The sequence below is a fragment of the Halorubrum sp. CSM-61 genome (genome assembly GCF_003781945.1).
GTDB lineage: Archaea > Halobacteriota > Halobacteria > Halobacteriales > Haloferacaceae > Halorubrum.
The window spans coordinates 173015-229421 of sequence record NZ_RJJW01000007.1; the positions used below are offsets into that span (position 1 = coordinate 173015).

At 59.2% G+C, this 56407-nt stretch carries 43 protein-coding genes and 1 pseudogene (1 of these 44 only partly in view); 32 read left to right on the plus strand and 12 right to left on the minus strand.

Annotation, left to right across the window (positions count from 1 at the left end):
• Together EDM04_RS13590 and EDM04_RS13595 are read left to right on the plus strand one after the other, a co-directional pair.
• Positions 1-963, plus strand: partial view of a VirB4 family type IV secretion system protein gene (locus EDM04_RS13590; protein WP_123622998.1) — the end only. The gene continues 1677 nt to the left of window position 1, outside the view; 963 of the gene's 2640 nt are visible here — the last part of the coding sequence; the start codon falls outside the window, past its left edge; it ends in the stop codon at positions 961-963.
• A gap of 160 nt (positions 964-1123) precedes the next feature.
• Positions 1124-1582 (plus strand): hypothetical protein, encoded by a 459-nt coding sequence (locus EDM04_RS13595; protein ID WP_123623000.1) that lies wholly within the window; start codon positions 1124-1126, stop codon positions 1580-1582.
• A gap of 95 nt (positions 1583-1677) precedes the next feature.
• Here EDM04_RS13595 and EDM04_RS13600 read toward each other — a convergent pair whose 3' ends face one another.
• Positions 1678-3006: a M48 family metallopeptidase gene (locus tag EDM04_RS13600; RefSeq protein WP_164471137.1), complete on the minus strand. Its 1329-nt coding sequence runs from the start codon at positions 3004-3006 to the stop codon at positions 1678-1680.
• 505 nt (positions 3007-3511) lie between these two features.
• Here EDM04_RS13600 and EDM04_RS13605 point away from each other — a divergent pair.
• From EDM04_RS13605 to EDM04_RS13715, 21 genes and pseudogenes are all read left to right on the plus strand, one after another.
• Entirely contained in the window at positions 3512-11356 is a 7845-nt protein-coding gene (locus EDM04_RS13605) for a hypothetical protein (RefSeq protein WP_123623005.1), read from the plus strand.
• Between the two features lie 3138 nt (positions 11357-14494).
• The gene (locus EDM04_RS13610) at positions 14495-15853 is read left to right on the plus strand and encodes a hypothetical protein (protein ID WP_123623007.1); all 1359 of its coding nucleotides are present in this window, start codon (positions 14495-14497) and stop codon (positions 15851-15853) included.
• 409 nt (positions 15854-16262) lie between these two features.
• Positions 16263-16889 (plus strand): hypothetical protein, encoded by a 627-nt coding sequence (locus EDM04_RS13615; RefSeq protein ID WP_123623009.1) that lies wholly within the window; start codon positions 16263-16265, stop codon positions 16887-16889.
• 248 nt (positions 16890-17137) lie between these two features.
• Positions 17138-18046: pseudogene (locus tag EDM04_RS13620) on the plus strand (replication factor A); the annotation flags it as partial.
• Positions 18029-18703, plus strand: coding sequence for an RPA family protein (locus EDM04_RS13625; protein WP_394338986.1), 675 nt, complete (start codon positions 18029-18031; stop codon positions 18701-18703). The pseudogene EDM04_RS13620 and the gene EDM04_RS13625, both read left to right, overlap by 18 nt.
• A 334-nt stretch (positions 18704-19037) precedes the next feature.
• Positions 19038-19412, plus strand: coding sequence for a hypothetical protein (locus EDM04_RS13630; protein WP_123623011.1), 375 nt, complete (start codon positions 19038-19040; stop codon positions 19410-19412).
• 403 nt (positions 19413-19815) lie between these two features.
• Positions 19816-20547, plus strand: a complete 732-nt coding sequence (locus tag EDM04_RS13635; protein ID WP_241154927.1) for a DNA polymerase sliding clamp — start codon at positions 19816-19818, stop codon at positions 20545-20547.
• A 14-nt stretch (positions 20548-20561) separates the two neighbouring features.
• On the plus strand, positions 20562-20753 hold the full coding sequence (locus EDM04_RS13640) for a hypothetical protein (RefSeq protein ID WP_123538957.1): 192 nt from the start codon (positions 20562-20564) through the stop codon (positions 20751-20753).
• 73 nt (positions 20754-20826) lie between these two features.
• Positions 20827-21165, plus strand: coding sequence for a hypothetical protein (locus EDM04_RS13645; RefSeq protein WP_123623015.1), 339 nt, complete (start codon positions 20827-20829; stop codon positions 21163-21165).
• Between the two features lie 104 nt (positions 21166-21269).
• A complete protein-coding gene (locus EDM04_RS13650) occupies positions 21270-23888 on the plus strand; it encodes a DEAD/DEAH box helicase (RefSeq protein ID WP_123623018.1) in 2619 nt (872 codons plus the stop codon).
• Positions 23889-23968: 80 nt separating this feature from the next.
• Positions 23969-25528: a hypothetical protein gene (locus EDM04_RS13655; protein ID WP_123623020.1), complete on the plus strand. Its 1560-nt coding sequence runs from the start codon at positions 23969-23971 to the stop codon at positions 25526-25528.
• 140 nt (positions 25529-25668) lie between these two features.
• A complete protein-coding gene (locus tag EDM04_RS13660) occupies positions 25669-26700 on the plus strand; it encodes a transcription initiation factor IIB family protein (RefSeq protein ID WP_123623023.1) in 1032 nt (343 codons plus the stop codon).
• Positions 26701-26956: 256 nt separating this feature from the next.
• The gene (locus EDM04_RS13665; RefSeq protein ID WP_164471138.1) at positions 26957-27331 is read left to right on the plus strand and encodes a GIY-YIG nuclease family protein; all 375 of its coding nucleotides are present in this window, start codon (positions 26957-26959) and stop codon (positions 27329-27331) included.
• Between the two features lie 168 nt (positions 27332-27499).
• Entirely contained in the window at positions 27500-28729 is a 1230-nt protein-coding gene (locus EDM04_RS13670) for a hypothetical protein (RefSeq protein ID WP_123623027.1), read from the plus strand.
• A 110-nt stretch (positions 28730-28839) separates the two neighbouring features.
• Entirely contained in the window at positions 28840-29307 is a 468-nt protein-coding gene (locus EDM04_RS13675; RefSeq protein WP_123623029.1) for a hypothetical protein, read from the plus strand.
• Positions 29308-29878: 571 nt separating this feature from the next.
• Positions 29879-31393 (plus strand): hypothetical protein, encoded by a 1515-nt coding sequence (locus EDM04_RS13685; protein WP_241154924.1) that lies wholly within the window; start codon positions 29879-29881, stop codon positions 31391-31393.
• 288 nt (positions 31394-31681) lie between these two features.
• Positions 31682-31921, plus strand: coding sequence for a hypothetical protein (locus EDM04_RS13690; RefSeq protein WP_123623032.1), 240 nt, complete (start codon positions 31682-31684; stop codon positions 31919-31921).
• A complete protein-coding gene (locus EDM04_RS13695) occupies positions 31921-32490 on the plus strand; it encodes a hypothetical protein (RefSeq protein ID WP_123623034.1) in 570 nt (189 codons plus the stop codon). Before EDM04_RS13690 ends, EDM04_RS13695 begins: the two co-directional genes overlap by 1 nt.
• 616 nt (positions 32491-33106) lie before the next feature.
• Positions 33107-34609 carry a helix-hairpin-helix domain-containing protein gene (locus EDM04_RS13700; RefSeq protein WP_206424469.1) on the plus strand — a complete coding sequence of 501 codons (1503 nt, stop codon included), beginning with the start codon at positions 33107-33109 and terminating at the stop codon, positions 34607-34609.
• Between the two features lie 191 nt (positions 34610-34800).
• The gene (locus tag EDM04_RS13705; RefSeq protein ID WP_164471139.1) at positions 34801-37782 is read left to right on the plus strand and encodes a VWA domain-containing protein; all 2982 of its coding nucleotides are present in this window, start codon (positions 34801-34803) and stop codon (positions 37780-37782) included.
• A 160-nt stretch (positions 37783-37942) separates the two neighbouring features.
• A complete protein-coding gene (locus EDM04_RS13715; RefSeq protein ID WP_123623097.1) occupies positions 37943-38203 on the plus strand; it encodes an ATP-binding protein in 261 nt (86 codons plus the stop codon).
• Positions 38204-38513: 310 nt separating this feature from the next.
• Here the strand turns inward: EDM04_RS13715 and EDM04_RS13720 are convergent, their stop codons facing one another.
• Together EDM04_RS13720 and EDM04_RS13725 are read right to left on the minus strand one after the other, a co-directional pair.
• Positions 38514-39158 carry a hypothetical protein gene (locus tag EDM04_RS13720; RefSeq protein ID WP_123538945.1) on the minus strand — a complete coding sequence of 215 codons (645 nt, stop codon included), beginning with the start codon at positions 39156-39158 and terminating at the stop codon, positions 38514-38516.
• A 3-nt stretch (positions 39159-39161) separates the two neighbouring features.
• Positions 39162-40037 carry a nucleotidyltransferase gene (locus EDM04_RS13725; protein ID WP_123623040.1) on the minus strand — a complete coding sequence of 292 codons (876 nt, stop codon included), beginning with the start codon at positions 40035-40037 and terminating at the stop codon, positions 39162-39164.
• A 134-nt stretch (positions 40038-40171) separates the two neighbouring features.
• Here EDM04_RS13725 and EDM04_RS13730 point away from each other — a divergent pair, with 134 nt between their 5' ends.
• The 4 genes from EDM04_RS13730 (at position 40172) to EDM04_RS13745 (ending at position 42775) form a co-directional block, all read left to right on the plus strand.
• Positions 40172-41086, plus strand: coding sequence for a nucleotidyltransferase (locus EDM04_RS13730; protein ID WP_123623042.1), 915 nt, complete (start codon positions 40172-40174; stop codon positions 41084-41086).
• Positions 41064-41750, plus strand: a complete 687-nt coding sequence (locus EDM04_RS13735; protein WP_123623044.1) for a hypothetical protein — start codon at positions 41064-41066, stop codon at positions 41748-41750. Before EDM04_RS13730 ends, EDM04_RS13735 begins: the two co-directional genes overlap by 23 nt.
• Positions 41751-41987: 237 nt before the next feature.
• Entirely contained in the window at positions 41988-42404 is a 417-nt protein-coding gene (locus EDM04_RS13740) for a hypothetical protein (protein WP_123623046.1), read from the plus strand.
• Positions 42405-42418: 14 nt separating this feature from the next.
• Entirely contained in the window at positions 42419-42775 is a 357-nt protein-coding gene (locus tag EDM04_RS13745; protein ID WP_123623048.1) for a hypothetical protein, read from the plus strand.
• Positions 42776-43360: 585 nt separating this feature from the next.
• On the opposite strand, the gene EDM04_RS13755 is transcribed toward EDM04_RS13745, so the two are convergent.
• Positions 43361-43879 (minus strand): helix-turn-helix transcriptional regulator, encoded by a 519-nt coding sequence (locus tag EDM04_RS13755; RefSeq protein ID WP_049984637.1) that lies wholly within the window; start codon positions 43877-43879, stop codon positions 43361-43363.
• Positions 43880-44017: 138 nt separating this feature from the next.
• Between EDM04_RS13755 and EDM04_RS13760 the strand changes: the two genes are divergently transcribed.
• Positions 44018-44827, plus strand: a complete 810-nt coding sequence (locus tag EDM04_RS13760) for a PD-(D/E)XK nuclease family protein (protein WP_123623052.1) — start codon at positions 44018-44020, stop codon at positions 44825-44827.
• Between the two features lie 74 nt (positions 44828-44901).
• On the opposite strand, the gene EDM04_RS13765 is transcribed toward EDM04_RS13760, so the two are convergent.
• Both EDM04_RS13765 and EDM04_RS13770 read right to left on the minus strand, forming a co-directional pair.
• On the minus strand, positions 44902-45462 hold the full coding sequence (locus EDM04_RS13765) for a TATA-box-binding protein (protein WP_123623054.1): 561 nt from the start codon (positions 45460-45462) through the stop codon (positions 44902-44904).
• Between the two features lie 78 nt (positions 45463-45540).
• A complete protein-coding gene (locus tag EDM04_RS13770) occupies positions 45541-45708 on the minus strand; it encodes a DNA-binding protein (protein ID WP_049984639.1) in 168 nt (55 codons plus the stop codon).
• Between the two features lie 129 nt (positions 45709-45837).
• Between EDM04_RS13770 and EDM04_RS13775 the strand changes: the two genes are divergently transcribed.
• Positions 45838-46131, plus strand: a complete 294-nt coding sequence (locus EDM04_RS13775) for a PadR family transcriptional regulator (protein ID WP_123623056.1) — start codon at positions 45838-45840, stop codon at positions 46129-46131.
• A 68-nt stretch (positions 46132-46199) separates the two neighbouring features.
• Entirely contained in the window at positions 46200-47102 is a 903-nt protein-coding gene (locus tag EDM04_RS13780) for a hypothetical protein (protein WP_123623058.1), read from the plus strand.
• A gap of 195 nt (positions 47103-47297) precedes the next feature.
• Here EDM04_RS13780 and EDM04_RS13785 read toward each other — a convergent pair whose 3' ends face one another.
• Positions 47298-48458, minus strand: a complete 1161-nt coding sequence (locus tag EDM04_RS13785) for a restriction endonuclease (RefSeq protein ID WP_123623060.1) — start codon at positions 48456-48458, stop codon at positions 47298-47300.
• A gap of 637 nt (positions 48459-49095) precedes the next feature.
• On the opposite strand from EDM04_RS13785, the gene EDM04_RS13790 reads away from it, so the two are divergent.
• Positions 49096-49896: a ParA family protein gene (locus tag EDM04_RS13790; RefSeq protein WP_123538933.1), complete on the plus strand. Its 801-nt coding sequence runs from the start codon at positions 49096-49098 to the stop codon at positions 49894-49896.
• Positions 49893-50465: a hypothetical protein gene (locus tag EDM04_RS13795; RefSeq protein ID WP_123623062.1), complete on the plus strand. Its 573-nt coding sequence runs from the start codon at positions 49893-49895 to the stop codon at positions 50463-50465. Before EDM04_RS13790 ends, EDM04_RS13795 begins: the two co-directional genes overlap by 4 nt.
• Positions 50466-50551: 86 nt before the next feature.
• Here EDM04_RS13795 and EDM04_RS13800 read toward each other — a convergent pair whose 3' ends face one another.
• From EDM04_RS13800 to EDM04_RS13820, 5 genes are all read right to left on the minus strand, one after another.
• The gene (locus tag EDM04_RS13800; protein ID WP_206424470.1) at positions 50552-52036 is read right to left on the minus strand and encodes a tyrosine-type recombinase/integrase; all 1485 of its coding nucleotides are present in this window, start codon (positions 52034-52036) and stop codon (positions 50552-50554) included.
• A 248-nt stretch (positions 52037-52284) separates the two neighbouring features.
• Positions 52285-53868, minus strand: a complete 1584-nt coding sequence (locus tag EDM04_RS13805; RefSeq protein ID WP_123623101.1) for a transposase — start codon at positions 53866-53868, stop codon at positions 52285-52287.
• A 192-nt stretch (positions 53869-54060) separates the two neighbouring features.
• On the minus strand, positions 54061-54561 hold the full coding sequence (locus tag EDM04_RS13810; RefSeq protein WP_123623064.1) for a hypothetical protein: 501 nt from the start codon (positions 54559-54561) through the stop codon (positions 54061-54063).
• Between the two features lie 89 nt (positions 54562-54650).
• A complete protein-coding gene (locus EDM04_RS13815) occupies positions 54651-55277 on the minus strand; it encodes a hypothetical protein (protein ID WP_123623067.1) in 627 nt (208 codons plus the stop codon).
• On the minus strand, positions 55277-56164 hold the full coding sequence (locus tag EDM04_RS13820) for a twin-arginine translocation signal domain-containing protein (RefSeq protein ID WP_164471140.1): 888 nt from the start codon (positions 56162-56164) through the stop codon (positions 55277-55279). Before EDM04_RS13820 ends, EDM04_RS13815 begins: the two co-directional genes overlap by 1 nt.
• Positions 56165-56407: the final 243 nt, after the last annotated feature.

Consider the following 56407-nt stretch of genomic DNA (forward strand, 5'->3'; position numbering starts at 1 on the left):
GCCACCGATCTTCACCGTGAGGAACGCGACGAGCTCGATGAACGCGTCGACGAAGTCACCTCCCGACTTCAGTCGAAGGACGACAGCAACCTCAAGTCCGAAGCCAACAGCCTCCTCCGCTCGCTCGAAGCCTTCCAGCCAGGTGGCGTCGCTGCGAACCTCTCTGGGAAGACGACCGTCGACCTCGAGGACGAGCGGCTCATCGTCTTCGATATGAGTGCCTTCCAGGATACCAATCAAGCCCCTCTCCTCCAGCACGTTATGCTTGATTGGAGCTACCAGCGGGCTCGCGAGAACTCCCGCCGGATGGAGGTCATCTTCGAGGAGGTTCACTACCTGCTCAGTCAGAAATCTGCCCGCTCGCTCATCGGCCTGTTCACCCGCCATTCCCGACACTTCAACGCTGGCTTGACGCTCATCTCCCAGACTGCAGAAGAATTCATGCAGGAGACTGACGATGTCCACTCACCACGCGCGATCTACGACCAGTGCGACATCAAGCAGCTGTTTTACCAGGAATCAATTTCAGACGAGGTAATCGACTACTACGACCTCTCCCCAGCTGATGTCGAGGCCATCCAGAGCTTTGCACGTGGACAGGAATCCGAGTTCAGTGAATGTCTCCTGAGCGTCACCGGAATCGCGCGTCGACATCTCGAAATCCACGCGAGCGAGCTCACGGTTGATCTCCTTACTGAACCTGAGACGGCCGCCGCAACCGCTCAGTTGGTTGAACAGCGTCGCCAGCAGGCTGCCACCGCTCGCAGTGAACAGACTACCACCCAACCAGAGGAGAGCGCTGATATTGCCGGTGGTTTAGGCGAAGAAGTTGCTGAGAAGGAAACTACTGACTCCAGTACGAAATCCAGCGAAACTAGTGAGCCTCCAACTGACCCCATCACAGACGGAAGTGGGGGGTCACCCTCCTCTGGGGACGCTGCTGACGACACTAACTCCGAATAATACTCTTCCATTCTCTTCTCGCTCCGTCTACCTTGCCTCTCGTCATTTCTCACCTCCCCTGTAGTCCACCAGCACAGTCGGAGAGAGCGGGTTTTCGCCTGTACTCCCCGGTGGAGTTAAGTGTTAGACCAGCATGGTTCAAACTAACCGGGAGACAGATATGACCAGCGTACTCCTCGGTGTCCAGCTCGTAGCTTTTGCCATCGCGGATGCCCTCCCTGGTGGCCTACGCGGGCTTGGACTCCTCACGGCTGCCCGCGCACAGTTCGCGACGATAAAAGCCGACCTGATGGCTCAGGCCGCGCCGATTTGGACTCGGCAGATGAGTGTGATCTTGCAGGCAGACTGTCCAGATGGGACTGAGGTTAGCTCAAATGAAGTCATCCAGTCCATCCACAACATCAACGACTTCATCTTCCTCCTTGGGTGGACGCTCGTCCCCGGAGGATTCGTCCTCGGAGGTATCCTCTACTTCTACGGCTGGAACCAGTCTTGGAAAAAGCGGGGCCTCCGGCTGATGGTTGGCGCGGTCGCGATCGCCGGCGTCATCCTCCTTTGGGGCGCTATCGCTAACCTCATCCAGTGGGCGACCGGCGGCACTTGTGCGCCCACCACGTAACGGCGTTGAGTGGATCACTGGCGCTGGCAGACTACCGCCTTGCCGTCCCCACCTTCTCGGCGTCATCAGTAACTACAACCTTGACCACGCTCTTGCTAACGCGAGCTGTCACACCCCTGTCGCTCTCGGAGTACCGCAATCCTGTCCTCGACTGAGGGGTGAACTCGAAGGAACCACTCGATAACAAACGGAGCCCCCCACGGAAGGGACGACGTCCCGGTCTTCTTCGAACTCTCCTTCGCTCGGAGATCGGCAACCGACTGCAATGCGGTTATCGCAGTCTCACTTCCCACCCGTTGTCGTTCGTATTCGTCGGCAGCCAACTCAGCTCGGCGAACCCACCGTACGAGGCCGAACCGGAACCCGAACGCGAGAATGCCCATCACCACACCGAGTGTCTGCATCGATGGCGAAACAACCGCGAGTATCCCACCGACACCACCGAAGAAAATCAATCCGGCCCCAGCAGCGAGGCGAAGATGTCCAAGAACGTGATGCCCGTGCTCGTGGTGGAGGATTGCGCGGAGTGATTCTGGCGAAATACTGTCATCTTCGAGGAGGGTCTCGCCAACGAAGACCCGGCGAAAGGGCCAGACACCCGCCGCCATCGCCGTCGACCGAAGCCCCACCGTGGCAACCCAAATCGACGTGTGGGGGTCAGCATCGATCTCCTCTGGTACGATCGCTGCGTATTCTTCAGGTGTGAGCGGCCGCGCCATATTCAGAAACGGCAAGAGCGTGATTGCGAAGAACAGGTAGGTGAACGTGAGCGCCCAGGTCACCGGCATTCTGAGCTCAGATGGAATCGGCAGCGCCGTCCACGGGGCTACAACTAATATAAAGAGTCCACCAACGACCAACGCAACCCGGAGAGCGTGATCGTGGCGCGCCTCCGGCGTCTCAAGATGACTTGTCGTCTCCCTCCAAAACATCGAGATGAACGGCGCACCTGTCACCGCCAAACACCCGAAATAGCTCGCAAGGATGAGCATCGGAAAGAGTCCTTTGACGACGACATTCGGTGAGGGCATCGGATATTCTGGCGTTAGTCTAACAAAGAACACCCAGACCAGAGTGGTGAATCCACCACTGACGATAGACCCCCCTAAGAACAGCACGAAGAAGTTGTTCAAGTGATCTGGAAGCCAAGAGACCCACCGAAAGCCTTCGGACACTTCATATTCTTCCGAGGCGGTTTGATCCGTGTTTTCCGATGATTCCGTCGACGCCGATGCCTCTTCGCGGTTCAACCTATACTCATCGTAACGGTTTACCACAGCACCGATCTGCCAGCCAAGTCCCACTGCGATAAGCATCGGGACCGTCACCCCGACGAAGAGCAGCGCCGTCGCCGATGTAACCCCAAACACGAATCTGACCAGAACATAACTGAAGCCCGCCACTATGGGGGCAGTAAGAAACACACCCAGCCCCCACCAGACCAACGTATCGACCGGCGAAGGTATCCACGCAAGCGACGAACGAGCCTCGGATAGGACTCGTCGCCACCGTGGACAGGGGCTTGAGTCGCCATTCGAGGTCATCTTTTACCGTAGATCATGCTATCTGAACCCAAAAATTGTCCGGGGGCTCCAGTCCCTCGACCCACAACTGGCTATGAAAACGAGTGCTTAGGAGACACCGCGCCTCGACTGAGCGAGCAATCAATCGGCCCAAAACTCCCGAATAGTATTTTACGCTGAGCAGATGAAATATCTGTAGAGGCCACTACTGGCTATGCCGACGCTCCCAGCCTTCACTCGAGCTTGGCTCTCGCCGGCCCCGCTCACCGATGACCATACCCAGTCGCCGCCCGATACAAGGACAGATCGCACTTCGCATCCGTCGCGGTCGGTAGAGCCGACCCAGACGTCTCGGTCCCCTCGCTCAGGCCGTCCGAGGAACCGACGTCCCCTCTACGGTGTTCTGTTGACCCTCAGCGTCATCGGTATCCTACTCACGGCGGCCACTGGCCCAGCTATCGCAGCACACCCCGCTGACTCCACGAGTACCACAGAGAGCCAGAACCTCTCTTCTACTTCGCTGCAATCCACGAATGTAACCTCGCCGTGCCAAACTCAGAACAATAACTCGTACGGATGGACGGAACACTACGCGTGTATCCAAGTTCATCTCTACCAGCAGGATCAGGATCTCTCGATCTTCCCAGAAGACGCAACACAGGCCCGGGAAGCTGCGAAGAACGGAGAGTCGGCTGAAACCATCGAGGATTGGCTCTTCCGATACTATCGTACGGAGCAATACCCCGACTGGTGGATGCCGTCAGAGGAACAGATTGAGCAAACCCCGAAGCTCAAGCTCTATCCACTCACGAACGAAACAGTTCACGAGTACGAGACCGCTCAATCTCTCTCCGTCTTTCCGGAGGATGCTCGAGCCGTCCGGTTTGCGGCAACTCATAACGCGACGGTAAACGAACTCCGGATGGCCCTCCTCAACTACTACGCCGTTCAGTGGGATCAGGGCTGGCGGCCGAACTCAGAATCATCCACGACTACCACGACCAACGCAACCGCAGGAGGGGGCTCAAACGGAGGGGAATCGGAGAGTACCGCCGAGTCGAGTTCAAGTAGCGCTTGGTATGCTCCGTATCTTAGTGGGATCGTCGACGCCGCAAATCAATTTCGTGGATGGATGAGTGGAGTGCAGGAGTTCATCGGTGGGCTCCTCATTTGGAGCTTCAAGAATCCCATTATCGCAGGGATTGTCATCTTCACGTCTCTCGTCGTGTTCCTCCTTCTCGGAGTCGCCCGTCGGATGCGGCGGACGTGGACGGCGATGCTTGCGGTCTGGTCTCGATTCGTCCGCGCGATCGTCTGGGTGGCCGATACTATTGGCATCGGAACGCTCCGGCGAACACAAATCAAATTCTTCCGATTCCGTCGCACTCTCAACGTCTATGCTCACGCGCTCGCAGCGATAACAGGCTGGGCAATCCGCGAAGGGTTCCACCGTGTCGACCGTACGATCACAGACTACGTCACCGACGAAGACTCCAGCACGTGGTCGTATATCGCACCACCCGCTCACGCAAGCGCCAGTAGCACAGCTGATGCCGCCGTCTCGGAGACAGCGTACGCGAAGAGCAAGCGCCTCCTCGATCCTCTCGATGCACCAGCCGTGTACGAACTCGATGAGGATGAACCACCGCGACCAGGAGACGACCTCTGGTACCGCATTACGGCCTCCGATCAGCCGGCCTCACCGGAGACAATCACCAAACAGATCGAAGGTCTACCCAATCTCACTGACGGGCTAGAAGTCATCATCCGATCGGCACCTCACGACCCCGAGATCGGAGGAGAAGAAAGCGAGCTTCAAACTACTGAAGGCGATGGCAACCGACTCGCAATCGAGGTTCTAATCCACTTCATCGAGGACGGCCAGACGAGCACGCTCGACCGGACGAAACACAACTGGGTACGACAAGCCTTCGGTGGTCCCGACTACGACGTCACACCCGTCTCGACGACGCTCCAGCGACTCCTCCGCGCCCGGCCGTACCGGCGGTGCAAGCATCTTCTCGGGAATGATGCGACCCCATCAGCGACGTTCCCTTGGAGTAACGCGCAATCATCGGACGCCGCGACAGACGGTGGGCGGACTCTCGACGAGGACACGCCCACACCGAGCGAACGTGCAGCTGCAGCCGAGGCGATTCCTCAACGGTACTTCCGAGAGCATCTTGAGGATCAGTTCACTGCGGTTTGCCCGGAAGCGCCCGTGAGCTATCCACTCGGTTCCCGAGGAACCCGCCGTTGGGACTTCCTCCAGCGACTCAACGTCTTCGACGAAACCGCTGCCGAAGAAGCCCCTCCGATGGAAGCCGCTCTCGATGCACTCCTCGAGACCGACGAACCTGCACTACTCCGTGCCCGGATTACATCCGCAGGCGACCTCAGCGACATCATTCGGCAGAAACTCGACGTCATCGAGGGTGAGGAAAGCACCCAGTTCGACAAACGAACGAATCGCCGTGGGCGTAGCCGTGCGACACCAAGCTCGGGAGAGAATACCACCGAGGAAGACCGGGCTGCTGCTCGAGAACGAGAGAGTAGTCGGGTCCGTGGGGAAGTCGCGAGCGCGGAAGGGACACGGAACGAAGAACTCCAGAACAAGGGTGTGACTCGGAGTTTCAAAGTCACGATGGATGTCTTCACCCAACCCACACCCTTCTTGAACGACGCCCTCGAAGAGACTGCTGGAGGGTCAGTTGAACCCTCCTCAGAGGCCCACCCCGTCCCCTCCCCCCTCTTCCATTCAGACGAGGACTCCACCTCTGCCTCGACAAATACGGCGAGTGACGGGGGCGTCTTCACCGAAGAACAGCCCGATCTCAACGAGATAGACAGTACTGCCGATCTATCTGGTTCCGACACCGACATCGAGACCTTAGCGAGTCGAGGTGACACTCTCCGAGTGACTCCCGAGACGCTCGCTAAAGCCGCAGCCAGCCAGCGGACTACGGCTCGCGACGACGCCTGGCGGCTCGCAAAAACGTGGGCGACTGCTGCTGACGGCGAGTTCAACAAGCTCACTGAACCACCAGAGAACAGCCGCCTCGCAAAGTGGGCACGGCAGTTTGGGTGGCGGAGACATACGCTCGGACAGCTCCGTGACTCGTACCGTTTTCACCGCGCTCAGGAGTATGCTGGTAGGGCACCCACATTCGGCCTACACTACTCTCTCCGTCGCCGCTGGCCGATCGTCCTCGCCGCCGCCGACGAACTCCCTTCGTTCACAGCACTCCCGAGTACCAGCGCTGTCTCGGACGACCTCGCAGCCCATATGGAACGCCAACTCTCCCACACAGCCCCACTCTCTGAACTCTCTCCTGCCGAGGACAACGAAATCATCGGTACGGACATTGACGGGGCCACGCTCGGCTATGCGTTCGATCGTCTCCACGCTAGCGACCTCACTCGTCCCGTCAAACATCGCACGGACTATATGGACCGGTCGATCCTCCACCAAGGGCTCCCCGGCTCCGGGAAGTCTGTCGACCAAGCTCACGAGATCGTCGAGCGTCGGAAGGCCACGAACGGCCCCATTATCATCTACGCCGGCCCCGGCGCAAACGTCGGTGAACTTGCTGTGCGCGGTCTCTTGGATGAATTCGGCGGAGACTGGGTGCGCGAGCACGTCCACTGGTTCGATATGCCTGAGGTCCTCCCCGGACTAACGGTCTTCGACACACGACCCGCCCAACAGGCTGACGACGCCCACGGCAACCCCCAGGCTGCAGAGAGCGTCGCGACCGACGACACCCCTCCCCAGCGCCCTGATATCGCTTCCAAGGACACCAGCTGGGAGACACACGGCTCACAGGTTATGCAGACTGTCCGGAAGATAGCCGAACTTCTGATGGGTGAGAGCGACTTCCAGAACGCCCGCGTGTCTCGTGATGTCCTTCGGGCCCTCGGGACGGCTGGCTTTTCACCACACACATATCCGACAGGCGTCGATGGCACGCCTGCGTACAAGCGGAAAGGCGGTGATACCAGCAATAACACGCTCCCAACTGCCGACGACCTCGTGAGCGGCGGAAATCGCTCCAACGATGAAAACGAGGACGATTCAAGATCTCGACAGCCCACCGTGATGCCGTTCCGCTGGGGGTACGACGCCAGCCCGAACGTCTATCCCCTCTGGCAGCTCCAAGAGCAGACCCAGCAGGTCACCGAACTGACGAGGTTGATGGATCCGGATATTCCGATCAATCCTAAGGATTTACTGCCTGATCCGGGCTCGCACGCAGTCAAGCGGAATATGGAGACGCCGTTCAACAATCAACAGCACACCGCCCAGCAGATCCTCGGCGGTGTCACCAACCGTTTGAACGCGCTTACGACGGACGCCCGTCTCGCGCCCCTCTTCAATAACACGACCCGGCGGTTCTCCTTTGCCGACTTCCTTTCTGGCGATCGCCAGAACGACGTCCTCATTTTCGACGTTGAGGATCTCGATCCGGACGCCCAGCGTGACTTCGTCCTTACACACGAACTCCTAATGCAGTACGAACTCGAACTCTACAAGTCCTTCCTCAAAGAGGAGGCAACTGCGGACGATTACTACGTCAGCGTCTTCATCGACGAGGCCGGCCGCCTCGTCGAGCCGGATGACCTTGCAAAGATGATCGCCGTCGCCCGCAACCACTCTGTCTCCCTCTCACTTGCCGTCCAGACGCCCGACCAGCTCTTCGACGCCGACACCGACAACAGTGTTGGCGACGACCCGACGTACGCCGAGATCATCGGTAATATTCAGACGACCGTCGTGCGTGCCGGTGAAATCACGCGTCAGCAGGCAAAGGCGCTTTGTCCGGCCGACCTCGAGGTCGAGGACTTCATGGATCACGTCCGCGATCTCCCCGTCGACCACCGGCTCGTCCAGTATCCGACACCTTCCGAAGGAACACGGTCTCAGACCATCGAAATCGCCCGCATTCCCCTTCCGAACTGGCATCAGGATGCCGAGGAAGCCCCCGAAGGATACGATTCTCGCGAAGATTTCGAGGAGGCCTTCCGAGAGGTTCGCGCCGATGTCATCGACCAGACGAACGAAGAGTACGGAATCCCCGACGACGAGTCAGAATCGGCTGTCCGTAACCGGGCGATTCTCAACATCCCCGAACTCGCCCACCATCTCACAATAGACGACCCACTCCTCCCGGTTGTCCTCGCGTGGGCGACTTGGATAGTCGCTCGTGACCCACCCAACGGGCCCGGTGAAGAAACTCTGCACAGCGTCTCCAACACCGACAGCAAGCTCCCTGACCTCGAAGACCCAGTTGAACCAAATAATGATTCGACGATAGAGGACTCCCCGGCTGAGGAAGTCAGCGCGATAGATGTCCTATCGGACGATGCAGGACCCGATGAATACACAGCTGAATCGGTATCTACCAGTCGCGAGAACGATTCTCCATCCACTACGAGCGAGCAGCCAGATACGCTGTTCGACTCAGGTGGGTGGGCTCGCGACCAGTGGGATGAGGCGAAGACCGAGCTCACCCAATCCAATACCGAGCGCCAGACTCCTCCCTCGGCCGCTGAGAGCTCAGGCCCTGCGTCCAGTCTTCATCACGTCCTGAAGGGCAGTATGACGACTGACGAGTGGGAGGAGCTTACCGACCTCCTCGAGAAGGGGAAGTCGCTTTCCCCAGAAGAATGGGCGATTCACACCGACCTCCCGACGTACCGGAAAGATGAGGAATCCATCCAAGCCCGTGCGCTCAACAGCCGTGTCGCGACTCTCCTCAACCAAGGTATCCTCACCGAGGATGAAGTGGCCCGGATTCAGGAACTCATCGATCTCGCACGGGATACCGGGAACTGGCCACCGACTGCGGTTCGTGATCGTCTCGACACGGAGTCCGAAACTGCGCCAGCAGACAAATCGTTTCCCGAACAGCAAAGCGCCACTGTGGATAACGAGAGTGTGTCCGCGGCGATCGAACGCCGCCGGACCAGTGAGAGAAATTCTGTTGGGATCGACCCGTTCGATGGGGAGGAACCACGACCCGGAACGTACCGCTGGGTGCGCCTTGACGAGATGTACCGCCGGCTTCGCCTCGAAGTCGAGAAAGTCCTCGCCACAGAGGGCCTCAACGAGGGAGAACGTAATCGTCGCCGCGATGCCCTCCCCTCGCTCAAGGCGTGCGCCGATGAGATCGAGGCGTTAGGCACCATTATGACCCATCGGGGCGTCGCTGGCGACACTCCCATCCCGGAAACAGACGGTATCTTCGAGATTGAACTCGCGAAGCACCGTGACGACGTCCCCGGCGACGAGGGCTACGCCATTCGGTTGACTCCCGAGGGTGCTCGTCTCCTTCTCGAAAACGTGTTTTCGACTGGCTGGGTCGCAACCGCTGGGACCGATACTCACGATACCGGCCTTCGAGACGCTATGACGGCACTCGAAGACGCAGTCCCCACCCGAGTCAGTGGCCGGATCATCGACCAAGACACCGGGGACATCCCGGACGCCGTCCTCACAGTCTTCGCCAGCGAGCCTACGGAGTGCTTCGCTGACGACATCATCTCATGCACAGTCGAAGAGGAGACCGACCCACGTCGACACCCCACGAAGAAACTCCGTAACCTCAAGAAGGCGCTTAACACTACTACGAAGAGTGGCGAATGTCGCCTCCCCATCTTCGTCGCCGAAACGCCGTGGGACGAAGACGCAGGGGCCCCCGACCTTGGACCTGCCACCGCATTATCGAACATCCTCCGTGATCCGATGAACACTCAGTGGTCGGGTCGCCGGTTCTACTCGCAATCGAACACGCCAATCGAATTCGACGGCGGCGCCCGCGACGGCGGTGTCACCGCTGTCGTCCCCCGATCGGACACAGAGAGCGCCGGCACGTCGATCTGGATTCGCGACCCGGACCCCGACTCGGACGACTGCCTCCTCGTCGCCCCGACCGCCGACAACATCGGCCATCCCGATGACGAGGATATACACCTTCGTATCGCTCCCGGTGACTTCCAGAACCTCACTCCCTCGAGCATCCCGTACCGGGCGACATGTCCCCCGAGAAGTGCAAACGAATCAGCTCGCTATATCGTCGAGACTCCGGGTAGCGAACAGACGTACAAGTACGAGACGGAAGAGCGGTTCCGTGAGGATTGGGTCCGCGTCAACAAGCCATTCGTACCCGACATCGAATTCCGGCACCAGGACTACCCAGAAACCGCATATGCCACCCTCGTCCGATACGAGCCGCCCCGCGCCGGCGACGACGCACAGGCACGTATCGCCTGGTTCGATCATCGGACCTCGGGCGACGAGGAGATGGGGACGCTTCGGCCCGTCGAGGACCTCATCGAAGCGATTCAGACGGGCGAACTCAAGCCGGCGTCCGCTGACCCCGGAACGGCACCCGAATGGACTCACGAAGACGAAGTCTCGACCGACGAAGCACAAGACTCTGAAGTGGATGAGGAAGACACTGGCGCGTCATCATCGACGGACGAGGCACCAGACGAATCCACTCCCGAGCCATCCGACAACAAGGACGAAGAGCTTGACGGCGATGATACTGACACAACGCAGTCCGAGGAGGGAGAGACAGACGATACTTCCGAACCACTCCAGGATGAGGGGAAAGCAGCTACCGCCGCGTTCATCGCGGCTTACCTCCGTCCTGCACCGAACAACGTCGTGGACGTGGATATCGCCTTCGACCGTTGTCAGGAATTCGCGAGCACGCACAACCTCGTCTCACCAGAATCAGAGGACGAGTTCGCAGAAACGATCGATTCCCTCTTCGATGCGTTCGACACGGACACCGGAATCGACGGAGACCTCTTCGACATCGATCGCGACGTCATCAGTGCCCTCGAAGAGGGATTCAATATTGTCTCAACGTCAGGTGGAAACGAAGACAGCACTCGAACCGTTATATTGGGTGTGAAGATGGTTGATCCCACAGAAGAAGACACGTCGTTCTTAACGGAAGCAGCGCCCGAGCAGTCGGCAGGTGGTGCGGCGTTCATTGCGAACCAGCTCACGTCCGACCCTGACGGAGCGCTTCCGAGTTCGGAAACCTATGACGAATACGTCGACACCGTCACCGACTGGGGATTCGAGTCTCTCCCTGACCGAGGTTCGAGTGTGACGTTCAAACGGTTCCTCCAAATCTGGGGTGCGGTGCTGTTCGGCGTCTCGGTCGAACGGAAACGCCGGCGGATCGACGGGTCGCCTACGCGGTGCTATACGCACCTCGAGTGGCGCGAGTAGCCTCTTGATTTTCTCTCTCAGTCTACCGCCTCGATCTCCCGTCTAATACTATGAAATCAAACTGATATTTCCGATAATTTCCCTTCTGACGGTGTCCCTTAATCCTCGATTTTCTAGAACTATTACTGAATAGCATATTTTGGATAAACCACCGGACGGAACGGTAATACAATACTGGAACGGTAAATCGGAACGCGAATCTCTGAGGACTCACAAAATCACCATATAGCGTCGGGATGGTAAACTGGAACGTCAATCATTAGCATACACTCCCGAAAGGACCGGATCCTTTTGCAAACTGGAACACCGTGCAGTCTTGCGGTTTTCACCGGAAACCTGGACACATCTACGCACCACCACACACCAGCATCTCGATAAACTGGAACTCCGCGCAGTCTTGCGATTTCGGGCCTATAGTCAACTCCGTGCTCAGAACACCCTTCGAGCGACTCTCCGCACTCTCGAAACTGGAACGCTACGCAGTCTAGTGATTATCCCCGGCTATTGAGAAACTGGAACACCCCCTTTCCCACTAGTATAGAGGGGGCAGATTCGTGTGAAAGGGGGGTACCGATGTGTTCCGGCGAGCGGGTACCCTGGCAGCGGGTACAGGCTGGCCCCCTGGGCGGTCGTCGAAGACGAGTGTCTGATGCGTATCAGATTGTGGAGAAGTCGGTAGCCGAAGCCGAGGTGAATAGCCGTTGTGTGTCGCGTGGAGAGCGCGGCCTGTCGTAACGTAGGAGCTGGTGGGTGGCGTCGAGGTGTAGCATCGAGCGCGCGTGGGGAACATACGGCTTTGCGTACGAGCGAGTGGGAGTGGATGGTCGTGTCGCGGTGGTGCCTACACTAGGGTCTGCTGGCTATCGCACGGGGACGTCAGGGTGCGTATCTCAAACAGGCTAGGGACGTGCTGCGTATCGCGGCTCTCGCCTCGTGGTTCGTTCTCAGCGTGAGGATTGGGCACGGTGACGTCGACTTCGCGAGGGGCTGTCGGCTGTACTCGAGGCGGGGGGTCGCGCCGTCGTGAGACGCCGTGGGCTGTCGATAGAGCATAGTGGTGTGGCCTCGGCGGCCGAGTGGTCGCTGTCGCCACCGCGTTCCGGCGTGACGGCCGTCGGCTCGCTGCTCTGGCGCGTATGGATGCCCAATCGGTGTGTCTCGAGAAGGGTGCCGCGCGCGTCGGGGTCGCGCGCGCTTTGGATCGAGACCGCCGCGACGAGCAGAGCTCGTCGGACGGTCTCCGTGGGTGAATTAGGACCGCGTCGTAGCGGCGGCTGATTTCCGGGACCTGCTCCACACGCTCTGGCCGCTGACGGCGGGCCACGATTTCGGGGAATCGCGTAGCTTTCCCCGAAATCGGCCGCCTCACCGGCCAGTCCGTGGGAGCCGATGTCGTCCACTCACCCGCCGAAGTCCGCGGATTGCGCGGTCACGAGACACCGACGCGAACCGGACCCTACCCGCGAGCGCAACCCGCTCGCGGGTCCCTTCCAGTCCGCGACGGCGCCTCGTAACACCGCTCATCGAGCGGATTCGGCGGCCTCGGGAGACATCGGGTCGTGCTACGACCAGGTTTCCTCACTCGGTCGCCCCCCTTGCGCTGGCGCGTGCAGTAGCGCGCGCCGCGCACTCACCGGGAGGGGCCGCCGGAGCCACCAGCGATTTCCGCGGACCCTACCCGCCCCCACCGGGGCGGGTCCCTTCCACGGAAATCGGGCGCCTCTGTCGGCCTCCCGGCGAGTCGGGGCGAAGCCGGGCACGGGGCCTGCCGAGCCGAAGGCACGGGAGATCGCGTCGCTCACTCCGTTCGCCTGAGTCATACGTCGCCAGCACGCTGAACCGGACCGGGTCACGATTTCGCGCGGATACCTTCCCGCGCTCGCAAGCTCGCGCGGGCCCCTTCCACACGAAATCGACCGGTTCAGCGCGCGGCGACGCACGACTCAGCCCGGCCATATGCGGCCGATTCATCTGCGTTCACCGACCCGCACCCGGACCTCGATTCCGGCAGACACTACCCGCCTTCGGCGGGTCCCTTCTCCCGGAATCGGCCGTGCGCGGCTGGTTCACGTTGTTCATCGGCCGCATCTGCCGGGTTCGCGACTCCCGTACCTCGGCGGGCAGGGCCCCGCACCGGGCTTCGTTCTGGCGGTACGGGCCACCCGCCAGAAGCCGCCGAGCAAAAATTAATTTCTTTCCTCTTAAGCGTCCACGGGACGGGCGGGGGAAGCCGCCGTGCCGTTCCTGACCTGGCACGATCTCAGCGGACCCTACCCGCGCTCACACGTTCGCGCGGGTCCCTTCCACTGACATCGGCCAGCTCACGACGGCAGCCGGCTCCCCTGCCGGTACCCGACGGCGCTCGCGCTATCACACACGCGCGAGCGCCGTCGTTCCGACAAGCTCGAGACCCTGACGCGGGCCGCGATTCCGCGGAGATACTTCCCGCGCTTCGCGCGGGCCCCTTCTCCACGGAATCGGCCGCCTCAGTACCTCTCGCCGTGTCGGAAGGAACGCTTAAGAGGAAACCATCCCCCCCACTTGTCGGATATGAACTGCACGTCTTGGGGAGACCACTTGCCGGATGCCTCTGGCGCGTGCATTCCCCTGATCGCGGCCGCCTTCGGCAGACACTACCCGCCTTCGGCGGGTCCCTTCTCCCGAACGCGCCCGCGTCAGGGGTGCACCCGCCGGACGCCTTCCAGCTTGTGGCGCTGGGCGCGGGCCTCGATTCCGGCAGACACTACCCGCGGCGCATCCGGTCGGTGCGCCGCGGGTCCCTTCTCCCGAAATCGGCCGCGCCAGCGTCCAAGACGCACAGTCCCTTCCAACTGTTGAGGGGGATTGAAATCATAGAGTCAGGTAGCCCGTGACAGGGCGTCGGGCCGTCGGCAGGCGGCGCCGGGCGGTCGGCGTGCGGAACGTCGGCCGCTCAGGCGCGCCCCGCGGTGGGTTTGTTCGCCCCTCCGCGCGGTGAAGGGTGTACGAATACACCCGTCGGTCGGCGGTCAGAAGGCGGGCGCGGTGGAGCGCGCCCAACAGGGGATCACTCCCCGTGAAACAGCAATGTCTAGTTTCAACTCAGGGCAAAAAAGCCCATCGGCGGTTGGACAGCCTGACAAGTACGACGAACTCGAGATGGATCTGCTCTACAGCAGTCCCCATCTGGAGAACGGCGATAACGTGGTCGGTGTGGACATCGACAAACGCCCCCCGACCCCGAACGACGAACCGGTCGAGGACAGCCGGGGGCAGGAACTCGTTCCTGGAAACTATGCGCGAGAACGCTCGGCGCGGATGGACGCGCAGTACCGGGCGGCTGCCTCACAGCACGAAACGTCGGACGAGGACGACCAAGAAGACGAGACGGGGCTCCCCCACAGGCGCGAGATGACCGGCCGCGCAGGTGGCACCTACGCGGATGTTCAGGCAGTGATGCACGGCCAGCAGTTGGGCGACGTCGTTGAGGGCGATGTCGGCGAGCTGGTGCGCGGCGTCTCCACTGGGGTCTACTGGGAGCAGGCACTCGCGGAAATGGACATCCCCGAGCCTCGACGCGACCTGCAAGCGCCGTTCGCGGAGGTGTCCCCGGAGCACTACACGCTAGCGACTGAAGAGCGAATGCGCGGCGAGTTCGAGGCCGATGAGCGGAACCGCGCGAAGGCGATCGCGGCAGAGGTGGCGGGCATCGACCGAGCGGCGCGGTCGCGAGACGATATGCGGACGCGGGTGCCGATTCGCCACTCCGTCTCAGAGAGCGACGACCCGTGGGAGGGCCCGCCGGCAGAGACGGTCGGCGTCAAGCGCGTTGATCCGGCAGACGACGAACCGGTCACGACGACGTCCGTGAGTGACGGCCCTGACCCGCGGGCGTCACTTGACCAGGAAACGCTCGCCCAGGTGAACAAGGGCGCGGCGCGGCTGGCCGAGCACTTCCAAGGCGAAGCAGCGATGTCCAGAGCGACGTTCGGGAAGTGCATCGCCCGGCACATCCAGGACGGGTCGGACGTGATGAACGCGACGATCGCCGTCAAGGAGACACTCGAGCGGATGTTCGAGATCAAGCAGCCCATCGGGTCGATCGATCCCTACGAGCAGTGGGAGACGACGGTCGAGGCGGAGGTGACCACGCTGTGGACGCCGAAGCATCGGTCGCAGTACCAGGTGGGACTGGTGCAAGACGAGGCCGGCGACACGGCGAAGTTCACGGTCTGGTTCGCGGCGGGTGACAAGCCGACGCTCGCGGTGGGCGACCGGATTCGGGCGGAGCGGGTGCGTGTCAACGCCTACAAGGGTGATGCGACCCTGGCAGTCGTCGGTGATACGGACCTCACCATCCTCGACCGGGGTGACGGCCCGATGACGCGGCGGAAGCGGCAGTCGGATGATCCGACAATCGCTCCGTGGTCGGCCGATAGCGACCAGCACGCGTGGATCAACCACATCGATATGGAGCGGGCGATCGAGGTCACGCTCGGACGGCGGGACGACGAGTAGGCCATCGCTCGGCCGCTTTTTTGCGTGTGCCGCGAGTAGTCCTCAGGTAGGCATCGCAACCGGCTGGTTAGTGTGTGGCTCCCGGCACCCACTACCCACCGCCCCGCCCACCGCTCCGTGCTCGCGACGCGAGCGTCGCTGCGCGCGCAGCCACAACCTCGACAGCACCGCGTGGCCCGTGGGGGCGCTCGGCGACGCCATCACCCGTGGCGACCGACGTGAGTTTGTCCCTCCCAACAGGGGGTGAGGTGACTTCACAGATGTCCAGCGCAGCAGCTCCCCGTGAGCGATCGCGACCGCGTCAAGCACAGCTGTCCGACTTCCGTCGGCGACCCCGCGAACCGGGGCTCTACGAGCCACCGACGATCGAGGACGACGACTGGTGGCCTGGGAAGGCAGGTGAAGATCGATGACCGAACGGACGCTTCGCATCGAACGGGCGGTCAACGAGCTGATGAACGACCTTCCGGCTGACGTCGCGTCCGAGGACATCGTCGACCAGCATATGCAGCGACTCGTCGCGGACTACGGCCTCTCTGTAGATCGTGCACAGACAGCCACTCGGCAGTACCTCACTGCGTCCCGCGAGGGAGTGGCGGAGTACCTCGTCACCCACCTCGCTCGGACGACTGAGACGCCGCCGACCCGTGACGCGGTCGTCGAGGATCTCGAATTCCTCGCCAACTGGAGTGTCCCTCTTGAGGACGCCTCTGCTGTCGTCCGCCGGAAGTACGACCCCGCGGACCCGGCCGATCCCGACTCTGGCCTCGACTCGGCAACGGGCGTTCCAACGGGTGCAACCGATGCTGAGGTCGCGGCCGCGATCCCCAGTCTTGACGACCACGAGTGGTCGTCCACATCCGACCGCGCCCACCCTGGCCCCGACGACTCAGATATCCTTGACGCCGATTCGCGGGAGACAGATGACGGCACCGCCGCCTCTACCTACAGACGCATTTGGAGGACACGGATTGTCGCCCGTCTCGCCTCGACGATCCGCACCGCTCGCCGGAGGCTGGCCGAGCATCGCCTCTGACCAACGACCGAACGCACCGCACGCGGTTTATCCCCCCGCGGGGGGTGAAGGGGGACTCACGACTATGCAGGTAATGAGCCGAATCCCGGCGCGCGTGGCGACACCCACCACCCGCGTTCCCGTCGCAACGGCGGTTTATTTCCCCCGGATTGGGGTGCAGGGGCGTGAGCAGGAAGGCGCGCAGGGCGTCGACCTGACTCGAGACGTCCCACCAGCCGATTCCCGAACGCGAATCGGAGTGACCAACGATGGCAGTAGCTAATTCCATTCCCGACGAAGCGGCAGAGCTCGCTGACCAATTCCCGGACGACGTCGAAGTAGACGAAGCAGAGATCGCCGAGCGATTCTCGATGCTCGTCGACGAATACCGCGTCCCGAAGGACGAGGCCGTCCGCACCACGCGGAACTACTTCCTCGACGCGTACGGACTCGACTACGACGATTTAGACGGTCAGAGCGGTTCCAGCGGTCCGGCCGACGAGCGCGAGATCGCGACCGTCGAGGGTCCGAACGAGTGGCTCTCGGTCACGGCGAAGGTCGTCCAGCTCTGGGACAACGACGTCGACTCCATCGCTCAAGTCGGCCTCATCGGTGACGAGACCGGCACCATCAAGGTGACTGTGTGGGAGTCCGCCGACGCACCGACCATCGAGGAAGATGGCGTGTACCGATTCGAGAACGTCGTCTCCGACGAGTACCAGGACCGACTCAGCGTCCAGGTCAACTCCGCGTCCGACATCATTCCCGTCGACGACGAGGACGCCGCCGACCTCGAAGTCGGCTCGACCGATGTCGAGGCCGCTGGCGCAGTCGTGGCTGTCCAACCCGGAAGCGGCCTCGTCAAGCGATGTCCCGGCGAGGACTGCACGCGCGTTCTCCAGAACGGGCGCTGCTCCGAACACGGCGAGGTCGACGGCGAGTTCGATCTCCGCGTGAAGGCGGTCATCGACGACGGCCAGACGGCCTACGACGTCCTCTTCAATCAGGAAGCCACCGAGGATCTCACCGGCATCACCATCGAGGAGGCCAAGCAGATGGCGATGGACGCTCTCGACACGAGCGTCGTCGCCGATGCCGTCGAGGAGGAGATCCTCGGACATTCCTACACGGTCTCAGGGCCGGTCATCGGCAACTACCTCGTGGTCAACGACTGTGAGGCGGGCAACACTCTCTCCGAAGACGCTGTCTCGCCCGGGAGCGCAGCGAATGGTGACCGCGAGGTCGCCAAGCGCGTCTTCGCCGAGGAGTTCAACAACGCAACAAGCACCTTCACCGAATCCGACGAAGACCGTGCGCCCGTGTACTCGCTGCTGCCGTCGGGTGAGAAGGCCAATCGTGTCTTCGTGGTCGGAACGCTGACCGAGACGACGGACGTCGGCAACGACTCCGAGTACTGGCAGGCCCGCATCGTGGGCCCGACCGGGACGTTCTTCGCCTATGCTGGGCAGTACCAGCCCGAGGCCGCCAGCGTCCTGCGGAATGCGGAAGCCCCGGCGTACGTCGCAGTGGTCGGCAAGGCGCGCACCTACGAGACCGACGACGGTGACATCAACGTCTCCATCCGCCCCGAGTCGATCAGCATCGTCGACGGTGAGGCTCGGGACGCGTGGGTCGCGGAAACCGCCGAGCAGACGAAGGCACGGCTCGAGGCGTTCGACCCCGACGACCCCACCGAGAACGACGACGAGCGCAACTACGATGCGATGGCTGTCGACCTCTACGACCCTGATCTCGATGCCTACGAGGCGATGGTCAGCAACGCTCTCGACGACCTCGAGGCCGGCGAGATCAACGAAGGAGAGGACGACGAGTAGGGCGGCGCACTCCCCGCTGACGCTGTCTCTCCCTCCGTCGTTCGACTCGTCTCACGCACTTCCACATCCACGCTTCGGGGGGTTTCTCCCCGACAAGATTTTTTCGCATACGCTCCCGACCCCACCCCGAGCTCGGTCACGATGTAGAAGCGGCTATCAACGCCGCGAACAACTGGCTCATCGACGAAGCGCAGTCCCTCGCATCTGTCGACGAAAAAGAATCGATCGTGGACTACTCAACCTCCGTCGAGTACCTCTAATCCTCTAGAGCCGTCCGCTCGCGTATCGGACAGGCAGTAGTTTGTTCTCCCCTGCCGAGAGTGAGGGATTTCCTATGACCGACAATCGTGACGGACAGTCTCCGAACCAGCACTCGGATAACTCCGTGCTCGCCGATGAGGAGTACGACCCCCTCGCGGAGTACAAACCGTACGCCGTCACTTCGCCGAGCTCGGATGGCGTTGCTCATCACGTGCATACGAGTCGCCGTCCGGACTGGAAGCCGGGGCAGCCGTGCCCGCACTGTGGGTCGAGACTGATCGTGTCCTCCTTCATCGAGACGGAAATTGCGCGGCATCGTGGCGGCAAAGTCACGCCGCTCGGCGGAGGTGACCGGCTCGGCGCCGTCGAGTATCAGTGCGCGGACTGCGAGACTGTCCTCTACAAGGACGCCGCGTTCGATCTCTGGACGACCCTCCACTTGGACTGACCGTCGAGACTACGATGCCTCCACCAAGGACTCACAGGTCCGTCCAGTACGGCCGTTTTTCGCACTCCACGGGAGATGTAAGCTCGAGTGAGACGCCCCACACCACCCTCGAGAACAGTCTACTCGCGTCTACCGATAATCACGACGACACCAACGATCACAATCCATCACACCTATGGCAGAATCCACACCCGAATCACCCAACGGTACCGACACCGACCCAAATGAAGAGCCCGACATCGACGTCGAGGCCGATACTGAGGTTGACGCCTCTGACACGGAGGCCGAAGCCCCCGACGCTGACGGGACGGAAGTCGAGAAAGCAGATGACGCAGAGACCGATAGTGACGGCAGCGATGAGGAGTCGCCGTCCGACACCCGCCCACCCCAGGCGTTCTCGGCGATCATCGCGGCTGACCGCCTCGACCAGACGATCACCACGCTTAGCGTCCTCGTCGACGAATCCCGTGTCCACCTGAACGATCTCGGCCTTCGCCTCGCCGCTGTCGATCCCGCGAACGTCGCGATGGACGAGACGAACATCACCGAAACCGCCTTCGAGTCTTACCAAGCCGATGGTGGCGTCCTCGGCGTCGACCTCACCAAGCTCGCCGACGTCGTCGGTATGGCTGATGACGACGACCTCATCCAGATGTCGCTCGACCCGGAGACCCGCAAGCTCCTCATTGAGTTCGGCGGTCTCGAGTACACGCTCGCACTCCTCGACCCCGACACGATCCGCCAAGAGCCCGACATCCCCGACCTCGACCTCCCAGCACGCGTCGTCCTCGAAGGTCGCGACATCGACCGTGCTGTTCGGGCCGCCGATATGGTCTCCGACCACGTCGAACTCATCGTCGATCCCGACGACGAGGCCTTCCGCGTCCACGCCGAAGGCGATACCGACGATGTCGACCTTGAACTCGGTCGCGACGACCTCATCGACCTCGAGGTCGGCGCTGCCGACTCGCTCTTCTCGCTGGACTACCTCAAGGATTTCAACAAGGCCATCCCGAAGGACGCCGAAGTCGAAATTCTCCTCGGCGAGGACTTCCCCGCGAAGTTCAACTACGAGTACGCCGACGGCGCCGCTACTGTCACTCAGATGCTCGCTCCCCGGATTCAAAGTGACTGATGTCTCCAGAATTTATGACGTCCGATTCGACTCCACCACTCGATCCTGAACTCGAAACGAGCGCCGAACAGACTGGCCTCGATGATTCCCAGCTCGTCGAGGGTGAAGCCATCGTCGACCTCAACATCCCCGACGACGTTGCCTACGATGTCGACGATCTCGGCAACGGCCGCCTCGCCATCCAGTACTGGGAAGCCGATCCCTGATCCCCGCTCTCGTACCGCCCGGCCCCGGCTGCACCCCTGAGGTTAAACGTCCGGGCAACGCACTTTTGATTGATTGCCTGTGAAACCCTCTGCTGCTGCCCCCGCTGGTCAGATCCTCGCGTACAGCTGCCCCCGTTGCGAGCACAAGGGGGTCTACTACTACACCGATCTCGCCCTCTACGACAACGACCGCGATCCTGGTGAGGACAGCATCCTCCCTGAGCACGCGCCCGCCGTCCCCGGCAGCGCGATCGACGCCGACGCCGATGCCATCGTCTGTCCGAACGAATCGTGTGGGCTCGTGCAGTTCCGCCATGTTGCGTTCGAACTCCTTCCCTCGACGGCTGTCCGCGCACGTCGCTCGACATCGGCGGACGACGAGACGAGCACGCTCGTTGAGGCTACTCCGTAGTCGGCCTCGGGAACACCTCACTACGCTCGTCGAAACACCGTCATCCACGGCTCTCTGAGGTCTCGCACGGCATTTCTCTCCCTCCACTGGAGGTGAAGGAAGTTATGACGAAGGAGTCACCACCGTCAGAGTCGGACGTGTCGCGTGCCGGCTCGAAGAGTCGCTCAAAGACGAACGCCGACGCGTCTGTCTCTCAGTATGTGGAGCTCGAAGCGGGGACACGCGCCTTCGATGGATCAGCCGGCGAACGCCCCTCGATCCACGATACTGTCGACTGGCTTGCCGAGAACGAGGCCACCGTCGGTGGAACCCTCGTGAACCACCGCGTGATGACTGGACGGTCAGCGCAGACTACGGATGTCCCTCTGCGCCCGGAGCTTTCCGAGGCGATCCGCAAGAAGGGCATCGATCAAGTCTACGACCATCAGGCGGAAGCGATTCGGCACGCTCGACTCCGCAAACACGTCACCCTCGCGACCCCGACCGGGTCGGGGAAATCACTCCCGTATTCGATTCTCGCCGCCGAGCGCGCCCTCGTCGACGACGGCCGCACTCTCTATATCGCACCGACGCGCGCTCTCATCAACAACCAAGCCGACGATCTCTACGACTTCCTCCAGAACGTCGACCCCCATCTTGACGCAGGGCGCTACACGGGCGGACTCTCTCGACACCAGAAACGTCGCGTCCGCGAGCGGCAACCGCACGTTCTCGCGATGACGCCTGATATGATCAACTACTCCATCCTCCCGTTCGCCCACAAACTCTGGGGCTGGTTCCTCTCCAACTTGGACCTGATCGTCATCGACGAACAGCATCAGTACCGTGGCGTCTTTGGTAGTCACGTCGGCGTCGTCCTTCGACGACTCCGTCGGGTCGCAAAAACCTTCGACGCTGACCCGACAATCGTCGCCTGCTCAGCCACCATCGACAACCCTCGCCAGCACACTGTCCAGCTGACTGGCGTCGACCCAGCCGACGTTCACGTCGTCGACCAGGACACAAGTGCTGGCGGCTCAACGCACTGGCTCTTCTGGCAACCACCCCGCGGCCAGCAGGGGCAAGCTCGATCGACACACCGGACAACTGCACGTCTCGCAGCGGCGCTCGTCGAACGCGGTCTCCAGACTATCGTCTTCACGCGAAGCCGACAAGCGGCCGAACAGTACGCTCAGGTCACCGCTCGCCGCCTCCAGCGTGACGGTTATCCCAGCCTCGCCGACGACGTGGCCGCGTATCAGGCCGCACTCTCGGACGAGCGGCGAGAAGAACTTGAAGCCGGGCTGCATTCCGGCGACATCCGCGTCGTCTGGAGCACGAACGCCCTCGAGGTCGGGATCAACATCGGGAACCTCGACGCCGTCCTCGTCGACGGCTATCCGGGAACACGGATGGAACTCTTCCAGCAAGCCGGCCGTGCCGGCCGGGGGACCGACCCGAGCATTGTCGGCCTCGTCGGCGGCGCAGATCCGCTCGACCAATACGCACTCGACCATCCGGACGATCTCCTTGACGGCAGCGTCGAATCCGTCGAATGCAACCCCCAGAACCCACGTGTCCTTACCGAACACCTTCCGGCAGCCGCCGCCGAAGCCCCCCTTACCACCGACGACAACACTTGGTTTGGCGATGATCTCCCGAAGTACGTCTCAGCACTTACCGACGCCGGCGTCCTCGACCGCTCGCTCACCTCGACAGATATCACGTGGACGTACGTCCCCAACGGGGGACCGCCGCCGAGCCAGCACGTTTCCCTCCGGTCGATCAACTCGCGCTCGCTCCGTATCGTTGTGACACCGGACAACCAGTCCTCCCCGGACATTCCCGCGAGTAACGAGCTCGACGTCCTCGGTGAACTTCCACTCGCCTCCGGCCTTCGCGATGCCCACCCCGGCGCGATCTACTTCCATCAAGGCCAGCGGTACCGCGTCATCGACGTCGATCTCGATCCGGAAACCCCGCCGGGAGCATCCGGCTCCGCCTCGCCAATCGCGTGGGTCGAGCCTACAAACGCGACCTACACGACCAGCGCGGTCACAGACCGCACGCTCACGCTCCAAGACGCCGACGAGACACGCGGCCTTCCCGGCACAGCCGACCCCAAGGTCGCGACTGATGGCGGTGCCGCGAGCGCCGACACAGCACCCCCCGCCGTCCAGCTCACCGAGTTGACCGTCAGCGAAACCGTCGTCAGCTACTACACCCACCAGTCCGGGAGCTTGAATGGACCTGTTCCGATCGAGACCGACCTTCCGGAAACCGAACTCTCCACGGATGGTCTCGTCATCACCATCCCGCCCGCCATTCGGGATGCCTTCACCGAGGAGCATCCCAACGCCGATGACCCTGACGCGCCATCGCCGTCCTTCGAGGGGAGCCTCTACGCCCTCACGAACGCACTGCTGGGCGTCCTTCCAGCAACCGTCCTCTGCGACCGCAGCGATATGCGCGGGCTCGCAATCTCGCGTCTCGACACAACCGGTCACCCTACGATTGTCCTCTACGACGACCATCCTGGTGGTGTCGGCCTCGCTCGTAGCGTCTTCCAGCACCTCGAGGATGCCCTCGAATTCGCACAGACCCGTGTTGCCGACTGCGAATGTGATGAGGGATGCCCGGCCTGTATCCATCACCCTCACGACGCCTCGAGCAACCAGACGCTCAACAAGGTCGGCGCGCGCCTCCTTGCGGAACTCCTCCTCGATGATACGCAGGCAGCCTGACCATTACATCGTCCTCTTCGCGACACCCTCCCATGGACTAAAGTCAGAGAACTGTATATGTTCTGGCGAGTTGACTGCTCATGGCGAGCGATCTCCCCGCCCCACCGACCGAGTCAGGCGTCTATCCCGAGGACCGTATGAAGGTCTCACGATGGCTGACCTGGAAGGAAGCCGACGACGGCCGCAAGATTCCCCGTGCACCCTATCACAACTCGAATCAGCCAGATCGGTACGTCTCCGCGCAGGACCCAACCATCTGGACGGACTTCGAGACCGCAGCAGAGTGGGCGGATAAACTTCCCCATCACCAACCTGCGTACGTCATTCCCGACCGCAACGACTTCGAGACCGACCTCGTCGTCATCGACTACGACGACGCCCGCGACCCCGACACGGGTGAAATCCATCCCCTCGTCCACGATCATCTTGCTGACGCCGAATCCTACGCCGATGTCTCTCCGTCTGGAACCGGCGTTCACATCCTCTGCCGCGGTCAGCTCCCCGAGCGCGTCAAGACCATCTCTGACGACCTCTCCGAACACCAGGCCTTTCCCGAGGCGTCGATCGAGGTCTATGAATCCGCGCGTTTCATCACGATGACCGGCAGACACATCGCCGGTACACCCACCGAGACGCGCGACTGCCGAGCCTTCCTCGATGGGCTCGTCGAGGACTATGCGACTGTCTCTGCAGCAACCCCCGATGAAGTCGCCTTTGAACCGGATACCACTCGCGAGGACATCGAAGACGTCGAGACCACGAGCGACATTCAGGACGTCTTCGACGCTATCCAGCACGTCCGACCGAGAGACATCAGCCTCCGCTCGACTGTCACTGAGGAGCGCGCTGACGGTACGCAGTCACTGGATCCATCCTGGGCGAACTCTTCGTCTGGCACGCGCCTCGCCCAACTCGATGAAGGCTGGGTGTACCGTGATGGTCTCATCGGCCTCGACGCTCTCCAAGTCGTCGCCCTTGAGGAAGGCATCATCACCGACGAACGAGATTATCCCTCTGGGGAGGACTTCTGGGAGGCCGTCGACGAGCTTCGTGCTCGCGGCGCGCACATCCCCGAGTACGAGGAGGACAAGTCGGAGGCCGCCCCATCGGCAAGCGACTGGTCGCCTGCTCCCGACTCTGCCCCCGACTACACCCCTGACCGCGACGCCGACGCCCAGGCGACGGGCAGTTCATCACCGTCCGACCCGGGGTCATCCCACAGCAGCGGTCGGACGCGTGGCCGCGATTCTCCCCGACGCGGCGAGGGTGCAGAATCACTCTACAAGGCAGAAATCGACCGCCTTGAAGCCGAACTCGAAGCTCGAGAGGAGCGGATAGACGAACTCGAAGCCGAACTCGATGAGCGAACAAAGAAACTTCGGCGTATCCACGTCCGGAACTCCCAACTCGAAGACGCCCTCAAGAACGACGCCGAAGTCCAAGTCCATGCCCTCGACACTGACACGCTCGTCGACATCTTGGATGAACAAACGCTCGTCGCGATCGTTGAATATGTCGCCGACACCCACGCTGACGACGATGGCAATCTCGAGCACTCCACAGCCGACGACTCAGGTGGACGTCTCGCTCGTCTCAAGTCCTTGCTTCGCTCGGACTCCTCGTCCTCAACTTCCCGCTGAGCACCTGGTGATTTTCACTCTGTACCAGGGGTGTACACCCTATCCTAAAGCCATATCCACCGTCTTACCTCTCGGTTCCTGTTTTTCACCCCCGACGTGAGGTGGCGGGAGTCATCACCGATCCCTCTCCGTCCCTCACTATGACCGAGAACGATTCATCCACTCCCGATAGCAGCCGGATTCGGACTCGCAAGATACCCGACTCGGAGCGTACGACTGGACCATCCGAGACCACTGACGCCGCCGTCGCTGCTAGGACCGCTACGTGTCCCGAGTGCGACGGAGATCTTCACGTCGACCACGTTCATGGAGAAACCCGGTGTGCTGACTGTGGACTCGTCGTCACGGAGAATGCTATCGACCGCGGCCCCGACTGGCAGGCCTTCTCTGCGGACGAACGCGAACAGAAGTCCCACACAGGGAGCCCACTCACGCCAACCCAGCACGACTTTGGCCTCAGCACCGAGATCGACTGGCGCAACAAGGATGCCCACGGGAACACCATCTCCTCACAACGGCGAGCGCAGCTGACCCGACTTCGCACGTGGCAACAACGGTCCCGGACCGGGAACTCGAAGGAACGCGGCCTCAAGGCGATGCTTTCAGAAATCCAGCGTATGGCCGCCGCTCTCGATCTCCCCGACGATGACTACGACATCGCCGCCGTCATCTGCCGCCGGGCCAGTAATCAGGACCTCCTCCCCGGTCGGAGTTATGAAGGCGTCGCGACTGCAGCCGTCTACGCCGCAATCCGGCAAGCTGGCCTTCCACACGATCTCGAAGCCCTCACGCAGGTCAGTCGAATCGACGATAAAATCCGCATCAAGCGCACCTACCGGTATCTCGTCCGTGAACTCGAGCTCGAAGTCCCGCCGCCCGATCCACGGGACTATCTCTCTCGCCTCTGTTCGGAACTCGATCTCAGCCAGGAGACCAAGCGGTTTACGACGGAACTCCTCAAGGACGTTATGGAGGCAGGCATCCACTCCGGGAAGCATCCCGTCGGGATGGCCGCTGCGGCCCTCTACGTCGCCACGCACCACTCAGATTTGCCTTCCAGTGACTCATGTACGCAATCCGAACTTGCGGAGGCCGCGAACGTGAGTGTGGTTACGATCCGCAACCGCTACCACGACATCCAGGAAACCTGTCACCCGATGGTCAAAATCTAGCCTGTCTCTCGAATGCGCCGTTCACACCTCCAGCAAAGACCGGCAAGCCTAGGCAGCCTCTCTTCCCTGTCGGCACCTTAGAGTTACTCCACACGGCTGTTGATGCCCTGTTTTGCCCCCGGAGCCACTGCGTTCTGACTCCAATGCCGATCATCAACATGTCGTGCCCACCAGTAGCAGATTCTACTACACTGACATCTATTGGCCTATGGATCTATATATGGTATTTATTTGGTTACAACCACGGCATTTGATTATGGGTCTCGAAGACTTCCACCCGGATGACGTTCTTGAATATGCTGATAAGCTGCAGGATGAGCCAGTAGAGAGCACTGTGTATCCCGGAGTCTATGTCCTCTATGATGGCATATCCGGAGAACCATTGTACGTAGGGGAAACCAAGAACGTGTATCAGCGATTATATGATCACCACTGCCGATTGAAGCAAGAGAGCAAAACTGTCCGAGAACTCGTTGAAGACGATTCAAAGTTGGAACGTGAGACGGAACAGGGGCGAATGTGGGAGTGGACCGAGTGGAGTTGGGTCAATATTGAAGAGGACAAGACTAAGCGTCAAAATGTCGAGCGAGTCGTTGAGAACAGGCTCAAACCTAGGTACCCGTCTGATTAGAGAATACGATCTAGACAGTAGTGTTGCGCCCGTAGACCATGATCTGGTCATCTGCTGGTTTGTCCTGCGCTACTGGCAGCAGACGCGCAGACACTCTCGTCGCTCCTTGCCTCCGAGAACGGCGAATACGGTCCTGCGAACCGACAGAGCCGACCCTTAATCTCCACTATGCCATTCACGAGTCCCCCGACCCCCGCGCTTGAGACGGGCACCTATCCGGCAGACTGTCGTGACCACGACCAGTGGTTGACTTGGAAGCCAACCGACAACGACCGAAAGGTCCCACGAGCGCCCTACGCTCATCCGGACTGGCCCAAGCGGTATGTCGATGCTCAGAACCCCGCGGTCTGGACGGACTTCGACACCGTCCAAGACTGGGTCGAGAAGCTCTCAGCCGGCTTCGCGCTTGCGTACGTCATCCGCAACCGTGACGGGTACCCCGACGAAGACTTCGTCGTCGTCGACTACGACGATGCTCGTGATCCGGGAACTGGCTATATCCACCCTGTCGTCCACGAGCACTTGCAGACTGCAGATTCGTACGCCGATGTCTCCCCCTCTGGAACAGGCGTCCACATCCTCTGCCGCGGTCAGCTCCCCGATGACGTCACAACTGTTGCCGACGATCTTCCCACCCACGACACCTTTCCGGACGCCTCTATCGAAGTCTACGACTCCGCCCGCTTCGTCGCGATGTCCGGCCAACATCTCGTCGGGACGCCCACCGAAACGCAGCCGGCGCAGGCGTTCATCGACGACGTCGTCGACGCGTTCACGACCCCGCAGCCCCAGGGGGATACCTCATTTGAGGTCTCAGAGCCGCCCACGGACACGTTGCCTGAGGCCCCCTCGTCGTCTCCATCTCAACGGTCACCGCCAACATCCACGACCAACATCGAAGACGTCTACCGGGCGGTCGAGACGACGCGACCGTCCGAAATCCGCCTCGACTCGCCAATTACGGAAACTCGTAGTGACGGCACGAAATCACGGAACCCCTGTTGGACGAACTCGGACTCCGGGACCCGCCTCGCCGAAATGGATGACGGGTGGATCTATCGGGACGGACTCATAGTTCTCGACGCCCTCCAGATCGTCGCCCTCGAGGAAGACATCATCACGACCGACGGTGAGTATCCATCCGGGAAGGACTTCTGGGAGGCCGTCGACGAACTCCGCGCTCGTGGCGCGGACATCCCCGAGTACGAAGCCGACCCCGACCACGAGGAGGCGTCCGACCATCCTGCCCCCTCCTCCCCATCCCCGACATCCGACCGGTCGCTGCGGGACCTCCACCGCGAACTCAGAGAGAAAACCATCGAGCGAAACCAACACAGAGACGAACTCGTAACTCTTCGTCGAGAACTTGCCGCTCGAATCCGTGACGTCCGCTCGTGACTCGGCGGCCCCCGTGTGTGACTCCGAGAGCGAACCCGACGACAAGAATTTTCCATCATTCCGTCGGATTTCTCTCCGGCCATTACAGGTGACCCGCGAGATAACTCAGTATGACCAACACCAGACCACGGGCCTTCACAGTACTGACAGAGCACCCACTCCCACTCGACGAAAACGAGGTCGCGGCGTTCGCCGAAAACCATCCCCAGCTTGACCCGGACATCCACGCCGATGCACTCCACGAGGACTACATCACTCTGCTCGCGAAAACTTCCGAATGGCGTGTCTTCACCATCGATCTCTACGGCTTTGATGGTCGCATCTACCTCTGGCACGGTTCTCTCGGCGAAGGCCTCGCCGTCCCAACGGACGAGTGGAGAGCAGGGAACCTCGCTGAAGCCTTCACTCTCTACCGGCAGGCCATCGCCGACAACGTCAGTCGTGACGACCTTCCCAGCACGCCCGATGACGACGCTGAGTGCCCCTACTGCGGGGGTGAAATCTCATCCTCGTCGAGGCCAGCAGGTTCGGTTGACCAACGCTGTACGAGCTGCGGCGAGCATCGAAGCATCGGGTGACTGGCTTGCCATCTTGACTACAAAACACCGAACCGCCTACTGACTAATCTCGACGCTTCCCTCCGGTTTTCTTTCCCCCCACGAGAGGTGAGGGGTATTCAAAAATGTACTATAGAGTCCGATTTCCCGACGTCGGCGCAGGCGCGACGCGGCTTGCGTGCTTTATCGAAGGCGAGAGCGAAGCCGCGGTCCGCGAGCTGGCAGCCGACCACCCGCACTTCCGAGGCTGGGACGCTTCAAAGGGAAGTGTCCGGAAGACGAACCTCGCGAACCGGAAGTCACTCGAGAACCGAATTATGGACGTCACCAACCCGAACGCGGCCGTCCTCGAAGACGGCACCGTGCTTCGTCGGTCTCTGGAGCGCGACGAGGTCGTCGAGCACCACCCCGAACGGACGTAGGCGCTCCACGACCGACCGAACCCCCACCGCCCCGCCCCCTGCACAGCACCGCACGACGTAGGCAGTTTTCTTCCCCCCGATCGGGTGGCAGAGGGCGGTGCAAACGCCCGTCCACACACAGGCGGGCAGCCACCACCCCACGCAGACCCTAATCCAGGAGGTCATCCATGATGTCAGCTGAAACTCACCCCAGCTCAGAGCACCGCGAGACGCCACGGAGCGACCGTGACTTCGCAGTCGACGAGAGCATCGACGTCCGATCACTCATCGCGAAGGAGCAGACACTACCCTTCCTCGGGCTCACCCCCGCGGACGCGACAACAGCCGACTATCCGGACGGTATCGAGCCCACTGGTCGCCGCTTTCTCAACACGGACGCAAACGAGTCCCGCTCCCTGAAGGTCGTCATCAAGGCGCTCCCGCAGGCCAGCAGCGGAGAACTCCACGCGGTCAACGAATTCGTTGATCCAGCGGACGAGACGGTCGACCCCGAAGAGATTCGTGATGTCGACGGCCTCAACGCTGACCTCCTCGAAGCTGCGACCGGCCAGTCCATCGAGGAGCTCGCCGCGAACGCGCCAAGTGACCGTCTCCTTGACGTCACCGATCACCAGGACATTATCGACCGCCGTCGCCTCGCCCTCGCAGCACTCGGCTACCCCGTCAAGTTCCGCTGGCAGATCGCGACCTCCACGTACTCGATCGTCAACCCCGAGGAGGCCTACCTCCCACTGATGGGGGCGCTCCAGAAACACGGCGCTGACGAGGCGTTCGGATGGGCGGATATGCGGGACTGGGGTGGCGTCGCGAAACTCACCGTCATCGTCCCGGGCTTCCGCCGCGAACTCGATATGAGCCAGTCGGATGGCTCGACGAAGGCCGCTATTCGCGAACACGATGCGCTTGCCGATGTCGACCCCGCGATGAGCGATGGTAGCGACGAGGACGACGAGACGGCGACCGTGACGGTCTACGGCGGCATCCAGACCGGATACGACTTCCGTGGCTCCCAGACGATGTGGGCGAAGCCCCTCCTCTTCTTCCCGGGGTCGGGCACGGTTATGTACGGTGTCGGTCAGCGGTACTCGCGGAGACACGTCGGCGATGTCACGAACGCTGCGCACGAACGCGCTCACGACCGCGTCCCCATTATGGAGTGGTGGGGAAACATCTACGACGATCTCGACGAGCGAACGACCACCGTTGACGATGTCCTCGTTCGCGCCCGCTCGGTTGCGATCGACTTCAAGAAACTCCCTTTCGATCTCGACGACTTCTACGTCTATCTCGGTATCCCCAGCACGTACGCCGAGAGCGCGAGTACTCGAGCTGCGCGCATCGCGATGCCTGACTCCTGTCCCACACTCTGGAATCTCCAGTTGTCGCTCCTCGTCGCCCTCGGTGAATTCGAGGGCGCCCGAGCCTCCGACACCTTCCAGGCTTACAATGAGGTTGCCCGCGACATTCTATTTTCACCCGGCAAATCCATCCAGCTTGCCGTCCGCGAGCATGACCTGCAGGCCGATGACGACGAACCGAGCATTGCGCCCGACCAGCAGACGCTCAGTGATGCTCTCGGTGAGGCATTCGCTATTCCCGGCGTCGAAGTCGCCTCTGAGCGCGACCTCTCAGATACTGACGCCCAGCGCGTCCAGAACACCATCCAAGAATCGCTCGATTCGTGACATCTACGAGATCACGCTTGTTCTCCGTAATAAATAAAACCGCCCTCCGAGTTCGATATCTGTATTTGATTTGGTCGCGTTATCTTCCTCTACAATGTCTTATGGCTCAATATTATTTATAGGATTAGATTATTGGCTGATCTACAAGAGGTATCCGAAATAATGAGGTCTCGAAGGCGACGAGGGCGGCGGATATCACAGAGGAGAGATCTTGATGTACTATCCTCGGGCGCAGTCGAGAGGTGAAAGGCACAAACCCTTATATGGGGTAGGGAGAAAATCAACCATATGGTAACCATCAGTGAGGAAATCGACGTTAGCAATATTCCGCGAAATGATGTTGAGAACGTTAGCTACTCCGCTGAGAAGAATTGGCTATATGTTCGCCTATCGGGAAATGAATACTATTTTGTGACAGTTAATGGGGAGAGAATCACTGAGGGGGAAAGTATAGACCAGAAGGCATTGGATTCGTCGGAAGCAAACGACAGATTAGATCAGCTCATCTCGGACGCAGACGATGACTGATGTCAGTTGATATCATAGTAGAGATTACTCAATACTGGGAGGCTATCATAGCCGCCTTTGCTCTCTTAGTCTCAATAATTTCCCTTCGAAGAGATAAGCGGTCTCGTCAAATGGATATGCTACACGATGTTTTTCGGAAAATTGGCGAACTGAACACACAGCTACTCAACTACAATCCAAATGATAAGGACGAAGAACAGCAGAATCAAGATGGAATGATACTACTTCAAGAGAAGTTCAAAGAATTTGATTATCTGTGTTATCTAATGAACCGAAAGAAAGTAAAAGAGCGCGATGTCTATGAACTGGGAGGTTCAGATTTAAAAGACTTCTACGAAAGATATGGCAATCATATGGATAATGATAAATATTCAGATATAGAGCCCGTCGTTACCCGGTGGGAGACTCATCCACCGACTTCTAAATGGAACCGTTTTGTGATATGGTGGAAGAAGACGATGCCCTCTCTGCGTAGAGGTTTGTCTGATAATGGGAACGACGAGGGGGAATCGGAGTCGAGCGACGATGGAGAATCCTCGGAGGGAGAGGTAAAGAAGGCCGAAACCTAAACGTGGAGCTGATTTCTGAAAAGTTCTGGGCAACTTACGTCCCACTACGCTCGCATCCCCCTGTCTGACCGTGTACTTAACCGCTTACCTTCCCACCTACACTCTGCCATCATTCGATTGCATTTGTTCGAATCCATGACTCATTCAAAAGGGACCTCACAGAACACATCCTCGTCAAATACGCTAATCTGTGGAAATACGATGAAGACACCCACGATAACGGTATAGTAAATTGATGCTCCACTGTCTCGAAGCTAACCTGAACGATCGTCGCATCGGCTAGCATACCACGACACTTTAGACAGAATCTACGATGACGTGAGAATCGAGGTGGTGATGGTGGCATCTGTTGGGGAAAACCTCATTGGTAAGCTCGACTCTCTGATTAAGTAGATACGCCCTTAGTTCGAGAATTCGAAGCGTTTGCCGTCTACCTCTGTCTACAGAAGACTATCGCCGTTTTCAGGAACTGTAAGAGGGTGTCCAGGATAGCCTCGACTAACCAGCGCGCCAACTGCGACCACCATCCTGTTACGGGCTCACAGTCGAACGTTTTTCCCGCACCTCAGTCCGTGAACGCGATTGACCAGTTATGTCACAAGTAGCCCCACAGTCCATGAGTACCGACGACCAGCAACGGTTCCTCAGCCACCTCGCTGCCGGCCTCATCAAAGAAACCGGCGGAGATCTCCCAATCGAGACACTTCACCTCCGCGCCAGCGATTATCTCGACCTCAAGGGCGACACCGTCACGCAGCTCGCCGAGGAGGGGGCTAGCAACGGGATCTACACGCTCGACCGCGACAGCGACGGCGGTCAGCGTATCACGAGCGTTTCCCCAGAAGGCGACTGCCCGACCGAACTCGCCGCACACGTCGACGCTCTCACTGCCTCTGCCGACAGTATTGATTTCACCATCCTGGACGGTGTCGGCGAGAGCGTCGAGCAGAACCTCATCGACGCGGGGTACACCACGTTCGGGGAACTGCACCGTGCAGACCCTGAGGAACTCACGGACATCCCGACGCTTACGGGGAGTAAAGCTCAACTCATCGTCCAGCAGGCCGGCCAGCACGTCCAAGCCGAGACAAAGATCGCCGAGGACGCCCTCGCTCGCTACCGTGAACGCCTCGGGGACGACACCTCGGGCTCGGCGACCGTCTACTCCATCACTGACGTCGAACAGGATGTCGGCGACCCGCTTGCCATCGTCGACTCCTCGATGCCAGTCGAAGAGGGAACCTTCTACGGGCTCCCTATTCTCGAGGACAACGACCACCCGCATATCGTCCGAAAGCGCGATATGCCCACGCGGGCCGGTGAGGTAATCGCGCCGAAGACGACGACGATGGAGGATGTCCAGCTCGACACGCTTGAAGCGACCGCGATGAAGCTCGCTCGCGGCAACCGCGGTCTCCGACTGGTCGGCCCCCACGGCGCCGGGAAGAACTACCTCCTCAAATACCTCCACTACAAAACAAATCGCGTCCTCGTGTGTGTCGACGCCGACGCCTCGATGCTCGCCCAGGACCTCCTCGGTATCTCTACGGTCAACGAGGACCGCATCGTCGTCTTCCGCGACGGCATTCTCACGAAAGCGATGAAGCACGGCTACACGATCGTCATCAACGAGGTGAACGCCGCGCCGGCGGGTGTGATGATGGCACTCCAGAAGGTTCTCAATCAGAACGTCCTCACCGTCAAGGAATCCGGCGAGAAGATCATCCCGCACCCGGCCGCTCGGATTGTCGTCACGATGAACCCACCAACACGCGAATACCGAGGAAGCGAACCGATGAACGCCGCGACTCGTGACCGCTTCCAAACCATCTTCTTCGACTATATGGACCCCCAGGACGAGATCGACTTTCTCGATCAAAAGTACAACACAAGTCGCCAGCGTATCGACCGAGACAGCCTCCATCGGATGGTCGAGTTCGCGAACGCCACCCGTGACAACGAAACCTGGCCGACGCTCTCCACCCGGAAGCTCGAAGATGCCATCGACTGGTACGATATGGGGGCGAGCGTTCGCGGTGCCCTCAAACACGTCGTGAAGGCGAGCGCCGAACCCCACCAGAACCCCGACGATACCTACGACAAACTCGAAGACACCTGACTCCCCGGCCTGCCGTCGCCAGCAAGGGTTTCTCTCGCGCGATGGCACGTAGCCGCGTCCAACCGTCTTCATCAGAGGTGATTCCAGTTATGCCATCACTCACAGCCGCGTCGAGCGGCGCCGACACCGCACGGTCCGTTCTCCCCGACCGTCCAGCGCAAGCCCGCCGCTCCCAACAGCGAACCCGACGGTTGACCGAGTACATCCAGGCTCACACCGGCGAAAACATCGAAGTCGTCCTCACATCACACGTCCAGACTGCGTGCGTTCTCCCGGCAGACGCCGATCGCCTAATCGACGCCGATGCGACCGACTTCGACCAGCAGGCCGCCCAGCAGCTCGTCGAGGCCGTCGACGGCGACTACCTCGTTCTCATCTCCACCAATCCGGCGAATCTCGATAACCTCCCACTCGACGACCAGCTCACGGCCGACCGCGCCCAGCAGTTCGGCCTCTCACTACACGAACTCGGCCACATCCGTTACACGAACATCTCGGTCGTCGCCGATCATCTCAACGAGCGCGTCGACGAGGAGTACCAGGAGTTCGTCCACGGCCTCATCAACTACGCCGAGGACGCCGCGATCGAACACCAACTCCGAGCGGCACAAAGTCAGCTCGCCGCCGACCGCCTCGAACTCGTCAACCGAAGTCTCACTCAGATAACGAGCGATCTCCCCGACACCGCTACCATAACCTTCACCTACCGGGACGCGATCCAGTCCTACCTCTACGACCACGGCATCTACGACTCTGAGAAGAGCGACGCCCTCCTCGACCCGGACGACCCCCGGCTCACCTTCCAGTCCCAGGATGACGCGGCGGCCTTCGCGCAGACACAGGACGCGCTCGATGACCTCCTCGCGACCGTCCTCAGTGAACCCGACTCCGTGAAGCGTGGGGATGCCGTGCTCGACTGCTGGGAACAGACTATTAAGCCGCTCCTCAACCAGATGGACGAGGACAACCACCAGCAGGGTCGAGAAGACGAAGACACCGCCGCAACGGGTGGCAGTAGTCCGAACACGCCCCTTTCGCCCTCTCAATCCGACTCGTCGACGTCCGACGAGTGCGAGCAGCACGAGTCGTTCGAACCGTCCGCTGACCCCGACACGGACGCAGAGGCACCCGATGAGTCGCCGGAGGATGCACCCAGTAAGGACGGCGCCGCAGACGCCGACCCGATTGACGTCTCGGAGTCGCCAACCAGCGACAGTCCGGAGACGTCCGGAGACACTCCTAACGGCGAGCAGGGTGAGTCGCCCGCTGACGGCGACCCTTCGGAGGCATCGAGTGACGACGCTTCCGCGGAGCCGCCGGCGGACTTCGACCCAGAGAACGTCTCCCTCGAGCAGACTCAGGACGGGCACTCCACAGACGTCCTCGCCTACCCGGACATCGGGACGGCAGACACCGCTGACGAGCTCGCTACCGACGACGCCGAGTCCACTGATGTCGACGTCGGAGCTGCGTCTGAAACCGCGTCCGATGTGGAGTCCGATGCCGAGCCTAATCCCCAAGCCGAGTCGATGGTCACCTCCCCTGACGAGGGCGAGAGCGACGATCCGTCGGACGAGCCGGGGACGGGTGCTGGTGGTGCAGACTCCGTGGACGGAGAACGTGACAGTGGTGTTGGAGCGTCCGGCGGCGACGATCTTGAGTCCACGTCCGACGAGGTCGGAGAGCCGGCGGCCGAAGAGAGCGGCATCGAGGAGCAGGGAGACGGAGAGGCCACCGAGGGCGCCGCAGACAGTAGCGGAGCATCCGATGCGTCGAGTGCCCCGTCGAACGGGCAGGCGTCGCTTTCGGACTTCCTCGGCGGTGACCGCGCCGAGCGCGACAGCGGTGAGGCCGCGAGTACCGCCGAGGAGGCGACCCCAGATGGCTCAGATACCTCAGATACGTCCGACACTACCGGTGGAGACACGGATGGCGCAGGAGCGCCCGACGACCACGCTGACGGCGTTCCATTTGGAGACGATGGAGTGGCCGGAGACGCGGCTGGCGGCACGGACGGCGGCGACACAGACGCCACGGAGAACGAAAGCACCGGCACGGCAAGTGAGGATGAAGCGGACATCGACTCAGACACGCTCGACGACCCCACCGATGACGGCACTGTGCAAGACGGCGAGATGGACAACACCGGCAAGCTGGCCGAGGAAGCCGCAGCGCCGCTCGCCGAGCCAGCGTACGATGATTCCCTCGACGAACGAGCCGACGCGCTCAGCACGGACCACGACGCCGCTCACGAGGAAGCTGACCGCGTCACTCCCGATCAGGACGCGCTCGAACGCGACCTCGAAGAAACCGTAGCCGCCCTCGAAGATCTCGCGAACGACGGCGACACCGACGAAAGCCCCGACACAACGACCGCACGGCGACGTGGCGGCGCCGGCGCAGAAAAGGGGAGTCTCGACTCGCTCTCGATCCTCCCACAGATCGGTGAGCAGGCACCTCCCGCGAGGTGGCAAGCCGCGACCGCGGGTGCAGACGCCGTCGGTGGCACCCTCCGGATGGCGCTCCGAGAGAGTCGCCGCGACCAGACCCGCAGCGGTGTCACCAGCGGGAGCTTCGACCGGCGCCGCGCTGGCGCCCTCGCCCGCGGCGACGTCGACGCCTTCAGCGTCCGCCAGCAGGGCGACGAGAAACAGTACGACCTCGTCCTCGTCCTCGACCGCTCCAGCTCGATGAGCAATCTCATCGACACTGCCGAAGACGCTGTTGCACGGTTCGCCCTCGCCTGTGAGGACCTCGGCATCAACGTCGCCATTATGGACTTCGTCCACGGGGACGCCCGCCTCATCAAACCATTCAGCGTCGAAACCGATCACGTCCAAGCGAGTCTGATGAGCGGCGAGACGGCTGGCGGGACACCTCTCACTGATGCTCTCGGACTCGCCCGCCGCCTCCTTGACCAGCGCCGCGACTCCCCCCTCGTCATCATCATCACAGATGGTAAACCCGGCTCCGCAGACGACTACCAGCAGGAGCTCCAGCAGACGTACGCGCCTGTTTGCGGACTCACGCTCGCTCTCGACACTCCCCACGGACAATCTCCGGAGCGAGCGAAGGATGTCGAGCAGTTCTACGACCGCCACCTCTACGTCCACGACGCTATCGACCTCGACCGCCGCCTCGACCAGTTCGCCGTGATGTTTGACGGGCTGTGAGCTACCCCTGCTACTTGCTCGCTGACGCTCGCTCTTTGGGGCAGGGACTTCCTGTTTCAAGGACGCGCTTTGCAGGCACAACTACAGTGTCCGCAGGAAGCGCAGTCTTCACAGGCGTTAATTCGGAGTATTCAACTCCTAGGTTGTCTTCCACGACGCAATCGAGTTTGGTCAGGACGACGTGACTGTGAGAGTTGGCCGTACAAGAGACGGCTTCTACGTTGAGGACACTGGACCTGGTATTCCTGAAAATGAACGTGACGATGTATTAGATAGCGGGTACACGACGAAACGAGAGGGAACCGGATTTGGACTCGCGATTGTCAAGCGGATCGTTGAGGTCCACGGCTGGGAGATCTATGTGACCGAAGGCAGTGACGGCGGTGCACGGTTCGAAATTATCGGTGTCGCCCAATCCTAAGCGCCACCAACGCCTTCATCGTCATCATCTCGCGAGAGAAGGAAGCCGACCCCACCACCTATTACCGCACCTATCGGTCCGCCAGCAGCGAACCCCATTGCAGCGCCACCACCAGTCCCAATGGCCTGGCGCTGGCCCTGTGTCATTTTTTCGTGCATCCCCAGGCTGACTGTCCCCGTGCCGTCGCACTTCGGACAGTCCCCAAAGCCTGTTTGCGGATCGGTCGTTGCGCCACTCCCGTTACAGGAGGGGCACTTCTTCGTCTCGCCCATGCACCATGATGGTCGTCAGAACGGCAAAGTTGTTCCGGTTACTCAACCCGCTCAAAATACATGTGCCCGTTGTTCTCACGGCCTGGCCCGGTGTAGTAGAGGCCTTCGAGTGTCTCTGTGTCCCCCTCGTCGCGGTACTCGAGAGAGGCGGTGCCGAAGTGCATGTCCAGGCCCTCGACCAGCGTGGAGCCCTCGTTCTCGTACTGGTAACTGATGCTCGGCCACTTTCCCTCCTCGGTCAGCATGGTCGCACCGTTACTGTCCGAGCGCGACTGTGTGGTCCTGAAGTGGACGTTGATCTTACGCCACGTCTGGTCGATGTCGAGCCACGCCTTCAGTTTCTGGCCGTCCTCGCTGGGATTGTCGTCGGAATGGAGCGCCTCATCGTCGATGTCTCCCTCATACGACGTGACGATCCAGCCCTCCCACTCCCCGTTGAGGTTCGGAACACGAGTGATGCCCAGCGCTCGCGCAGGCCAGGTCTTCCAGAACCACCCTACATGGGCTTTCCAGACGACGGCGAAGGCGAGACCCCACGAGACAACGAATCCAGCCGCAAACGGAAGAACAGTCGAAAGCTCCGAGGTCATAAGCTCGACGAGGATCGTGAGCCCGTATGCGAGCAGTGCCAGGACGCCGTAGACCTTCGGGCGGAGGTCGTTGTCCGTGGAGTACGTGTGCATGGCTTACCAATTGTCCCAAAGGTTGATCATCGCGTCGACGTACTGGTCCGCGTACCGGGTGTTCCACTCGGCAGGTCCCGAGCCGAATATGTCGGTGATGCCGTTCTGGCAGGTCCAGTCGCTGTAGTTGGTCTCGTTCAGGTAGCGGATAATCTTCAACACCCGATCCTGCTTGTCGTACGTGTAGCGCCCATCCGGGACGTTGTACAGCAGATTCTCGATGAAGTACGACGGGACGTTCTCCTTGTCCAGCGTGTTGTTGTCGACGAGGTAGTTTCGGGCTCGCTTGAAGATCCGGACGGTCTCCTTGAAGCGGTTGTTCGTGCTCGACTGCTTGGTGCTCCCCTTGTCGATGTGCTGCTTCGGGTAGTTGACGATCTTCGTATTGCTGAGGTCGAAGAACGCGATCCCCGAGTGGTAGCCGTTCGGGTAGTGATAGTAGTCCCGGTGGTTCGCGCAGACGAGCACGTCGGCGTTGAAATTGCTCGTGTCGACCTCGATGGCCTTCCCGACCGGGTCGATAGCCGCGGAGCCGAATCGGGACTCCAGCACGTCGACGACATCGGTGCGGAACTCGTTCCAGCTGTAGTCCGGGTCGCCGGAGGTTCGTCGCCATCTGTCTCGCTCGTCTGGACTGAGCGCAGATACATCGGCATAGTACATGTCCGTGAGCTGGACAACGATGTCCACGTCGCTGCTCGCCCGCACGATGGTGTAGTTCGCGTAGGAGCCCTGCAGATACGTGTCAAAATCTGGGTCGGCGAGCGTATCACTCGACTGTAGCTCGTTCTGAATTCGGTTCTGAGTGCGTTTCGCCGATTCGATGGGGCCGTTATCGTATTGGGACCACGATTCGAGCGTCCCTGGGTCGATAGCCATAGGTCGGGTATGGTATCTTCCCCGTGGACGGGCAAAGACTTCCCGGTAACACTTTCACCCCGCTGTGCGAATCATTAAAAGCCGGTAAGCATTACCTACGTGTATGAACGACACGCTTTCTCTCAGAGGCTCCCATGGCCATTGATGAGGACACCCTCGAAAGCTGGACGGACCCGAAACGAGCCGCCCTCCAGTCCGCGCAGGACACCCACACGAAGATCCGGAACGCGCTCAACGACAGCGATACGTTAGACGACATCGACTTCCACGACTTCCTCCAGGGCTCGTATGCGAACAACACGATCATCCGCGACTCAAGCGACGTCGATATCGTCGTTCGCCTCGACGAGTTCGAGTACTTCAATCTCCACGACCTTGACCCGGAAGATCAGGAGGACGTGGACGTCGAGGATTTCGACTACGGCTACGACGAGTTCCGCGACGACGTGCTGAGCGTTCTACAGGATACATATCCCGAGGGGACGTTCGACCCGTCCGGGAATGCGATAGAGGTCTCCGCGCCGGGGCTCCCACTCGACGCCGACGTCGTGGTCTGCGTCCAGTACAAGCACTACTACAACTATCCGCAGGGTTACTACGAGGGGATCGTCTTCTGGCCGACCGACTCGATCTCCTCGGTCGTGAACTACCCGACGCGCCACCGAGACCACGGGTCGGACAAGCAGGACGACACCGACGACCGGTTCAAGGAGACGGTGCGGATGTTCAAGAACGCCCGCAAGGAGATCGTCGCGGACGGCTACATCACTGACGATATCGTTGCGTCCTATTTCATCGAGTGTCTCCTCTACAGAGTGCCACCGGGCCGGTACGTCGACGACCTCCAGGAACGGTATCTCAAGATCGCCTCCTACCTGCAGGAGACCGACTACTCCGACTGGCGGTGCCAGAACGGCGTGACCGATCTCTTCGGCAACGGGTCGACGAAGTGGGACACCTGGCACGCCAAGCTGTTCATCGATGCTCTGGAAACGTACTGGGAGAACGCCGAGTCCAATAGCATGAATGCACGTCTATTCCAGCGATAACGAGTTCCGGTCGACGTTCCTGGCGATCCTGGGCGTGATCGCGTTCGTCATCGTGTTTGTATTGAACGTCTATGTCTTCCCGTGGCTCTACCAGCAGGTTCCGTTCGAGATCCCGCCGCTGATCGTTCCGGGGCTGGCCTTCGGAGTCGTACTTGGGCTGATCCATCGAGTGTTCGACCGGCGGTTATGGAACAAGCCCTGGATGCCCGATCTCATCGTCGCCGTTCCCGATCTGACCGGTCACTGGGAGGGCGAAATCAAATCCAGCTACGATGGCGAGATTCCGGACGACTACCTCGCTGACGGCGGGCACCAGCCGATGTCGGCAACCCTGGATATCGAGCAGACATGGAGCAAGATCATTGTTCACTTCGAAACCGAGCGGTCACCCTCGGTCAGCACGGGTGCCAGTTTCCAGACCGACGGAACGCTACACACAAAACTCGCCTATCTATTCGAAAACGAAGGTGCAGACGTCGATGAGCAGGCGGAAGATGAAGGGCCATACGACGGAACGGCGCGACTCACATACCGGGAGTCAGAGGACCGTTTGGCGGGTTACTATTACACTGGCCCTGCCCGTGCTTCTGAGCAGGGTGGTAGCCAGAAAACGACGTATGGCACGATGGTGTTCACTCGCGAGAGCGACGAACCCCGGAAGTGAAACCGATTATCCGGACTATCGGTCAGCCGCCGACGCGACAGCTCCGTCTTCGATCAGCGTTGCTCGACCGTTACCGACGACTCATCACAACAGAACAGGTGGCTCAGGTCAGGCTAACTGGCGATGCCTTGTGAGGTACTGAGTTTCTTTCCCACAGCTGTCTTAATGACTAGGCCAAGAACCGCCTATCCTCGTATTTCTCCTCGCCCACACTGAGTCGAACGGTGCGATCGAACTATGTCCACACACCTCCCGACGAAGATCTTCTGCCACTGGTCGACGATGGTCGACACTACGACCAACGTCGCCATCGACTCGAACGACCAGTCCCATCGCGTCGTCATCCGCGAATGGCCCGACCGCCTCCAAACCGACGTCGTCCACGAGCAGCGCGTTGGCGCAGGCGACGACTGGCAGGCCGCGGATCTCGAGGAAGTTCACCCACTCGTCCATCGAGGCGAAACCACGCTCTGTACGTGGACAAAAACGCGCTACGACCGAGGGATCGCGATGGCGAGCCACCGGAACGACACCGAGCATCGCATCGTTATTCGTACTATTGAAGCCGACAACGGCTTCGAGGTTGTTCACGAGCGTCGCGGGTCCAGCGAGGACACCTGGACGGCTGTCGACGACCATCAGATCACAGCCTAGCCACACCCAGACAGATGCCACGAGACAGATTCATCGGCAACAGCCCTGAGGACGCCCTCGAAGCGTTCATCGACGGGTGGTGTCGCGAGCACGAACGAGACAGCTACAGTTACGCGTACAAGCACAAGCGAATCACCGAGGATCCAGAGGATAAGCCGAACACCGACGCGAAGTTCCGATTCACGCGAACAGAGACTTTCTACTCGCCGACCTATCGGACGTACAAAGGCTACATCTACGAGACACACGACGGTCGGTACGCGGTCGAGCACTGGGACAGTCATGTCGATCGTAACACGCCGCCGCCGAAGCCGCCAGGGAAGACACCGGGCCGCCTTCGCGGGCGGCGACCGCGCGACACGCGATACTGATCGAGGCTGATATCATCGAGTTCGATACCGACGGCCAACGTAGAATCCCCCGCCTCAAGCGCGAGATAGTCGTGGCCGAACCCATCGCGTAGCGACCTACGGACTCGGGCGAACGCTGTCAGGGAGACTCGGGACACGGTCGCGAAGCTCAGTGAGGCAGGTTTCGAGGATTGCCATCGGATTCGAATCTGTGAAGGATGCAGACTCACGGTGCGGTGCTGGCCACGCATCGTGGTCAACTTGGAAATGACTTGGGCCGAGCTTTTCGTGGGTTTTGTCCTGATGCCAGCCACATGACCACGGGGTCCCGGGTTCATTATACTGAATGCGGAACTCATCGCGCTTGGAATTGGGGCGCCACTCGAATTCAAGTGTCGCGTCGCCAGCGTCCGTGTTCTGGTCAAAAAAGACCGCGCGATCGAGGGTCGATACGAGACGGACTGGCCGCATCGGACTTGGTTTGGCTTCTACGGTCGTCACGCCAGCTTCCCGTTGAAGTCGATTTGTGACTCGTTTGTGGACCTCGTATCGGTGGAGATGCGTGTCTCCAGAAATCGGTGGATTTCCCATTTTACTGTCACCGAGTCAGTTGGCGGAGGCAATACGACTCTCACGAGTCGCCTCAATCGTATCATAGAGCTGAATCGCTTGCTTAATGAGCATCGCTTGGTGCTCATAGTAGTCCCAATCCTCCGCGTCGTGGCGCCGCTGCTGGCGTTCGGATGCCGGAAGATCATCACCGACGGTCGCCCGAAGTTCGTCAGCGGACTCCACATCGTACTCCTCTTTCCACTCGTCGATATCGTCCCGGATTGCATCTAGTTCAGCCGTGAGTTCGTCTTTTCGATGGTCGTTGACGAGGTCACGGATCTGATCGAAATACTGGGTGACTGGATCTGGATAGTAGCGGGTCTCGCGGCCCCGCTGGATCGTCGCGAGTTTATCCGCTTCGACCAGTTGCGTGAGATACTTTTCAGCCGTGTTTCGGGCAACCCCAGCAGCCTCAGCGATCTCTCCCGCATTTTTTGGTTCACGAACCGTCATCGCAACCTCCCGAATCCGGGCGACCTTTGCCGTGTGATCCGTGGTTCCAGAGTCGCTCATACACGTATTCGGATCTCCAGCACCATTACTGTTTTGAATCCTAGTTCAAAATATTGAATTAGTCTTGTTTTTCGCCCGCATACCGACGAACGGGCCTCGCATCCATCGCTGCGACGCCGTTCGAAGAGGAGATTCACTATGATCGACTTCGAGTCCGCAATCCAGTCAACACTCATCCAGCTCAACGACGAGCATAGCCACACCGAGCTCGACCCCTACACTTTCCACCCGAGTCAGCTCGCGAAGTGCCCCCGCCAATGCTACAACTCAAAACTCGGTCTTCTCGACCATACCGACGCGCTTGGCACCTTCCACACGGGAACCACCATCCACGAGTTTATGGAAAACGAGGTCATCCCAGACCTCGACGTCGAAACCCAGCGCGAAGTCGCAATCGAGATAGAGGTGGACGGGCTTACGATCATCGGCCATGCCGACCTGTACGAGCCCGGCACCAACACTGTCTACGACTACAAGTCGCGAGCCAACTGGTATCGGTTCAATCCACCCATCGAGCGCCATCTAGATCAGATCAATCTCTATATGAAGGCGCTTGGTGCGTCTCAGGGCCAGATCGTGTACCTCGCGAAGTCCGATCTCGAAGTTCGGACGTGGCCACCGGAGAGCGCCGGCATTGATGCCTTCGGTCCCGATCCGGGGCGCGTCCAGGACCTTCTCGAGAAAGGCAAGCACATCGCAGCCACAATTATCGACGAAGGCTACCCGACGAGCAAAGAAAATATTCCCTTCAAGACGTGCGACTGCTGGCTCTGCGAGAAGGAATCCCTTCGCTTCGATCATCTCCAAATGGATGCTGATTCGACCGACGCGTGCAACGCACTCGGAGTAGAAGGCGACGATACAACGGACTTTGAATCGGCTGAGGAAGACAACAGCGGGGACGCCACAAGTAGTAGTGGAGTCTCCCAATCTCCTGCTGACGTCTGAACACTATCATCTACCGCCCCAATTCTCATCTGCCTCCGGCCGACCACTTCGATGAATTCTATCGAGAACTCAGATTAGCTCAGTAATCCAAGATCGTTGAGTCGATTTTCGATGTTTACCAGGGCTTTTTCAGCGTCATCGAGTTGTGTTCCACCAGTGATGACGAGTTTCCCACTTCCAAAGAGGAGTGCGACCACGTCCGGGTCATCGAGTCGGTAGACAAGCCCCGGGAACTGTTCAGGTTCGTATTCGACGCTTTCGAGGCCCAGACCGATCGCGATCGCATTCAAATTGAGTGTGTGGTCGAGATCCCCACTCGAGACAATATTCTGAATTTCAATCTTCGGCGATGCTGCGACATCGACCCCCAACTCGCGGAGTTCGTCGAAGACGTGCTTAAGCGCAGTCGTCACGTCATCAACGCTGTTTGCTCCCGTACAGACGACTTTTCCCGAGCGGAAGATGAGTGCTGCGGCTTTTGGATCGTGCATCCGATACACGAGTCCCGGGAAGTTATCGGGGTCGTAGTCGGTCGCTCCTAAATCCCCAGAGAGCGTTTCGAGGTCGAGTTCTTGACCGATATCGGACGAGGCAACGACGTTCTCGACTTGAATTGACTCCGTTGTCATACTCATAGGGATATCTACCAGTCACGAGTGTCTTAAAAACAGGTGGGTGAATTCGAGCGATGGGGGTAGTACTTTCTGACCGAGCTAGAGGTCGCGGGGCTGGACAGTTTTTCGATCGTTTTCCTCGGCACGCCGGGCTGCATCTTCGAGTACTTCAGTTACTTCGTCGTCCAGTGCTTCGTAGAAATCCGCCGAGACGTTGTGGTCGTTGAGCGCTTCTTTCACGGCCGATTTGACAATCAGGTCTGCCATACGCTCGGGTTGTTCTCTCGTCCTCTGTATAAACATACAGATATCTGACTCGGTTCCTCTAGGAGTGTTCACGGCCACTTTCAGGGCAACAGACGTATTCAATAGCACTACGTATCAAGTAGTAGGACGATGCACGATCTGACTGGATTCCAACGGGACCTCCTGTACGTGATCGCTGGCCTTGATGAGCCCCACGGCCTCGCCATCAAGGAGGAACTCGAAGACTACTACGAGAAAGAGATCCATCACGGCCGACTCTACCCGAACCTCGACACGCTTGTTGAGAAGGGACTCGTCGAGAAAGGCGAGAAAGACCGGCGAACGAACGTCTATACGCTCACGCGTCGTGGCCGTCGTGAAATTCAAGCTCGACGCGAGTGGGAGTACCAGTACGTCGAACCCGCAGAGTCCGCTCCTGCATAGATACGCTTAAACAGCCAATCAAACCTATCGAACGAAGTTTACTCCCCTCCACCATTATATCCATTCAGATGCACGACGAGGCGTTCTTCGAACAGCTACGGTCAATCTGTTCAGATGCTGTTGATGCGTACCGGAAGGAGTACCCGGACGCACCACCCCTAACCGAGTCACTCCTACAGAGTTCCGATGATCCTCTCGCAAGCGAGGCTGACCTTCACGAACGCTTCGATGAACTCACGCGATTTTACGACGATCTTCTCGATGTCGATTCCACACCGTACCGCGAGATGTGGCGTGAACATCTTGTGTACGACTGTTCGCGTAGGGAGCGTCTCGCACTCCTCACGAGCGATCTGCCGGCCTCATTGACGCTCGTGTTCATCGGCGGGCGATATTCCGCGCGGACGGGCAGAATCGGCGTGAGCCCCGGGCAGCTCCCCGAGACGACGGCGTACACGTATTTAGCGTCGGAGTTGTGCCACGCGTATCAGCACCAGTTCGACTCACCAACGTGGAAACACCCGTACCTGCAGGAAGGTTTCGAGCAGGCAGTGTCAGTCCGTACGCAAGCACATTTCGCCACTGAGCTACAGTACGACTTCTTGACTCATCTCGCGGAGAGACAGCATACGAAGACGCTCTTGGAGGGCGTCCTTGCCCACGGAACGCGTCGAGGCGGGATCACACCGGCAGCTGTTCGTGAACTCGGTGTTACCGACGAGGAGCTGGCTGCACTTCGATCTCATCGTTTGTGGCGACCTCTCGGATATCTTCGCCCACGGTACTTGTGGAGTGATGTTGCATTCCTCCCCGAATACGCCCTTTTCGGCTCATTGCTCCTTGTGAGTGAGGCAGCGGACATCTCGGCTCCCTATGCCCGGGCGTTCCACGGCAACCACCCGTGGACATCAGTTATCGACGAAATCACTGCCTCAACACCCGGCTGGCTCTGGCGTCTCTATCATCAATAACAACCATCCTGACGGACGAAGGCGAGTCTTCAGCTAGCTTATCGACCTGTTCAAGGTCCTACTCCTAGGGACCAGCGGCTGTCCTCAATAGGTTTCATCGTGGCGTAATTCCGATGGGGATCATAGCGTGACTGATCGAGAAACCAATTCCAGGAGAGCAATTATGCTCGACTCGCTCTGTTACTGTGGATACTGTTATCGGTATGGATTCCACTCGTAGACAGTTTCACCATCATCTGTCTCGGAGGCTTGATAATTGACTGAGTGGTCCCAGCCACCATGTCGCCAGAGCTGATCGAACGTCTTCCGCATCACATCCGGGACATCGACATCTGGATTGTCGATTTGGACGCGATTTAACCGTATCTCGTCCTCGGTGAAAGGTCGCACATTGCTGGGTGGTCGGTTTGATCCACTTGGTCGGGAAAGTGTGTACCCCTCGGCACCCAGTATGCTGACGTACACATAGTAGGGCGGGTAGATGTCTGCTTCGTCAAACGTCCCGAGAGCAGTGTGGACGAAGTTCGCTATGAGTCGATCAATAGATGTCCGGAGTTGGGGGTTGTCGCTGGGATACAGAGCTGTGAAGATACCTTCAGTCCACCCGTCCCGATGGATAGCAGTGTATCGCTCCCTGTCGGTGCCATCATGGAAGCGTCGATTATTTTCGGTGATCTTCACCTTCGGTCGTGTTACAGCGTATGCATCACGTTTTTCGAACTGAGGTGGATGGGGGAGGTCGCCTGCATACCGGTCGTGATGGTCGTCAACGGCTTCCTGAGGAATGACATGGACGACAACCAAGGCAGGGTCCTCGACAATTGTCCCATCGGGAGCTTGTCGGCGCTTCACACGATCCAGCAAATCCTCATAGAGATCATCTACTTCTGACTCAATGTCTACGAACGGTCGATTGGGGTCGACACGGAGGTGTTCCCGGATCAGATCGTTGTTCTCACGATCGCCCACCAAGCTATTCCGGATTTTCGAGAAGTCCCAAACCGTCGTGGGGATTCCCCATTCCTCGTGGAGCTCCTCTTCAACCCGATCCCGTTTGGTCGTACTGGGGTCTTGTGTTGTGGCGAAAATGTAGAAGTCAAAGTCACGATCGAAGTTCTCAACAGCTGTTTCGATGTCGTCGTGGGCTTTCCCGACCCAATTGTCTTTCTGCACAGAGCAATGAAGGATCCCGTCTCGGTCACCATCTAGGAGGAAGGCGTCGCGACCGCCATCGGGACCGCTTGTCCCCGTTGGATCCACTGTGTACCCTTCCCGCTCCAATAAATCATGCATCAACCGCTCAAACCGGTCACTGCCTAGTGCTTGAAGAGCGACCTCAATTCGGCTGTTCGACATAGTTGTGTATCCTCTTTGTTTTGGTTAGTTGTATAGACTTCTTTGAGGATATCGACTTGAACGCTGTTTCCGAGCTGAAGACGCCGTTATATTCATTTGTAGGGCCATGGATCTACGGTATTCCCCTGCTGTAGCAGCTCTTCTCGTTCAGTCATACGTGGATGCTAACTCGGGATGCACCTATTTGTTCTATCGGTAGAAATTCCCAGTCAATTGGAATTTCTAACCCGACTACTATTCACACACCCCATTCTTCCCTCCTCAGATACATCAGATATCGCAGTCACCACAGAGCCGTCACGTGGGGAACATCAGCAATCTCAGATATGGCAGATATATCAGTATGGGAAGTCGGCCATCATTGAGCTATCTATCTCATTTTCAGACACCTCAGATATATCAGTTATCTCAGTTACACTACTTACGGACCAGCTATCAGTTATCTCAGATACCGTAGTGAGATGGCGTGTTTACGGGAATAGTGTTAGATGCGTCAGATGTCTCAGATACACCAGCTAGGTTTCTCCCGAGAACTTCTCAACCTGTCTTATCCCTCGATCAGTCTTCTCAGATACGTCAGATACAGCAGGTACGTCTGACAAACAATTATATCAGACGCCTCAGATACATAGGTCATATGACGCAGATAATCGCCATCTCAAATCAAGCAGGTGGGGTCGGAAAGACCACTACCACTATTAACCTCGGTGGTGCGCTCGCGAACCAAGGCCACGATGTCCTCCTCATCGATGCCGACCCGCAGGGAACCCTCACCGAAGGCACGGGCTTCCGTGACCTCTACGATCAGAAGATCCCATCTCTCCACCAAGTGATGGTCGAACCAACACGCACCGAGGAGATCAATGAGATTATCGAGCATCACGACGAATTCGACGTCATTCCGTCCAACAAAGCAATGGACGGGCTCAAAGATATGCTCGTCACTCAGGTCGCAAACAGCGAAATGCGACTTAAAATTGCCGTCGACGAGCTTGACCACGACTATGATTTCATCCTCATTGACTGCCCGCCTGATCTCAGCCAAATCCTTGATAATGCCCTCCTCACCGCCGAACAAGTCCTCATCCCCGTCGAGCCAACCCGACGTTCCATCCGTGCGATCGAGAAGATGAACGAGGAGATTGCCTACCTCTCAAACAGTTTCCCGGGCCAAATCGACACCATCGATATCCTCGGGATTGTCATTAACGCCGTCGAGAGCGTCCAGAACAACGATACTAAGCAGATGATCGAGTTCTTCAATGACGCTCCATATGACGTCTTTCAGGTGCCTGAGCGCGTCGCCATCCGGCGTGCTTGGAACAACGGCGTCTCCATCTTCCTCCACGAGGACGACGCGAAGACTGAGGACGCACGCGAAGCCTACACCGAGATAGCGAAAATGCTCGAACGTCATACTACGGAGGTGGAAGCATGAGCAGCAACGACGGCGACGATGACCTCGAGGAGCGGAAAAGCGACGTTTGGAGTATGGACGAAGTTCGAGGCGGCGGTACAGAGACGAAAGACACAGAAGATACCTCAGATACAGCCGACGAAGAATCGGCATCCACTACGTCCGACACCGCAGAACCCGCAGATATCTCAGATACCTCAGAAATGGGAGATACCTCAGATATATCTGGTGACGAACCCGCGTCCACTACGTCCGATAGCGGTAGCGACGAAGACACAGCAGATACGTCAGATACATCAGACACGTCAGATGAGATCGACGACACCGCTGTTGAAGCCGACGGAGAGACCGTCCGGCAGATGGCACTCGACGCAGACGCGAAGGGCCTTGTTGTTCGCGACCTTCACAACGTGAACGTCTACCTCTACGAGAGCGTCTATCAGGAGATGCGTGTGAAGTACAAGGAACTCGATACCGAGTATTTCGCCGCACACGGTGAAGATCTCTCGAAGAACAAGGACTTCTTCAACGCCGTCTTTCGGGCTGGGCTTCAGAGCCCTCAGCTGAAAGAAGAACTCGAGATCGACTGACTGCTCTCGTCGGATCTATTCCCCAAAATTCGAGAGAAGGAGCTCGTATTCCTCTGTTTCAGGTCTTAGCGTATCCGAACCCTACGTCACTGGACACCGGGTTCTTCTCTGAATAAGCCCTCAAGATCCTCTCGGATCTCCTCACGGCGATGCCGGCGCTTCTCCGCTTCTGAGAGGTAGTTATCCAACACGACCTCCGCTGACTTCGACCCCTGCTCCTCAGCGACATCTGCAAACCGCTCGGCCACACGACGCACCGCCTCTCCGTACGCCGTGTACCAATATCGTCGCCCCATCTTTGGCGTCGGGACCTCCCCATCGACAGTCACTCCAGCGCGTTCTGCAAGGTTCTTGAATCGACGTCGAACCGTCGACGTCGATAGGTGCCCGCTCTCCGCAGATGAAGACGGGAACACAGCGCCCATCCAGTCGTCGCCCGCCTCCTCAACGACGGTGTCGATCCGTGCGGTTGCATCTTCAACACCCGTGAGGAGTGCGACCGTCCCGGGTCCGTTCTTCCGCTCACTCCCGAATTCGATGTACGGTCCGGCCTCCGTGTCGTCTTCTGGTGGATCGAGAACCAGCTGATCAACGCGTAGCGACGCAACCTCGCTCGGTCGAAGCCCCCACCCGCAGACCCCGATCACGATGAGGCAGTCGACCGGATCGGTGGCTGACTGATAGAGTGTTCGTATCTGATCAGCCTCAAGAGCCTGATTGTCCCACTCAGGCGTCGAATCCCACCCAAAGCGACGTTCCAGCTGGTCGGTCGGGTTGTGACGTGCACCCTTGAACGTCACCTGATGGGTGTAGAACTGCCGAACTTCCTGGACGTACTTCCGTCGCGACGCGTGCGTTGTCAGCGTATCCTCGCGGCGACGCAGGACGTCGAACGTATCCGCGACGCGATCCATCTCGTCGGCCCGCGCAGCGTCGTCGTGAAGCGGTCCTAGCAAATCATCGGTGCCATTGACGTCCTTGTACGTCCGGACGTACAGGCGGAGCGCAGAGCGGCGTGTGGCGACCGTCGACTCCGCCCGTCCTTGCCGTTCGCGTAGCTCGACGAGGTAGTCTTCGAGGGCGGTACGCGTCTCATCGTCGTCGACGAAGTCAAACGGCCCCTCCTCCGGCTTGGACTCAATCGGAACGTCGATCCTCTCGTAGAAGTCACCCGGTGAGAGGTCGAATCGCCGCGAGAGATGTTTGATGAATCCCGGAAAATGCGATTCGATCCACGAATAGGTGGGGGTTTCGTGCTCAGGAGCGAGTCCCTCGGCGCGCATCTGCGGCGTAATCTCGTCGTGGTAGAAGGCCTCGGCGTCCTCGAGGTCCATCGTGCTGTAGCGTGGAGTGTCGGTCGTCTCGGTCATAGTGTTCGTGTAGTCGTCGCGGTCGGTGAGAGACTCGAATGTGAGCGCGAGGGAAATCGCCAGCAGGAGCGGACGTGCTCCGTGCAGTAGCGATTCTAAGTCTGGTGGTTTCGGTGGATAGAGCGTTTCGTTCGACTCACTTATAGGTTGTCCCTTACTGTTTTCCACGTGAGAAAACGGCAACCGGACAATACTCGTCACAATAATACACCACGGGAATAAACTGTATAGCGCTATATCCAAATTTGACTCTGTGGTTCCCACAGTTTCGGAGGATAGGCCAGTTTTGGAGTAAATCTGCGTTGGCTCGTGGTTTTCTCGGCGGTCAACGGCCGATATCGAATCGATATAGGCGTAATTCTCGGATAAGCGTGAGAAATTGCGTGGATTCTGGAGATGCAAAGCAGCGTTGCCACTCCCGAACAGCGGACTCAGCGGGAGTCAACCGGTTAGTCGGGCGGGATCAACGCCGAGACGACGATCTCGACGCATTCGCCCGCGGTCAACACGGGCGCATACTCCATCTCGCCATCGACCCCCGCTTTCAGCAGGAAGTCCGTGAGTCGCCAGATATTGTACAAGAGTACCGCGAACACGAAGTAGAACAAGCGAACGCGGTAGTCCTTCGAGGACGTCTTCGCGAGGAAGTCTCCCTTGATGCTCTTGTACTCGTTTTCGATCTGCCAGCGACGACTGTACCGGCGACAGAACGTCTCGGCCTCATCCGGCCCGACTCGGAGATTCGTCGCGAAAACGGTCGTCCCCTCGCCGCTCGTCGACGGCGCGTACAAGAATCGCATCGGGTGTGAGCCTGCTTCGACGTGCACGGACGCCGATTCTACAGCTACATCTTGGTCGTCTTCGTCCATTCGCTCGATTACTTCGCGTTCGGAGCTGGTGACCCGTTTCGGGATGAGGTAGTTCACACCGAGGTTCGAGAGGGTCTGGAAGACACGCATCGAATCAAATTCACGGTCACAGAGGACCGTCTCGATCGGAACGTGTTCCTTCGCCCGTTGAACGAGTCGCCGCACGGTACGATGGATCTGATTCGGCGGGTTCTTATCCCACGCTGAACTCTCGCGCACTGGCTCGACCGCAAGGACAAGTGGGATGTTCCGCCCGATGATCGAGAGGGTCGCAAACTTGAACGCCCGCCCCTCGCCGTCTTTCGTGCCGCTCACCATTGGCATCTCCTCGACATCCCCGTAGTAGGGAACAGTCGTGATGTCGATCGCAGCGGTCACTGGCCGGCGGAACGAGGATTCGGAGGCGATGACCGAGAGTAAGCGATCAGTCGTTTCATTAAACCCATCCACAAGTTCTTCAGGTTCGAATTGTTTGACAGCGCGGAGGTGAGTGTCCCCATGCGGCCCATACTCCTCACCGCGTCGATACTGAAAGCGTGCGGCTCCTTGTGCGGTGCCGCACCGAACCATCCCCATGAAGGTCTGCAACTCGAAGAACTGTGTGTCCTCGTAGGACGCGTTCGCACCACGCCCAGAGTCGAAGTAGCCAAAAGCGTGATCGCGCGCGAGCCGTGTCGTCTGAAGAATTTCGTCCTGGGAGAACAACTCTTCTTTTACTGAGTCTTCCTCTACTGGAGCTTCTTCGACGATCTCCTTCTTAGGGCGCACTTCGTGCGCAGGGATGTCGAAATCATGGACTTCTTTGACGACGAAGTGAGCTGCAGTCTGCACGAACTCCTGGACAGCGTCGTCGAATCGATTCCGCCACGCTCGCGAGAACGCTGATTCGCCGGGCACGCGACTGAAGCCCAAGCTGGAAGCGACTTCGGGGTGCCGCGTCAGCCGTCGAGTGAATGCGGCGTACGACTCACCCGTAATCTCCATGAAAACGAACGAGAGAACCATCGCACGAAAGGAGAGCGGGCCAGGGTGCCACGCCGGATAGCCATCTTCAACTGAATCAATCGAATGGTCTAGGTTCTCGAACGCGGTGACGAGGTCGGACTCATGGAGATCGTTTCGAATGGCTATCCCGAGCTGGTACGCTTCACACAGATAGCGCATTCGCGGACTCTCACGAGAATGCGAACCGCTAGAACCACTCATGCGAGGTACTGAGAAAGATTACAAAATCAACGCTTCGAGAGCTTGGTAAGGGTTTGCGGGTGGTCTGTAACTGAGCGTTTCAGGTCATCACATACCTATGGGCGAGACGGATTGCAGAAATGAAAAAGAATCATTCGTGTGATGGTACCCTCAGCAAGTGATGTTCGGGTTGAACTTGGCAAACTGTCCGTTAGGATTCTCGGAGAATAACCAACCGTGGAGTCCGTAATGGCGTGGTTGGTCTGGGTAGTGGCCTTCCATTGGCCCCTTGAGGGTCATCCGATCTTCCTCACCGAACAGTTCCGGAGGCTCATCGGTCGATTCAGCCGGTACAAACCACTCTGCACCGGCCAGTTCAAGTTCTCCGCTGGTAGTCTTTTGGTAAAAGAGAACTTGAGGTTGGTCGTAGGAGAGCTCCGTAAATTCAGGATTGACAAACGGTTTTCCTAATTTGTCTATACACACATCTAAATTCTGATAACCATCATCTAACGCTTTCTGGGAAGACTGGTACTTCTCCAGAACAGATTTGGTGGTCTTGATGTTCACACCTGAACCGCTTTGGGCATTACTATTCGAAGCATCAGTACATCCAGCAAGGCTAGCAGCAACTGTACTTCCGATAACACGTAGGACGTTTCGACGCTTCATGATTAGAGTATCGTATCGCTGTTCAAAATAATGTTGGAAACCACAAGAGCGGTTTTAGTGATGAAAAGATGAGGGGCGTTACTGGTAAATTAGCACTCATTAGTCATGTAGTCGTTGATCGTTGACACCGCACAATTAGAATACGTAGACACGGATTCTTGTGGAGAACCGGAGTCCTCACACTGAGGGCCTTCGTTGTCAAACATGTAGGTCACGAGGCCGTCCACAGTGTTCACGGAATCTTCCGGGTGTTTTGCACCGTAGATATGTCCCGGTTCCATGCCGAGGTAATGTCGGATACCGATTCCGTTGGTGTCGAAGGAAGGAAGATGACCGCCGGTCGCAGCCTCGTAATCAACGAGAGCCGTTTTGTTGTCCTCGGTCCATCCATTAATGCCACCGACGAAGGCACACCCATAGTAATCGCCATCCCAGTAGTGATCTAGGACGACACACCCATCGTTACTTCCGTAGTAGTCGAAGTTGTTCTTGAGCCACTCGTCAGCCTCCACGAGCCGGTCACCCGACTGTCCGCAGGTAGTGGTAGCGCTGACTGGAACCTCGAGGTTCCACGTGTTTGCTACGGGATCGGTACTGACCTCGTTCCAGACGTTGTTCTTGAACCACGCAGCTTCTTGATCAAGCTTTGACTCAGCGTTACTTCCGTAGTGATTGTAGAAGTCATCCGTGCCGAAGAAATCCCAGATGCAGGTCATTATTGGCACCTCCTCTGACCGAAGAGCGGACCATGGTCGTAATTACGATGCACGACGAACAGATCGCTGTTTGGGACGGATTCGACTTTCATATTGTCTGCTGCGATGTTTCCTTTGAGAATCCCGAGTATCGGATACTCCGGGATGTCCGGTATGACGGCTACCTTCGGCGCTCCGAACAGATCAAGAGTTCCGTTATTTCGAACGGTAAGCTCGGGAGTTACTGTGGTCTTTTCGGTCCCAACGACAGGACGGACTGTGTAAGTCCCCTCATGGCCGGGACGTTTGATCTCTCGTTCTACCGGATCCCCGTATTTCTTGACTGTCACAGTCTGTTCAGAAAGTCCCTGAGTTGCTTCCGACTCCGGGGAAACACGTAGGACTGGATTGCCATCCTGGGACACGACTGCGGTCCCTCCCTCCATCTTGACGTCGAATGTGAATGGAGTGTAACCTTCGACGGGCTGAAGCTGAGTTACGCTTTTGCCGTCGTAGTCGCTCTGCTGGTAGAGCATCTCTGTCTGTTGGAACCCAGTCTGATCAGAGAACCGGGTGATATTCAACGGACTTCGGAGGAGGGCGTTGTGGGGGCCTCGAAGCTCCGCTGGATCGACTCTCAGAAGGAAAAGCCGATTCTTGTGCGTGTACGTGTTTGGAACCGCATTCGCAGGACTAACTCTCGGGATTCGATCTGATGCCGCAGGGTGGTTGATCTTTAGGTCAACCACCGTTTTCTTGCCTTGCTTAAGATCGGATTTACTCCGATCACCCTCCCGAAGGTCGAACATCGGTAAGGTAGCGAACGCGCCGGCCATCCCGGACTTCTTGAGAAAATCACGGCGTGTGTTTTCTCTATTGCCTTTCATTGGTGTAGATTGCTGTGTCATGTCTGTGTCTCCTTTCCCGGTTATGAGTTGGTGTCGGACCCAACTGTGGGCGGACTTCAGTTTCGTTGTTTGAGGGTTGTGCGTGCACGTGGTTGTCATCTGGCATGTGGACACACCACACCCGGCACATAACCGGCGGTTGTATTCATCTCACCGACTGATGAATTCTTCATGAGATGAGGGGTGCCCCCAGTTGATTGTACCCCCTCCCAATCCATACCCCCCTCCCCCACAGGTTGACCC

Bases quoted from the DNA above. Each gene is read 5' to 3' on its own strand.
- EDM04_RS13770 (WP_049984639.1), bottom strand. From the start codon at position 45,708: ATGGCAGACCTGATTGTCAAATCGGCCGTGAAAGAAGCGCTCAACGAC.
- EDM04_RS13610 (WP_123623007.1), top strand. From the start codon at position 14,495: ATGGATCTGCTCTACAGCAGTCCCCATCTGGAGAACGGCGATAACGTG.
- EDM04_RS13785 (WP_123623060.1), bottom strand. From the start codon at position 48,458: ATGTCGAACAGCCGAATTGAGGTCGCTCTTCAAGCACTAGGCAGTGAC.
- EDM04_RS13745 (WP_123623048.1), top strand. From the start codon at position 42,419: ATGCCACGAGACAGATTCATCGGCAACAGCCCTGAGGACGCCCTCGAA.
- EDM04_RS13775 (WP_123623056.1), top strand. From the start codon at position 45,838: ATGCACGATCTGACTGGATTCCAACGGGACCTCCTGTACGTGATCGCT.
- EDM04_RS13630 (WP_123623011.1), top strand. From the start codon at position 19,038: ATGACCGACAATCGTGACGGACAGTCTCCGAACCAGCACTCGGATAAC.
- EDM04_RS13595 (WP_123623000.1), top strand. From the start codon at position 1,124: ATGACCAGCGTACTCCTCGGTGTCCAGCTCGTAGCTTTTGCCATCGCG.
- EDM04_RS13735 (WP_123623044.1), top strand. From the start codon at position 41,064: ATGCACGTCTATTCCAGCGATAACGAGTTCCGGTCGACGTTCCTGGCG.
- EDM04_RS13790 (WP_123538933.1), top strand. From the start codon at position 49,096: ATGACGCAGATAATCGCCATCTCAAATCAAGCAGGTGGGGTCGGAAAG.
- EDM04_RS13810 (WP_123623064.1), bottom strand. From the start codon at position 54,561: ATGAAGCGTCGAAACGTCCTACGTGTTATCGGAAGTACAGTTGCTGCT.
- EDM04_RS13650 (WP_123623018.1), top strand. From the start codon at position 21,270: ATGACGAAGGAGTCACCACCGTCAGAGTCGGACGTGTCGCGTGCCGGC.
- EDM04_RS13655 (WP_123623020.1), top strand. From the start codon at position 23,969: ATGGCGAGCGATCTCCCCGCCCCACCGACCGAGTCAGGCGTCTATCCC.
- EDM04_RS13755 (WP_049984637.1), bottom strand. From the start codon at position 43,879: ATGAGCGACTCTGGAACCACGGATCACACGGCAAAGGTCGCCCGGATT.
- EDM04_RS13740 (WP_123623046.1), top strand. From the start codon at position 41,988: ATGTCCACACACCTCCCGACGAAGATCTTCTGCCACTGGTCGACGATG.
- EDM04_RS13690 (WP_123623032.1), top strand. From the start codon at position 31,682: ATGGTAACCATCAGTGAGGAAATCGACGTTAGCAATATTCCGCGAAAT.
- EDM04_RS13685 (WP_241154924.1), top strand. From the start codon at position 29,879: ATGTCAGCTGAAACTCACCCCAGCTCAGAGCACCGCGAGACGCCACGG.
- EDM04_RS13665 (WP_164471138.1), top strand. From the start codon at position 26,957: ATGGGTCTCGAAGACTTCCACCCGGATGACGTTCTTGAATATGCTGAT.
- EDM04_RS13700 (WP_206424469.1), top strand. From the start codon at position 33,107: ATGAGTACCGACGACCAGCAACGGTTCCTCAGCCACCTCGCTGCCGGC.
- EDM04_RS13730 (WP_123623042.1), top strand. From the start codon at position 40,172: ATGGCCATTGATGAGGACACCCTCGAAAGCTGGACGGACCCGAAACGA.
- EDM04_RS13795 (WP_123623062.1), top strand. From the start codon at position 49,893: ATGAGCAGCAACGACGGCGACGATGACCTCGAGGAGCGGAAAAGCGAC.
- EDM04_RS13660 (WP_123623023.1), top strand. From the start codon at position 25,669: ATGACCGAGAACGATTCATCCACTCCCGATAGCAGCCGGATTCGGACT.
- EDM04_RS13780 (WP_123623058.1), top strand. From the start codon at position 46,200: ATGCACGACGAGGCGTTCTTCGAACAGCTACGGTCAATCTGTTCAGAT.
- EDM04_RS13670 (WP_123623027.1), top strand. From the start codon at position 27,500: ATGCCATTCACGAGTCCCCCGACCCCCGCGCTTGAGACGGGCACCTAT.
- EDM04_RS13820 (WP_164471140.1), bottom strand. From the start codon at position 56,164: ATGACACAGCAATCTACACCAATGAAAGGCAATAGAGAAAACACACGC.
- EDM04_RS13675 (WP_123623029.1), top strand. From the start codon at position 28,840: ATGACCAACACCAGACCACGGGCCTTCACAGTACTGACAGAGCACCCA.
- EDM04_RS13805 (WP_123623101.1), bottom strand. From the start codon at position 53,868: ATGCGCTATCTGTGTGAAGCGTACCAGCTCGGGATAGCCATTCGAAAC.
- EDM04_RS13815 (WP_123623067.1), bottom strand. From the start codon at position 55,277: ATGACCTGCATCTGGGATTTCTTCGGCACGGATGACTTCTACAATCAC.
- EDM04_RS13720 (WP_123538945.1), bottom strand. From the start codon at position 39,158: ATGCACACGTACTCCACGGACAACGACCTCCGCCCGAAGGTCTACGGC.
- EDM04_RS13695 (WP_123623034.1), top strand. From the start codon at position 31,921: ATGTCAGTTGATATCATAGTAGAGATTACTCAATACTGGGAGGCTATC.
- EDM04_RS13615 (WP_123623009.1), top strand. From the start codon at position 16,263: ATGACCGAACGGACGCTTCGCATCGAACGGGCGGTCAACGAGCTGATG.
- EDM04_RS13640 (WP_123538957.1), top strand. From the start codon at position 20,562: ATGACGTCCGATTCGACTCCACCACTCGATCCTGAACTCGAAACGAGC.
- EDM04_RS13760 (WP_123623052.1), top strand. From the start codon at position 44,018: ATGATCGACTTCGAGTCCGCAATCCAGTCAACACTCATCCAGCTCAAC.
- EDM04_RS13765 (WP_123623054.1), bottom strand. From the start codon at position 45,462: ATGAGTATGACAACGGAGTCAATTCAAGTCGAGAACGTCGTTGCCTCG.
- EDM04_RS13725 (WP_123623040.1), bottom strand. From the start codon at position 40,037: ATGGCTATCGACCCAGGGACGCTCGAATCGTGGTCCCAATACGATAAC.